The organism is Rhodoferax sp. RT4P68, assembly GCF_056521305.1.
Genome location: NZ_JBWMBB010000015.1, coordinates 114,788 through 171,595, shown reverse-complemented (window position 1 = coordinate 171,595; position 56,808 = coordinate 114,788). Strand labels below are relative to the sequence as shown.

Sequence of the window (56,808 nt, the reverse complement as noted above, 5' to 3'; positions counted from 1 at the left end):
TGGGCAGCGCGCAGCGCAAGGCGTGCGCACCGACGTCCTCACGGCTCGCAATCGAACGGCGGGTGTCGCTTCGTATGCACATGCCTTCTGACGTTGGATCGTCAACCGGGCGCAGGCGTGCGCATCGCCGTGGCATCGGCACGTCCGCACACACCTTGACCCTGGCGGACGGCGCCTCGCACAATGCCGCCATGCCTGCCCCCCGGTCAGCCGATGTCGATGCCACCGTGTGTGTGGAATTCGCTGCCAGCCTGCGGCGGCATGTGGACTGCGCTGCGCAGCAGGTGCCCGCAGCCCCGCTGCGCGACGCACTGGAAGCGGCCCTGAGCGCAGCCCCCGCGTTGGCCGCCTACGTCTTCGACGACCAGCGCGACGTGCGCAAGCATGTGGCCGTCTTCGTCAACGGGCAGATGGTGCGCGAACGCCACCGATTGGACCAGCCGCTCGCCGCCGGCGACCGCGTGCTGGTGGTGCAGGCATTGACCGGAGGCTGAGGAGGACACCATGCATACCTTGCTCATCGGCACGCGCAAAGGCCTGGTCGTCGTGCGCGGTCAGGCGAACGACTGGCGGATCGAGGGCCTGCATTTCGGGGGCGAACCCGTCATCCAGGTGCTGGCCGATGCGCGCGACGGCGCGTGGTACTGCGCGCTGCGGCTGGGCCACTTCGGTGTGAAGCTGCACAAGAGCCTGGACCGGGGCGCGCACTGGCAGGAGATGGCAGCACCGGCGTTTCCGCCCAAACCGACCGACGGCCCCTGGGCCGACGACCCGACGCCGTGGAGCGTCGACGTGCTGTGGGAACTGGCGACCGGCGGCGTCGCTGCGCCGGGCGAGCTGTGGGCCGGCTGCATCCCGGCCGGCCTGTTCCGATCTGGCGATGGTGGCGCCAGCTGGCAACTGGTGCATGCGCTGTGGGACCAGCCCGGGCGGCGCGAATGGATGGGCGGTGGCTACGACCATGCGGGCGTGCACTCGATCCTCGTCGACCCGCGCGACGGGCGACATCTGAGGGTGGCCATCTCCTGCGGCGGCGTGTGGCAGAGCGTGGACGGCGGCGCGCAATGGGCCTTGACCGCGCGCGGCATGCGTGCCGATTTCATGCCCGAGGAGCGCGTGGAGGACGGCAACATCCAGGACCCGCACTGCATGGTGCAGTGCGCCGCCGCGCCGGACGTGCTGTGGGTGCAGCACCACTGCGGCATCTACCGCTCCACCGATGGCGCGCAGCAGTGGCAGCACCTCCAGCCACCGGCGCCCTCGGGCTTCGGCTTTGCCGTGGCCTGCGACCCTTCAAACCCGCAGCGCGCCTGGTTCGCACCCGCCCAGGCCGATGCCATGCGCATCCCGGTGGACGGGCGCATGGTCGTCACGCGCACGGACGACGGCGGCGCCAGCTTCCAGAGCTTCGGCGACGGGTTGCCGCAAGCGCACGCCTTCCACCTGGTCTACCGCCACGGCCTGGCCGTGGCTGCGGACGGCCGCACGCTGGCCATGGCGTCGACGACGGGCGGTCTGTGGGTCAGCAGTGACGCGGGCGAACACTGGGCTGCCGTGTCGCGCGATCTGGCGCCGGTGGCGACGGTGCGGTTTGCGGCGGAGTGAGGCCGCAGTGGGTTCCAGCAATTCCTCGATGGAAGTGCTGTCGACTCTGCACGCGCGCGTGACCTACAACGCGTGCGTCACCAACCTGAAATCCGGGTCCTCCTCGAACGCCTTCACGGTGAACCCCAGCCCGCGCATCAGCTTGAGCATGTTGGGGTTGTTCACCAGCACCAGGCCCTGGATCTCCGCCAGGCCCTTTTCGCGCGCCACGTCCATGATGCTTTCCATCAAGCGCGAGCCGATGCCCTTGCCGGCGTAGTCGTCGGCCACCACCAGCGAGAACTCGCAGCTGGTCTGGTCGGGGTTGGTGATGTAGCGCGACACGCCCACCACGCGTTCGGTCTCGACGATCGATCCATCGGTGGCCGCGCTGCGCTGCTTGCACACAGCCACCAGCGCCATCTCGCGGTCATAGTCGATCAGCGTGAAGCGCGCCAGCATGGCGGGGGGCAGCTGCATCATGGAGGAGACGAAGCGGAAGTAGCGGCTCTCCTGCGACAGGCTCTGCACCAGCGTCTGCAGCATCTGCGCGTCGCCGGGGTGGATGGGGCGCACCGTGTACTGGCCGCCACCGCGCAGTGGCCACACCTGCTCGTGGCGGGCGGGGTACGGCAGGATGGCCAGGTGCGCATACGGGTTGGTGCCACCACCGGCGCTGCCGCCGTGCGGCGCATGGTCCAGCACGATGCGTGCGTCCACCGCCACCACGCCCGATTCATCGACGATCAGCGGGTTGATGTCCATCTCGCGCAGCTGCGGCAGCTCGCACACCATCTCCGAGACGCGCAGCAGCACGCGCTCCAGCGCGTCCATGTCCACCGGGCTGGCGCCGCGCCATTCGGCCAGCGTCTCGGCCACGCGGGCGCGGTCGATCAGGCGGCGCGCCAGGAAGGTGTTCAGCGGGGGCAGCTCCATGGCGCGGTCGCGGATCAGCTCGATCATGGTGCCGCCGGCGCCGAACACGATGACCGGGCCGAACGGCTCGTCGGTGACCATGCCGATGCAGATTTCGCGGCCGCGTTGCGCGCGCGCCATTTTCTGGACGGTGACGCCGTGGATGCGGGCGTCCGGCTCCAGCCGCGCCACGCGCGCCACCAGGTCGTGGTAGGTGTCACGCACGCTGGTGCCGTTCATGAGGTTCAGCGCCACACCCTGCACGTCGCTCTTGTGCGTGATGTCGGGCGAGTCGATCTTCAGCGCCACCGGGAAGCCCAGCTGCGTGGCGATCATCATGGCCTCGTTCGCGTTGCGCGCGAGGATGGTGTTGGTCACGGGGATGTGAAAGGCCGACAGCAGCGTCTTGCTCTCCATCTCGGTCAGCACCTTGCGCCGCTCGGCCAGCACGCTTTCGATCACCAGCCGCGCGGCTTCCACATCGGGCTTGGCCAGGGCCGACAGCGGCGGTGGCGTCTGCTGCAGCAACTGCTGGTTCTGGTAGAACGAGGCGATGTTGCCGAAGGCGCCGACCGCCGCCTCGGGCGTGCGAAAGCTGGGGATCGCCGCGTCGTTCAGCAGCCCGCGGGCGGCGCCCACCGATGCGTCGCCCATCCAGCAGGCCAGGAGCGGCTTGCTGAGTTTCGGCCTCGCCTGCGCCAGCACCTGGGCCACGGCATCGGCACCGCCAGCGGCCTTGGCCGACCAGATCGCCAGCACGCCGTCGACCTGCTTGTCGCGTGCGGCGGCCTCGACGGCGGCGGCGTAGTGCGTCGCGTCGGCCTGTTCGGACAGGTCGATCAGGTCGTGCAGCGAGGCCAGTGGCGGCAGCAGCGGCTGCAGCGCGGCGATGGAGGCAGGTGACAGCTGGCCCAGCTCCAGCCCGATCTCGCTGATCCAGTCGGCCGCCAGCACGCCAGGGCCACCGCCGTTGGTGACCACGGCCAGGCGCCGGCCCACCGGCCGGTAGCGAGACGCCAGGCACTTGGCGGCCGAGAACAGCTCGACGAACGAACGCACGCGGACCGCGCCGGCCCGGCGCAGCGCCGCGTCGAACACGTCGTCGCTGCCGACGATGGCGCCGCTGTGCGTCTGCGCTGCCGCGTTGCCGGCCGAGCGGCGGCCGGCCTTGAGCACCACCACCGGCTTGGCGTTGGCGGCCGAGCGCAGCGCGCTCATGAACGGGCGGGCGCTGCTGATGCCTTCCAGATAAAAAATGATGCTGTGCGTGGCCGGGTCGTTGGCCAGGAAGTCCAGCACCTGGGCGATGTCGACCGCCGTGTTCGGCCCCAGCGACACGACCGACGAAAAACCCACCGCATTGGTGCGTGCCCAGTCCAACATGGCCGAGGTGAGCGCACCCGATTGCGACACCATGCCCAGCGATCCGCGCGCGGCCAACGGCCCCAGCGCGCTGGCGTTCAGGTCCAGCTCGGGGCGCTGCAGGCCCAGGCCGTTGGGGCCCATCAGCTGGATGCCTTCGCGCCGGGCGATGCGCTGCAGCGCAGCGGCCTGGGTGGCGTCCACACCGCTGCACAGCACCAGCGCGGCGCGGCAACGGATACGGCCGGCCAGTTCCAGCGCACCAGCCAGCTCGGCAGGCGCCAGCGCAATGATCGCCAGATCGGCCTGCGTCTGCGCCAGATCGGCCAGCGTGCCGCTGACCCCGCCGTGCAGGAACGTCAACCGGCCCTGGTAGGGCGAGGCGGCCAGCGTGGAGTGCAGGGTGCGCGCCTCGCGCGTGAGTGTGTCGGGCGCCTCGGGGTTGCCGGCCAGAACGACGATGCTTTGAGGCGCGAACAGCGGGGTCAGGTAGTGCTTGTCCATTGGGTCGAATTGTGGACCGGCGCGCGGGGGCAGGCCGGCCGCACGTCGGTGCAGGTTTCGTGCCTGTCGGGCAGATCAAGGGGGGCGGCGGCGAGAATCCGGCGCATGAATCCACCAACCGCCCGCATGGCCCGCTGCGTCATGGTGCTGGGCACCACCAGCGGCGCCGGCAAGAGCTGGCTGACGACGGCCCTGTGCCGCCACTATGCGCGTCAGGGGCTGAAGGTGGCGCCCTTCAAGGCGCAGAACATGAGCAACAACGCCCGCGTGGTGGCCGGTGGCGAGATCGGCAGCGCGCAGTATTTCCAGGCACTGGCCGCCCATGCCGTGCCCGAAGTGCGCATGAACCCGCTGCTGCTCAAGCCCGAGCGTGACACGCACAGCCAGGTTGTGCTGCTGGGCCAGGTCGACGAGGCGTTGACGCAGATGCCATGGCGTGCGCGCAGCGCCCATGTCTGGCCGGTGATCGCCCGGGCGCTGGACGCGCTGCGCGCCGAGAACGACGTCGTCGTGATCGAGGGCGCCGGCTCGCCCGCCGAGATCAACCTGCACGCCAGCGACATCGTCAACATGCGCGTGGCGCGCCATGCCGGTGCACAGTGCCTGCTGGTGACCGACATCGACCGCGGCGGCGCTTTCGCCCACCTGTACGGCACCTGGGCGCTGTTGCCGGCCGACGAGCGCGCCATGATCCGCGGCTTCGTGCTGAACAAGTTCCGAGGCGATGCGGCCCTGCTGGCCCCGGCGCCGCAGATGCTGCAGGAACTGACCGGCGTGCCGACGCTGGCCACACTGCCGATGTGGCGCGGCCACGGGCTGCCCGAAGAGGACGGCATGCACGACATGGCCCACATCGCCGCGCAGGCCGGCGCCGTGACCCGCACCGTCGCCGTCGTGGCGTACCCGCGTATCAGCAATCTGGATGAATTTCAGCCGCTGTGCCATGTGCCGGGCCTGCAACTGCGCTGGGCCCGGCGGCCGGCGGACCTGCACGGCGCTGACTGGGTGGTGTTGCCCGGCTCCAAGCACACCAGCTCCGACCTGGCCTGGCTGCGCGCCCAGGGGCTGGACGCCGCCGTCGCCGCGCATGCCAGGCAGGGCGGCATGGTGCTGGGCATCTGCGGCGGGTTGCAGATGCTGGGCGAGGCGCTGGTCGACCCGCACGGCATCGACGGCAATGCACCGGGCCTGGGCCTGTTGCCGCTGGTCACCGTGTTCGCGCAGGACAAGGCAGTGCGCGCCTGCAGCACCCGCTTCGCCGAGATCGCGGGGCCCTGGCAGGCACTGTCCAACCTGCCGGTGCAGGGCTATGAGATTCACCACGGCGTGACGGCCCCACACCCCGCCATGCAGGCGGCAGGCGACCTGGTGCACCCTGTGCTACCTGATGGCCTGGGCTGGCGCAACGGCGCCGGCCATGTGATGGGCCTGTATGTGCATGGCTTGTTCGAGGACGCCGGGATACTGCAGGCGCTGTTCGGCGCCGGCGCCCCATCGTGGGACGCCGTGTTCGATGGCCTGGCGGATTTTGTCGAGGCGGCTTTCACGCCGGGAGCGCTCGAGCGCCTGCTCGACAGCACGCCCTCGCACTGAGCGAGCGACCTGCGTTGGCGGCACCGCTGACCCGCGTGATGCCCGGTCACAAAGTGCGCTGCGGTGCTCAATAGTTGTACACCAAATTGTTTGAATGACCGTACACTTTTGTGACGCGAGCTGAACCCATCGGGTGTGGCCAGCGTCAGCGCTCCAGGTCGGGGGCGCGTGGAACCAAAGGACTGACGTGGCGAGCAGCTATAGCCCCTGGCTCGTGGTGTTGTCGATCTTGATTGCCGTCGTCGCCGCCTACGCCACGCTCGGCCTGGGAGCGCGCCTGGTGGCCAACGAGGGACGTTCCTGGCGCGCCTGGCTGGCTGGCGGTGCGTTGGCCATGGGCTTTGGCATCTGGGCCATGCACTTCGTCGGCATGCTGGCCTTGCGCCTGCCGATTTCGCTGAGCTACAGCATCGACTGGACGCTGGCGTCCATGCTGCCTGCGGTGCTGGCTTCGGGCGTGCTGCTGGGCATGATCCGCCGGTACGCGGCGCCGCACGCCGGCCATGTGCTGGCCGCATCGGTGGTGATGGGCGCGGGCATCGGCGCGATGCACTACGCCGGCATGGCGGCGATCGAGCTGAGCCCGCCGCTGGGCCATGACTGGCGCCTGGTGCTGCTGTCGGTCGTGGTCGCGGTGGCATTTGCCACTGCCGGCGTGTGGCTGGCGTTTCGCCATGCACGGCGGCAAGCGTCCGAGCCGATGCGCTGGCTGGCCGCGCTGGTGATGGGCAGCACCGTGGCGGCGATGCACTACACCGGCATGGCGGCGGCTCGATTTGCCGACAACTGCGTCAGCGTGCCGGGGCCGTGGAGCCTGCCGCCCCAGGGCCTGGCCGCCATCGTCAGCGTGCTGGCCTTCATGGTGCTGGGCTTCACGATCTTGTTGACCGTGATGGATGCGCGGCTGGGCGAGCAGAACTCACAGCTGATGCGCGACCTGCGCGCCGCCAAGGACCAGGCCGAAACCGCCGCCCGCGCCAAGAGCGATTTCCTGGCCAACATGAGCCATGAGATCCGCACGCCGATGAACGCCATCATCGGCATGTCGGCGTTGGCGCTGAAGACCAACCTGGACCCGCGCCAGCGCAACTACATCGACAAGGTGAACCGCGCCGCCCGCGGCCTTCTGGGCATCATCAACGACATCCTGGATTTCTCGAAGATCGAGGCCGGCAAGCTGGCCATCGAGCTGGTGCCGTTTCAGCTGGACCAGGTGCTGGACGACCTGGCCAACCAGACCAGCATCAAGGCGGACGAAAAGGGGCTGGAGCTGGTGTTCGATCTACCACGCGACGTGCCGACGTCGCTGGTCGGCGACCCGATGCGGCTGTGCCAGGTGCTGCTGAACCTGGCGAACAACGCCGTCAAGTTCACCGAGCGCGGCGAAATCACCGTGGGCGTGCGCCAGCTGTCGCGCCTGGGCAACCGCGTGGAGCTGCAGTTCCGCGTGCAGGACACCGGCATCGGCATGACGGCCGAGCAGTGCGCCAACGTGTTCCTGGCCTTCACGCAGGCGGACACGTCGACCTCGCGCAAGTACGGCGGCACCGGGCTGGGCCTGGCCATCTGCCGCCACCTGGTGGGCCTGATGTCAGGCCGCATCAGCGTTGACAGCACGCCCGGCCGGGGCTCGTGCTTTCAGTTCACCGTCCCGCTGGGCCTGCAGGAAGGCGTCGCCGCACCACTGGAGGCGCAGCGCATGCCGCACGCCGGCCAGCTGCAGGGCATGCGGGCGCTGGTGGTGGACGACAACGCCATCGCGCGCGACATCACCGCGGCACTGGCCACGGAGATGGGGTTGAACGTGGCGCTGGCCGAAAGCGGCGAGGCCGCCGTGCGCATGGCCAACGAGGCGACCCGGCTGGGCCTGCCCTACGAGCTGCTGTTGGTGGACTGGAAGATGCCGGGCATCAGCGGTGTCGAGGCCCTGCGCCAGCTGCAGGAGCAGCGCGTCGCACACGGGCACGCCAGCATCATGGTGACCGCCTACGCGCGTGAAGACGTCATGGAATCGGCCAGCGCGGCCGGTGTGGTGCTGCAGGCGGTGCTGACCAAGCCGGTGACCCCTTCGACGCTGCTGGAGACCATTGGCGAAGTGCTGGCCCCCAACCTGGCCGGCACCACGCTGGAGGCAGACCGCCCGGCCCTGGGCAGCAAGGCCGTGCGCAGTCTGGCCGGCGCGCGGGTGCTGCTGGTGGAGGACAACGCGCTGAACCAGGAGCTGGCGCTGGACCTGCTGGAGAACGCCGGCATCCGCCTGGTGGTGGCCCAGCACGGGCGCGAGGCCCTGGACATCCTGGACAGCGGCGCCTTCTTCGACGGCGTGCTGATGGATTGCCAGATGCCGGTGATGGACGGTTTCGAGGCCACGCGCGCCATCCGCGCGAACCCGCGCCTGGCCCAGCTGCCCGTGCTGGCCATGACGGCCAACGCCATGGCCGGCGACCGCGAGCGCGTGCTGGCCGCCGGCATGAACGACCACATCTCCAAGCCCATCGACGTGGAGGAAATGTTCGCCACCATGGCGCGGTGGATCAAGCCGAAGGCTGCTGCATCCGCAGCGCCAGACCGGTCGCCGTTTGTGCCGGCACCAGACAGCGCCGTTGCGAGCGCCGGCGCCGATGCCGTGCAGGCACTGCCCGGCATCGACGTGGCCGCCGGCTTGCGGCGCACCCGCAACAACGCCGATCTGTACCGCCGCCTGCTGGACCAGTTCGCCGTGGCGCATCGCGACTTCGGCCCCAGCTTCCTGGCCGCGTTGGAGCGCAGCGACCTCACGCTGGCGGCGCGCCTGGCGCACACGCTGCGCGGCACCTCCGGCACCATCGGCGCCAACGCCGTCTGGCAGGCTGCCACCAACCTGGAGTTGGCCTGCGACCAGGGCCGCCCGCGCTCCCAGCAACTGGCGCTGGCCGCAGCGGTCGAGCGGGCGCTGGCCCCGGTGCTCGCCGGCCTGGCCAACCAGGCCCCGGTGTCGCGCCCGGCCACGCTTGCGCCTGCTGCGGACGACGCCAGCGCGCGCGCGCGGCGCGACCAGATGGCGCGCAAGCTGCGTACGCTGTTGTTGGATTCGGACCCGGACTCCGTGGCTCAGGCTGCGGCGTTGCGCGATGCCACGCGCGGCACCACCGCCGAAGCGACGGTGGAATCGATCGTGCAGGCCGTCGAAGCCTTCCGCTTCGATGAGGCACTGGCCGCGCTGGACCGTTGGACCGGGGTGCTGGCGGCCGACACGATGCGCTGAGCGGCTGCCGACGCAGCGCCGATCACAAGGTGCGCCGCAGCGCCGTGAAGAACAGTTCCGACTGCAGCCGCTCGCCCAGGGTCTGGGCGCACACGCGCGCAGCCAGCGCCGGGTCCACCGGCTGCAGCGCCCGGCCGGTGGATTGGGCCAGCACCTGGACCATGCAGGCCCGCTCCAGGTAGTACAGATCGTCGTAGGCATGGTCCACGCGTGCGCCGCAGACCACCACCCCATGGTTGCCGAGGAAGACCACGTCGGCGCCCTCCATCGCGCAGGCGATGCGTTCGCCCTCCGAGGCATCGAGCGCCAGGCCGTTGTAGCGCGCGTCGACCGCGACCCGGCCGTGAAAGCGCATGGCGTTCTGCGAGAGCGCGGTGTCTAGGGCGCGGTCGGTCGTCAGCGTCAGCGCCGTGGCGTAGGGCATGTGGGTGTGCAGCACGCAGGCCTTGCCCGCCAGACGGTGGATGGCCGCGTGGATGAACATGGCCGTGGGTTCGACCTCGTGGCGTCCGGCCAGCTTGGCGCCATGGGTGTCGACCAGCACGATGTCGTCGGCCTGCACCTCGCTCCACATCAGCCCGCGCGGATTCAGCAGGAAGCGGGCGCTGCCATCGGGCAGTTCGACACTGAAATGGTTGCAGACGCCTTCGGCCAGCCCGTGGCGGGCGGCGGCGCGCAGGGCCAGGGCGAGGTCGTCGCGCAACTGGGCGACGGCGGGGGAGTGGTAGCTGAGTTCGTGGGTCATGGGGGGGCCTCCTGGCGCCGAGGGTAGCGCGTTCTGCCCCTCGCTCTCAGGCGATGGCGGCCGAGTCGGCCCCGCTGGCCAGCACCTTGCCGCCGGCGCCGAGCACCGGCCGCGCGCCGGTGCGCTCCTTGGGGGGCACGCGGGCCACCTGGGCCGTCCGGGTCGCCGCGGCTTCCTCCTTGGCGCCGTCCACCATCTCGGTCACCCATTTCACCAGCAGGCCGGTGTAGGCCTGGCTCCACGCCTTGAGCGACAGGCTGTGGTCGGCGCCCTTGATGACGCGGTAGGTCATCGAATGCGCCTGCTGGAAAGCGTCCAGATAGTTCTTGATGACCGGGTGCGGCACGGTAGCGTCGTGCTCGGATTCGACGATCAGCACGTCGCCCTGAAATGCTGCGCTGGCGGCCAACGCGCGGTTGCTGGCCGGCTCGATTCTGGAATGACGGTAGGCCATCAGCTCTTCGCGGTTCAGCGCGCGCTTGGGCACCAGCCAATCGGCGTCCTTGTACAGCGCAGGCGCTCGCAGGCTCAGCCAGCGCACCGGGCGCAGGGTGCTCAGCACGGCAGCCAGATAGCCGCCGTAGCTGCTGCCGGCCACCGCCACGCTGCGCCCGTCCACTGACGGGTGGCCGACCAGCACGTCGTAGGCAGCCAGCATGTCGGCCAGGTTGTCCTCGCGCGTGACGGCGTCGCGCGCCGCATGGTCCTTGGCGTGGCCGCGCAGGTCGAAGGTCAGGCAGATGCAGCCCAGTGCGGCGATTTCGTGTGCGCGCGCGATGTACTGCGCCTGGCTGCCGTCCCAGCCATGGACCAGCATGACGCCGGGCATCAAGGTGTTCGGGCCGACCAGGGTGCCGGCGATGCTGCGGTCGCCGACCGGAATGTGGATGGTGTTATGTCGCGTGGTCATCGTGGTGCAGGACGGTGTACTTGGTCAGCATGCCGACCGCATCATCCACCCCCCTGAAATACAGGGTCGCGCCCGGCGGCGGTTCCGCGCTCGGGCCGAACACCTCGTAGCCGCTGGCCCGGGCCACGTGCCGGCCCGGGTCGGCCTGGAACGCCTCCAGCGCGGCGATCTCCGCACCGGTGGCGCCGCCTGCGCGCCACGATTGTTCCAGCACGCCGGAGCACCATTGGCCAGCGCCGTCGTGGCCCTGGACGACGTCGTAATTGATGCGCGAGGCGAAAAACCCGGGATAGCAGGCGGTGGCGGCGCTGTCGTACAGCAGCGCCTGTTCGACGGCGATGCGCACTTCGCGCGGAAGGTCCAGCGCCAGCAGCGCGTGGAAGTCGCCTCGCACCACTGTCAGGTCCGAGCCGCCGTACACCTCGGCACCCAGGTGGTTGGGGGTCAGGCGCTGGCGACCGTAGTAGGTGGCGACGATGCCCGCCACGTGCACCTGGCCGACGCTCAGCGTGGACACATCGCGCAGGTTGCGCTCCACCACCACGCCGTCGCGCGCCAGCATGGCATCGTCGAATCCGGCCAGGCACGCTTCGAACGCTGCCATGTCCGGCGCGACGAACTGCCCGTTGCCACCGGTCTCGCGCACGATCTTCACGCGCAGCGGGCCGCCGGGCAACAACAGGTCGGCAGCGCGGCGCGCGTCCTCGCGGCTGAAGGCGGTGGCGCCCGGCAGTACCGCGTCGGTCACGGTGCGCGCGAACTCGGGGTTCCAACCCTCGGGCGCTGCGGAGTCCGGCGCGACCAGCGCATGGGTGATGGCCTTGGTCGAGACGAAGGGGTAGGGCACGACGCCGCCGAAAAAGTCGTCCCGGCTGCGGATGGCGAGGGCCTGGGCGCGGTCCAGGCCGACCAATGTGTCACTGGGCACCAGGTAGACCGGGCCGCTCACTGGCGGCTGGGCATGTTCTTCCGACACCGCGTAGCCCTTGAGGCCGGCCAGGCGCCGCACCACCTCCATGCGCGTCATCTGCTCATGCTCGCTCGCGTACCCGCGCAGGCCCTGGGTGTAAGCCATGACTGTGCCAGTGGCCGGCCGGTCGCCCACGGGGGCATGGCGCGCGTCCATGGCCAGCAGCGTGGTCTGGGCAAGGGCTGCCACCGAGGCGGCGGGATGGAGAGCAAGCGTCATGCGGGCACCTCGTCGAACGATGGGGGGGGGCGATGGGCAATGGGCGATGGCCCGACTGTCGACGCAGGGCGCCAGGTCGGCGGTCGTACAAGCGCCGATGCCGGGGTCAGCCTGGGCCTACAACGATGCGCCGCCACCGGCGTGTCCACCAGGATCCATGGTCAAGCGGTGCGCGGGCGGGTTGGCCACCGGCGACAATATTGGCAGTGTCCGCTTTCGATCTTCCCCCCCTCAGCCTGCGTCTCCCCGCCATCGCGACCGTGGGAGACGCTGCGCTCGCCCTGCACCTGCGCCAGTCTCTGGACGGCAAAACCAAGCCCAAAGGCTCGCTCGGTCGCATCGAGGCCCTGGCGTTGCAGCTGGGCCTGGTGCTCGGCACGCCGGCGCCCGTGCTGCTGGCGCCCCAGATGCTGGTGTGCGCTGCCGACCACGGGCTGGCGGAGCAGGGCGTGTCGGCCTACCCGCGCGACGTGACATGGCAGATGGTCGAGAACTTCCTGGCCGGTGGCGCCGCTGTCAGTGTGCTGGCCCGCCAGCACGGCATTGCGTTGACGGTAGTCGACTGCGGTGTGGACCATGACTTCCTGGCCGCTGCGCCGGCTGCAGGCCGGCCCGGCCTGCGGGTGTGCAAAGTCGCCCGTGGCACGGCCGACGCCTCGCGTGGCCCGGCCATGACCCCGGCGCAGTGCGAAGAGGCCATCGGCAACGGCATGGAGATGGTGCGCGACCTGCCCGGCAACGCCCTGCTGCTGGGCGAGATGGGCATCGGCAACAGCTCGGCGGCGGCGCTGCTGACGGCGCGGCTGACCGGCTCGGACATTGCCAACTGCACCGGCAGCGGCACCGGCGTGTCCGGCGCGGCACTGGCGCACAAGCTGTCTGTGCTGCAGACGGTGCTGCTGCGCCACGACCAGGCCCACACGCCGCTGCAGGCGCTGGCCGCCCTGGGCGGGCTGGAGATCGCCACGCTGGTGGGCGCGGTGCTGCAGGCCGCGCGCGAGCGGCGCGTCATCGTCGTCGACGGCTACATCACCACTGCCGCCGTGCTGGTGGCCCAGGCGCTGGCGCCGGCCGTCATCGGCTACTGCGTGTTCTCGCACCAGTCCGCCGAACGCGGCCACGGCGTGGCGCTGGCCCATCTGGGCGTGCGCCCGCTGCTCGACCTCGGCCTGCGGCTGGGCGAAGGCTCGGGCGCCGCGCTGGCCTGGCCGCTGCTGCAGTCCGCCTGCCTGCTGCTGTGCGAGATGGCCAGTTTCGACAGTGCCCAGGTGTCCGGTGCGCTCGGCGCGGCACCGAGACGGCCGTGACGCGTGACGGTGCACCCGCCATGAATGCTGACCTGCACCTGCCTGACCTCGCCGCGCTGGTCGTGGACGCGACGGACAACGCGATCGTGGTGTGCGGCCCCGATGTTCGGGTCTCCTATCTGAACCCGGGGTTCACGCGCCTGCTCGGCTACACGCTGGACGAGCTGCACGGCCGCCGCCCGATGGAGCTGCTGGCCGGCCCCTCCACTGACATGGCGTCGCTGGCCGAGGTGCGCGACCTGGACCACCCGGACAGCTACCGCATGGAGCTGCTGCTCTATGCGAAGTCCGGCCAACCGCTGTGGGCCGCCATCGTCACCAATGTCGTGCGCGACCAGGCCGGCGCCGTGACCTGTGTGTTTGCCGTGATCTCCGACATCACGCTCACCAAGATCCATGAGGTGCTGCAGCACCGTGCGCTGGACGCCATGGTGCGCGAGGCGCCGGTGGCCGAGTTGATGCGCCTGGTCTGCGAAGAGGTCGAGCGCATCGCGCCCGACGTGCTGTGCGCCGTGCTCGAGATCGACGATCAAGGCCGGCTGCACCCGCTGGCCGGGCCCAGCCTGCCGGCCTCGCTCGGCCATGCGCTGGACGGCTGGCCGATCGGCGAGAGTGGCGACGACCCGTGGCGCAGCCAGCGCACGCAGGCCTCCGACATCGCCACCGACCCGCTGTGGGACGCCCACCGCCACCTGGTGCTGCCGTTGGGCCTGGTGGCCTGCTGGTCCAGCCCGATCCTGGCCAGCGACGGCAGCCTGCTGGGCGCCTTTGCGATGTACCTGCGCGATCCGGCCGGGCCCAGCGGGTTTCACCGCCAGCTGAGCGGCATCTGCGTGCGGCTGTGCGCGCTGGCGCTGGAACGTGAACGCGCCAAGGCGCGGCTGGAGCAGCTGGCCACGTTCGACATGCTGACGGGCCTGGCCAACCGCTTTGCCCTCAAGACGCGTGCCGTGCAGGTGATCTCCGAGCTGAGCGGTGGCCCCGGTTCGATGGCCGTGCTGTGCATCGACCTGCACCGCTTCAAGCAGGTCAACGAATCGCTGGGCCATGCGGCCGGCGACACTATGCTGCGCGAGATCGCCGAGCGCCTGACGCACAGCGTGCGCAGCATCGACCTGACGGGCCGGCTCGACGGCGATGAGTTCGCGGTGATCCTGCCGTCCTGCCCGGTGCAGCAGGCCGCGACGGCGGCCGAACGCCTGCTGGCCGCCATCGGCCAGCCGCTGCAGCTGCAGGGCACCACGCTGACCCCGGGAGCCCGCATCGGCGTGGCCATGTTCCCGGACGACGGCACCGACATCGACACCTTGCTGCACCACGCCGGCATGGCCATGGTGCAGGCCAAGCGCGAGGGCCTGCACGATGGCGCGCGCTTCTTCAACGAGGACATGCAGCAGCGCACCCGCGAGCGTGTGGCCCTGGAGGCTGCGCTGCGCCACGACCTGCGCGACGGTGGCCTGCGCCTGCACTACCAGCCGCAGATCGACCGCCGCTCAGGCCGCCTGTACGGGCTGGAGGCGCTGGCCCGGTGGCAGCACCCGACGCTGGGCGAGATCCCGCCGGGCCGCTTCATCCCCTTGGCCGAGGAGGCCGGGCTGATCGACCAACTCGGCCGCTGGGCCTTGACGGAAGCCTGCCGCCAGATGGCCGCCTGGCGCACAGCCGGCGTGCCGGTGGGGCGCGTGGCCGTCAACCTGTCGACGCGCAATTTCCAGAATCTGGACCTGGTCACGCTGGTGCGCGGCTTGCTGACTGCGCATGGTCTGGCCGCCGAGATGCTGACGCTGGAGATGACCGAAAGCGTGCTGCTGGACGCCACCCCCGACGTGCTGGCCACACTGGAGGCGCTGCGTGAGCTGGGCGTGCACCTGTCGCTGGACGACTTCGGCACCGGCTATTCCAGCCTCAGTTATTTGCATCGGCTGCCGATCCACGAGCTCAAGCTCGACCAGAGCTTCGTGCGCGACCTGGCCGACAGTGCAGCCGCGCGCGCGCTGACCACGACCATCTTGCGCATCGGCGACAGCCTGAACCTGACGGTGGTGGCCGAGGGCGTCGAAACCGAAGCGCAGGCGCTGCTGCTGGCCGAGCGCGGCAACGCGATCGTGCAGGGCTACCTGTTCGGCCGGCCCATGGATGCCGAGGCGTTGTCGTCCTGGGTGCTGGCCGGGCCGGCCGCGCTCGGCAACGTGGTCTTGGGCTCATAGTCGCACCACGGCGCCACGGCGCAGTGCCAGCACTGGGGCTTGCGCGCCTGGCACACGTAGCGCCCGTGCAGGATCAGCCAGTGGTGGGCGTCCACCAGATAGCGCGCCGGCACGCGGGCCAGCAAGCCTTGCTCCACCTTGTCCGGCGTCTTGCCGGGCGCCAGGCCCGTGCGGTTGCCGACGCGGAAAATATGCGTGTCCACCGCCATGGTCGGCTCGCCGAAGGCCACGTTCAGCACCACGTTGGCCGTCTTGCGGCCCACACCGGGCAGGGCTTGCAGCGCCTCGCGCGTGCGCGGCACCCGGCCGCCGTGCTGCGCCACCAGGATCTGACAGGCGCCCAGCAGGTGGCGTGCCTTGCTGCGGTACAGGCCGATGGTGCGGATGTGCTGCTCCAGCCCGTCCAGCCCCAGCGCCAGGATCTTCGCCGGCGTGTTGGCCACCGGGAACAACCGGCGCGTGGCCTTGTTGACGCTGACGTCGGTGGCCTGCGCCGACAGCAGCACGGCGGCCAGCAGCTCGAACACGCTGGTGTATTCGAGCTCCGTCACGGGATGGGGGTTGGCCGCCTGCAAGGTGGAAAAAAATGCGTCGATGTCGTGGGCGTCCATCGCCGGGAGTCTACGGAAACGGCGGTCCTACAATCGTCCGACGCATCGGGATTGAAGGTCTGCCGCGCGGCGCGGACCGGTGCCGTTGACGTTGCCGCACACCATGAAAAACCTCCTGTCTCTGCTGTTGGCGCTCGCGACCCTGGGCTGCGCGCCTGCCTGGGCGCAGACCGCGTCTACCTATCCGAACAAGCCGGTGCGCCTGGTGGTGCCGTTTCCCGCTGGCGGCGCGACCGATCTGTTCGCGCGCGTGCTGTCGACCAAGCTGGGCGAACGATTGGGCCAGACGGTCGTCGTGGACAACAAGCCCGGAGCCGGCGGCACCATCGGCTCCGACCTCGTCGCCAAGGCGGCGCCCGATGGGTACACCTTGCTCCTGGCCACGACCAGCACGCACTCGGTCGGGCCGGTACTGAACCCGCGCCTGCCCTACGACACGGTGCGTGATTTCACGCCCATCGCCCACGTCGGCAACGCGCCCAGCATCATGCTGGTGCCCAACAGTTCGCCGGCCAAAAACGTCAAGGAATGGATTGCGCATGCGCGGCAGAACCCCGGCAAGCTGAACTACGGCTCCAGTGGCAACGGCACCATCGTCCACCTGACAGCCGAGCTGTTTAAGGCGCAGGCAGGCTTGTTCCTGCTGCACATCCCCTACAAGGGCACGGCGCTGGCCATTCCGGATCTGGTGTCCGGCCAGCTCGATGTGATCTTCGATTCGCTTCCGACGGGGCTGCCGCATGTGCGCGACGGACGCCTGCGCGCGCTGGGCGTGACCTCGCTGCAGCGCACGCCGCTGGCGCCTGAACTGCCCCCCATCGCCGAGACCTTGCCCGGCTACGAGTCGAACACCTGGTTCGGCCTCTACGGCCCCAAGTCCTTGCCCGCAGAGCTGGTGGCGCGGATCAACGACGCGGCCAACCAGGCGCTGGCCGATGCGGACGCCCGCGAGCGGCTGGCCCGCTTAGGCATCGAGCCCGTGGGCGGCACGCCGGAGCAGTTTGCGCGCACGGTCGCAGCCGACCTTGCCAAGTGGAAGACCATCGTGGTCGAACGCAAGATCACCCTGAACTGAATCAACCCTTCAACCGGACACCCCATGCACTTCGACTTCTCCAATCCCTACACGTCCGTGCGCACGCCGGTGTTCGCGCGCAATGTCTGCAGCACCTCGCACCCGCTGGCCGCGCAGGCCGGCCTGCGCATGCTCTGGAAGGGCGGCAACGCCGTCGATGCGGCCATCGCCGCGGCCGCCGCGATGACCATCGTCGAGCCGGTCAGCAATGGCCTGGGCAGCGACGCCTTCTGCATCCTGTGGGACGGCAAGGAACTGCATGGCCTCAACGCCTCGGGCAGCGCGCCGGCCGCCTGGACGCCCGACTATTTCAGCCGCAAGTACGGCGCCAACGCCGCCACCCCGCCCAAGCGCGGCTTCGATTCCGTCACCGTGCCGGGTGCCGTCAGCGCCTGGGTGACGATGAGCGAGCGCTTCGGCAAGCTGCCGTTCGCCGATCTGCTGGAGCCGGCCATCGAGATCGCCGAGCGCGGCTACCTGATGCCCGTGGTGGTGCAGCAGAAGTGGGAGGCGGCCACCGAAGAGCTGCGCGTGCAGCCCGGCTTCAGCGAGGGCTTTCTGCCCTGGGGCCGGGCGCCGCGTGTGGGCGAGCTGTTCCAGTTCAAGGCGGCCGCGCGCGCGCTGCGCGCCATCGCGCTGAGCAAGGGCGCGGCCTTCTACAACGGCGAGATCGCGGCGGCCGTCGAGCAGTTCTCCAACGCGCACGGCGGCAGCCTGAAGGCCAGCGACTTCGCGGCCTACAAGCCCGAGTGGGTCACGCCGATCCAGCGCAACTACCGCGGCCACACGCTGCACGAGATTCCGCCGAACGGGCAAGGCATCGCCGCGTTGATCGCGCTGGGCATCGTGGAGCAGTTCGACATCGCCGGCATGGCGGTCGATGGTGTCGATTCGCAGCACGTGCAGATCGAGGCCATGAAGCTGGCCTTCGCAGACACCTACCGCTACGTGGCCGAGGGCCGCAGCATGGAAGTCACCGCCGCGCAGATGCTGGACGATGGCTACCTGGCCTCGCGCGCCAAGCTCATCGACATGGGGCGCGCGCAGGACTTCAAGGCCGGCAACCCGGTCAAGGGCGGCACCATCTACCTGACGGCTGCCGATGAGAACGGCATGATGGTCAGCTTCATCCAGAGCAACTACATGGGCTTTGGCTCCGGCGTGGTCGAACCCACGTTTGGCATCAGTTTGCAGAACCGCGGCCACGGCTTTTCCCTGCAACCCGGGCCGAACCAGGTGGCGCCCGGCAAGCGGCCGTTCCACACCATCATCCCGGCGTTCCTCACGAAGGACGGCCAGCCGGTCATGAGCTTTGGCGTCATGGGCGGCAACATGCAGCCGCAAGGCCACATGCAGACCCTGGTGCGCATGCTGGACTACGGCCAGAACCCCCAGGCTGCCTGCGACGCACCGCGCTGGCGCTTCAACGCCGGGCTGGAACTCAACGTCGAAGCGGCCATGAATGCGGCGACCATCGAGGGCTTGAAGGCGCGTGGCCACCAGCTCGATGTGATCAATGATTCCTACCAGGACTTCGGCGCCGGCCAGTTCATCTGGCGCGCCGGCGATCCGAAGGTCGAGGGCTACGTGGTGGCCAGCGACGCACGCCGTGACGGGCTGGCTGCCGGCTTCTGAGAACCTGCGAAAGAGAGCACGCCATGCAATTTGCCGACCGCCTGAAAAACGTCGAAGCCTCGGCCATCCGCGAGCTGTTCAAGCTGCTGGGAAAGCCGGGCATCATCAGCTTTGCCGGTGGCTTCCCTGACCCGACGCTGTTCGATGTCGAGGGCATCCGTGAAGCCACAGCCGCCGTGCTGCGCGACACGCCCGGCCCGGTGCTGCAATACGGCGCCACCGAAGGCTACGGCCCGCTGCGCGAGCAGCTCAGCACGTTCATGGCGAACAAGGGCGTGACCGTCGCGCCCGAGGGGTTGATCGTCACCACCGGCAGCCAGCAGGCGCTGGATCTGATCGGCAAGACCATGATCTCGCCGGGCGACAAGGTCATCGTGGAGGCGCCGACCTTCCTTGCGACCATCCAGTGCTTTCGCCTGTACGGCGCCGATCTGGTGACCGCGCCGATCGACGCCGACGGTGTGCAGGTCGACGTGCTGGAGCAACTGATCGAGCAGCACAAGCCCAAGCTCGTCTACCTGATCCCGACCTTCGGCAACCCCAGCGGCGCCACGCTGAGCCTGGAGCGGCGCAAGCGCATCCTCGAAATCGCCGCGCGCACCAAGACCCTGGTGGTCGAAGACGATCCGTATGGCGAGCTGTATTTCGGCACGCCGCCACCGCCGTCGATGCTGGCGCTGTCGGCCCAGGTACCGGGCAGCCGCGACTGGCTGGCGCACTGCGGCTCGATGAGCAAGATCCTGTCGCCCGGGCTGCGCGTGGGCTGGCTCATCGCGCCGCCGGCGCTGCTGGCCAACGCCACCATGTGCAAGCAGTTCAGCGATGCCCACACCTCCAACCTGACACAGGCCACGGCTGCCCACTACCTGACGCTGAACCGCCTGGACGGCACGCTGGCCCAGGTGCGCAAGGTCTACGCCGAGCGCGCCCGCGTCATGGCCGAGAGCCTGCAGCGCGAACTGGGCGACGCCATCGGCTTTGACGCACCGCGGGGCGGCATGTTCTTCTGGGCGCGGCTCAGTGGCGGGCGCGATGCCGCCGCGTTCGCCCAGCGCGCCATCGAGCAGCTGGTGGCCTTCGTGCCGGGTGCGCCGTTCTACGCCAACACGCCCGACCGCTCGACCTTGCGCCTGAGCTTTGCCACGGCCGACGTGGCCAAGATCGAGGAAGGCATCGGCCGGCTGGGCCGCGCGCTGTGAGGCCAGCGGCCGCACGGGGCGGCCTGGTCTATTCAACCGAGGCGGGCCGCATGTGCCCGGCCTGCCGGCAGCCCGTGGCGCAGTGCACTTGCCAGCAGGCAGCGCCGCCCCAGGGCGACGGCATCGTGCGCGTGTCGCTGGACACCAAAGGCCGCAAGGGCAAGGGCGTGACGGTGGTGAAGGGCGTACCGGCCGACGCCGCCGCGCTGGCGGTGCTGGGCAAGCAGCTCAAGACCGCTTGCGGGTCCGGCGGCACGGTGAAAGACGGTGTGATCGAGGTCCAGGGCGACCACTGCACCCTGGTGATGGAGGCGCTGCGCAAGCAGGGCTTCACCGTCAAGCGGGCCGGCGGGTAAGGCACGCATTCGGGCACGCGGGTACGCCAGGTACCCGAGTAGCGCGCGCCGGCGCGACGCACGAATGCGGGCAGGGCGCCTTCAGGCGGCTGCTTCGGCCAGCGCCTGCTGCACCGCCGGGCGCTGCTCCATGCGCTGGCGGTGGGCCAGCGTCGTGGGCAGGCCGGCCAGCGGCACGCCGTCGCCTTCCAGCCAGCTGGAGATGGTGTAGAGGTAGGCATCGGCCACCGAATACGCCTCGCCCATCACCCAGGGGCCTTTGAACATGCGCGACTCGATCAGCTCGAAACATTCGCGCATGTTGGGGGCCACCTTGGCCTGCATCGACTGGTGGGCCGCCGGGTCGTCCGACCAGCGCGAGCCACGCAGCCGGTGGGCGTGGTTCACATGCACGGTTGCGCACAGGTAGCTGTTGAACGCCTGCATCTCGGCCAGCGCAAACGCATCCTCCAGCGGGGCCAATGCGCGGTCTGCGTAGCGCTGCGCGATGTAGGTCAGGATGGCCGGCGTCTCGGTCAATATGCCGCGCTCGGTGGCCAATGCCGGCACCCGGCCCTTGGGGTTGATCTCCAGGTACGCCGGCTCGCGCTGCTCGCCCTTGGCGAAGCTCAGCCGCACGGTGCGGTAGGGCGCACCGGCCTCGGCCAGGGCGATGTGCGAGGCGAGGGCGCAGGTATGCGGGGCGTAGTAGAGCGTCAGCATGGGGTCTCCGGTGTTGAAGTCGCGGCAGTGTAGGGGCTGCGGTTTGTCCTACAGACTTGTGCGCCTGCGGCGACGCGGGGGGTTGGCGCGGTGTCCGGCGCGCGGGCGCAGGGCGGGTGCCTAGACTGAGCGCATCTTGAACCCGCCCCGAGGACGACCATGACGCACCGCAGCCCATCACCAGAACGCACGCACAGCAACAGCACACGCACGGCGCTCGTTTCCTTTGGCGTGGTCTGCGCGCTGGCCATGGGCGCCGCGACGGCGCAGATTTCGGCGCCCAACGATACCGGCATCGACAATTCCGGCAACTATGCGCGTGAACGCGCAGCCTGCATGAGCGGCGCCACCCAGCAGGCAAAAGACACATGCCTGAAGGAGGCCGAGAACGCAGCGGCCGAGAAGCGCAAGGGCGAGCTCGCCACGCAGCGCAAGCCGGCACTGGCCGCCAATGCGCTGCAGCGTTGCGAAGCGTTGGCCGGTGAAGAACACGCCGCCTGTACCGCCCGGGTGCTGGGCTACGGCAGCACCAGCGGCAGCGTGGCCGGTGGCGGGGTGATTCGCGAGGTCGAGACCGTGGTGGTGCCGCCCGGCGAAACCTCGGTCACGATCGAGCCGAAGACGGCCAATCCTGTTCTCATCGTGCCGCGCCCTCAGTAAGCCAGCGCTAGACACTTGAACAGAGGGGGCCGGTTGGCCCCTTTTTGCTTGGCGCCTGCCGGGCGCGATCAGCGCGCCGCTTTGAGTCGCCGGTCCGTCTGCGCCTCGGCCAACGTCGCGGCCACCACGGCAGGATCCATTCCATACGTCTCGGCAAACGCCTGGGGCGTGGCGCCGCTGGCCTCGTAGGCGCGCATCAGCGCTTCGCGACGCGCGATGTCGGCGGCCTGGTCCAGATCCGCCAGGTCGAGCAACGCGTGCAGCGTCTCCACATTCACCTTCGCTGCCGCCGCGTAGCCGGCACGGTCAAGTCCGCTGGCTGCAACCAGCGCCCGGATGCGGGCGCGCATGGCTGGCTCGGCTTCCTCTTTGCCACGTGCCAGTTGGCGGCGGGAGAGTTCCACCACCGCGTGGTGCACATGGTCCAACGCCAGGTCGCCCACCGGCTGGCCATCCAGGTCGTGGCGCTGCAGACCGCGCGCGATGCTGTCCAGGTAGCGCGTGGAACGCGTGTGCAGGCCCAGCGCCTCTTTGAGCCCTGCGGGCTCGAACACACCGGGGTGCCTGTCCATCAAGTCTTGAAAGGTACCCAGCTTGAGCGGGAGGAACCGCGCGCCAAACAGCTGTGGGTGCAATGTGGCGAGTTGCTCGAGCACCGGGTGCACGGGGCGGGCAGTGCGGGCCGGGCGGTTGCCCTGCGGCCGGGCGTCGCGACGCGGGCGGTTCTGACGCGGCGGGTTCGCGGTGGTCTGCGGGGGAGTAGAGGGGAGGTCAGCGTTCACTGGAGGTACCTTCTGATGGCGCTGGGCGCTCGCGGAGCCGACATGGTCGCGCGACCATGCCGATCGAAAACCGCGCATTGTAGAAAGGGGCGGCTGCGCGGTCTGCGGGCCGGCGTGGTGGGTGCGGTTCTTCCACCACTTGCAGGATGCCGCTCACCATGCATGGCGCGTGGTGCACGGGTGCGTGCCTACACTGCCTCAGCCCGCTCAGGAGACGCTCCATGCCCCGCCCGTTGAACCAGCCGTCCGCCTCGCCGCCGCCGCCTTTGGGCGACAAGCCGCCCGTGGCACCGTGGCTCGACACAAACGCCACGCCAACCCCGGCCTGGGAGGCGCCGTTGGTGCTGCCGCGCGATTGGGATCTGCTGGAGCTGGACCAGCGCGTGCGCGCCGTAGGCGAATGGTGAGCAAGCCTCAGCGGCCCATCACCTGCGCCAGGATCTCGTAGGAGCGCAGGCGCGCCGGGTGCGCGTGGATCTGCGAGGCGATCATGAGCTCGTCCGCGCCGGTCCGGGCGATGAAGGCATCGACCTCGCGCTTGACCTTGTCGGGCGAGCCCATGGCCACGCAGGTAAGCGTCTGCGCCAGGATGGCGCGCTCGGGCGGCGTCAAGCTTTCTTCATAGCCTTCTCGCGGCGGCTGCAGCCTCGACGGCCGACCGCTGCGCAGGTTGACGAAGGCCTGCTGCATCGAGGTCGCCAGGTAGCGGCCCTCTTCGTCGGTATCGGCGGCGAACACGTTGAAGCCCAGCATCACATGCGGCTTGGCCAGCTGGGCCGACGGCTTGAAGCGTGCGCGGTAGATGGCGATGGCGTCCATCATCGCGGCCGGCGCAAAGTGCGAGGCGAAGGCATAAGGTAGCCCCAGTTCAGCGGCCAGCTGGGCACCGAACAGGCTGGAGCCCAGAATCCAGATCGGCACCTGCAGCCCGGTGCCAGGCACGGCCTGGATGCGGCTGTTGGCAGCGGCCGGAGAGAGCAGATGCATCAGCTCCACCACGTCCTGCGGGAACTGGTCGGGCGACTCGAAGTTGTCGCGCCGCAGGGCGCGGGCCGTGGCCTGGTCGGAGCCCGGCGCGCGGCCCAGGCCCAAATCGATGCGGCCGGGGAACAGCGATTCCAGCGTGCCGAACTGCTCGGCGATCACCAGTGGTGAGTGGTTGGGCAGCATGATGCCGCCGGCCCCCACGCGGATGGTGCTGGTGCCCGCCGCCACGTGGCCAATGACGACCGAGGTGGCCGCGCTGGCGATGCCGGGCATGCCGTGGTGCTCGGCCAGCCAGAAGCGCTGGTAGTCCCATCGTTCGGCATGCTGGGCCAGGTCGCGGCTGTTGTGGAACGATTGGGCGGCATTGCCGCCTTCGGCAATCGGGCAGAGGTCGAGGACGGAAAGAGCAGTCATGCAGCGATCCTAGCCGCGCCTCGATGGCGGTGCTGGCGTGGTGGCTTCAGAGCCTCCTAAACTCTCAAGCGCCCAGCAGGTCGGCCAGGTGCACGAAGTCGTGGGCGTGCCAGGTGTTGTCCGGCTGCGGCGAGACGTCCTTGGGCTGCGCCGCGCCGAATTCGAGCGGCCGCTCGACGTAGGCCGTCTGCAGCCCGCAGGCGCGGGCGCCGGCCAGGTCGCTGTGGTGCGCGGCCACCAGCATGACCTGCTGCGGCGGCACATCGAACACCCGCGCCACGCCCAGGTAGGTGGCCGGGTCGGGCTTGTAGGCGCGGAACACCTCGGCCGAGAGAATGCAGTCCCATGGCAGGCCGGCGCGCTTGGCCATGTTCGTGAGCAGGCCGATGTTGCCGTTGGACAGCGTGCAGATCGTGAACCGGCGCTTCAGCCGCGCCAGACCCTCGGCCACATCCGGCCATGGGTCCAGCCGGTGCCAGGCTTTGTTCAGGTGCTGGCGCTCGTCTTCGGGCATGTCGGCCAGGCCGAAGCCGGGCAGGATCTCGTCCAGGATCAGCCGGTGCAGATCGTCGATCAGCGTCCAGCCCAACTCGCCCGAGGCCACGCGCCGCATCGCGGGCACGTAGCCGGCGCGCCAGGCCAGCGCAAAGGCGCCGCCGTCGATGCCGGGGCGCAGCGCCTGCACCTCCCGCGCGATGCTGCCGTGCCAGTCGACCACCGTGCCGAAGGTGTCGAAGGCCAGGATGTCGGGACGGTCGGGCATGGGGTCTCCTGATGCATGCGGCAAAAAGCGTCGCCGGCGGGTAAGGGGGTGCGCGCCAAGGTGCTTTACCTTGCCGCAACAGTGAACATGTCTAAAAAGTGTATCGTTCGGTGTCCTTGGAAATGCCTGATTGACATAGCGCTTGCCTGACACTTTCGGGCAGGTCATTGTGTCTGGATGGCAAAGCCGGCGCTCGGTGCGCGCCGGGCGGAACTCGTCGCGTTGCGCCTGGTCCACCGCTTGCTTTTGTTGCCGTCCAATACTCCGGCTTCCGGACAACCGTCGTCTCACTGCGGCCCATACCACGATCCATGTCGACCATTCCACGCTCTGTGCACACCAGCGGCCTGCTGGCTTCCCTCCTGATCGTGCTGGCGGCAGCGGGTTGCTCGCGGGCGGACCCGGACAAAGGAGCCGCTGCCAAAGCGGCGCCCCCGCAGGCCAAGGAAGTCGGCGTGGTCACGCTCAAGACCGAGCGACTGCCGTTCACGACCGAGCTGGCCGGCCGCACCGTCGCGCCCGTGGCCGCGCAGATCCGGCCCCAGGTCGGCGGCATCGTGCAAAAGCGGCTGTTCACCGAAGGCTCGATGGTCAAAGCCGGCCAGGTGCTCTACCAGCTCGACCCGGCCAGCTTCCAGGCAAGCGCTGCCAGCGCACAGGCCAACGTTCGCAAGGCCGAGACCATGCTGGCCACCGCCCGCAGCGTGGCCCGGCGCAATGCCGAATTGGTCAAGATCGACGCCATCAGCCAGCAGGTGAACGAGCAGACCCAGGCCAGTGCCCTGCAGGCCGAGGCCGAACTCGCCGTTGCCCGCGCAGCCGAGCAGACGGCCCGCATCAACCTGGGCCGCACCCGCATCACGGCGCCGATCAGCGGCTGGATCGAGCTGTCCAGCGTGACGGCCGGCGCGCTGGTCACAGCCGACCAGGCCACGCCGCTGACGACCATCCAGCAGCTCGACCCGCTCAACGTGCATGTGACCCAATCCAGCGCCGAGTTGCTGCGCTTGAAGCGTGAGCTGGCCAGCGGTCGGCTGACGCGAGGGAAGTCCGACGAAGCACCTATCCGCTTGCTGCTGGAAGACGGCAGCGTCTACCCGCAGCCCGGGCGCCTGACCTTCAGCGGCGTGACGGTGGACCCGGGCACCGGCAGCGTGACGCTGCGCGCCGTGGTGCCCAATCCCGACCGTCTGCTGATGCCCGGCATGTATGTGCGCGCGGTGCTGCAGGAGGGCGTGGCCGAAGACGCCCTGCTGGTGCCGCAGCAAGGCGTGACGCGCGCGCCGGACGGCAGTGCGTCTGCCGTGGTGGTGGGCGAGCAGGAGAAGCTGGTCAAGCGCGCCGTGGTGATCGGCCGTGCGGTCGGCAACCGCTGGCAGGTGCTGGACGGGCTCCAGGCCGGTGACCGCGTGTTGGTCGAAGGTTCGCAGCGTGCGCGCGTGGGCGATCTGGTCCGAGCCACCGAGGTGGCCCCGAAGGTTGAACGCGGGGCGCCCGCGCCAGCGAACGGCAAGGCCAACGGCCCCGGCCCCGGATCGGTCGCCAGCGCGGCGCCCTTGGCCCCAGCCAAGCTGGTGCGCTGAGCGCACGAGGAACTTTCATGGCGCAGTTCTTCATCCAGCGGCCCATCTTTGCGTGGGTGCTCTCCATCATCGTGATGCTCGCCGGGCTGATGTCCATCCGGACACTGCCACTTGAGCAATACCCTGAAATTGCGCCGCCGCGCGTCTCGATCGGTGCCACGTACACCGGTGCTTCGGCCAAGACCGTGGAGGACTCGGTCACCCAGATCATCGAGCAGCAGATGAAGGGGCTGGACAACCTGCTCTACATGCAGAGCAACAGCAATTCCTCTGGCCAGGCGCGCATCACGCTGACGTTCGCACCGGGCACCGACATCGATGTCGCCCAGATGCAGGTGCAGAACAAGATGCAGCCGGCCCTGTCGCGCCTGCCGCAGCAGGTGCAGAGCCGTGGCGTGTTCGTGACCAAAGGCGGCAACGACTTCCTGATGGTCATCGCTTTCTTTTCTGGCGACGGCAGCGCCTCGGCAGTCGACGTGGGCGACTACATCAACAGCAATCTGGTCGATGTGATCAGCCGCGTGGACGGCGTGGGCGAGGTGCAGACGCTGGGCACCGGCTACGCCATGCGCATCTGGCTGGACCCGGACAAGTTGCGCAAGTTTGCGCTGATGCCGTCGGACATCAACGCGGCTCTGCTGGCTCAGAACGCCCAGGTTTCGGCCGGCCAGCTGGGCGCGTTGCCTGCGGTCTCGCAGCAGCAACTCACGGCCACCATCACAGCGCGCAGCAAGTTGCAGACGGTGCAGGAGTTTGGCGATGTGGTGCTGCGGGCCACGCCCGACGGCGCGGTGGTGCGTCTGCGGGATGTGGCGCGCATCGAGCTGGGCGCCGAGAACCTCACGGTGCGTTCGCTGCGCGGCGGCTATCCCGGCGCGGGGATGGGCGTGGTGCTGGCCGATGGCGCCAACGCGGTCAAAGTGGCCACGGCCGTCAACGCCAAGATTGCCGAGCTGCAGCCGTTCTTCCCGAACCAGATGCAGACGTTCGTGACCTACGACACGACGCCGTTTGTCAGCGCCTCCATCGAAGAAGTGGTCAAGGCACTGCTGGAGGCCGTGCTGCTGGTCGTGATCGTGATGTACGTTTTTCTGCAGAACTTCCGCGCCACGATGATCCCGGCGATCACGGTGCCGGTGGTGCTGCTGGGCACCTTCGGCGTGCTGTCGGCGGCTGGCTACTCGATCAACACGCTGACCATGTTCGCGATGGTGCTGGCCATCGGCCTGCTGGTGGACGACGCCATCGTCGTGGTGGAGAACGTCGAGCGGGTCATGAGCGAGGAGGGCTTGTCGCCCCGTGAGGCGACGCAGAAGTCGATGGCCGAGATCACGCCGGCGCTGGTCGGCATCGCGCTGGTGCTGTCGGCGGTGTTCATCCCGATGGCTTTTTTCGGTGGCTCCACCGGCGTGATTTACCGGCAGTTCTCGATCACCATCGTCTCCTCGATGGTGCTGTCGGTGCTGGTTGCGCTGTCGCTCACGCCGGCCCTGTGCGCCACCTTGCTCAAGCCGATTCCCAAAGGCACGCACAGCCCGCATGGGGCCGCGCCGCGACGTGGGCCGCTGGGCTGGGTGGACCGGTTCTTCAGCGGCTTCAACAAGGGCTTCGACCGCAGCGCCAACCGCTACCAGCGCACCGTGGGCGGCATCCTGAAGCGCAGCAAGCGCAGCCTGATTGTCTACGCGCTGATTCTGGCCGGCGTGGCCGTGCTGTTCGCGCGGCTGCCCACGGCGTTCCTGCCGGACGAGGACCAGGGCTTCGTCTCGGTACTCGTCAATCTGCCGCCCGGTGCGTCCGACGCGCGCCTGCAGCCGATCGTGGCCGAGATCCAGGAGTACTTCGGCAAACAGCCCGAAGTCGTCAGCATCAATGTGTTGACTGGCCAGAATGGGGACCAGAGTTCAGCCCGCGCATTCGTCAAACTGAAGGACTGGAGCGCGCGGCAAACCGCCGGCAGCTCGGCGGCAGAGGTTGCCCGGCGCGCCAGCCGCGATCTGGCCCGGGTCCGCGACGCACGCATCATCGTGCAACTGCCTCCCGCCGTGCGCGGGCTGGGCTCGGCCTCCGGGTTCAACTTCTACCTGAAAGACATCAACGCGTTGGGCCACGACGCACTGGTCGACGCCCGCCGCAAGACGCTGGACCTGCTGCAGGCCCGGCCCGAGCTGCGCAATGTGCGCATGAACGGGCTGGAAGACACGCCCGAGTTCAAGATCGACATCGACGACGCGCGCGCAGGGGCGTTGAGCCTGTCCACCAGCGCCATCGACAGCACGCTGTCGACCGCCATGGGCGGCACCTACGTCAACGACTTCCTGAACAACGGCCGCGTCAAGCGCGTCTACATGCAGGGCGACGCCGCCTTCCGCATGCTGCCCAGCGACATCGAGCGCTGGAGTGTGCGCAACACGCTGGGCCAGATGGTGCCGTTCAACGCGTTCTCCAGCACGCGCTGGAGCTATGGCTCGCCGCAGCTGGCCCGCTACAACGGTGCGCCGGCCTATGAGTTCACTGGCGATGCGGCAGCGGGCGTCAGCTCAGGCGCGGCCATGATGGCGGTCGAAGAGGTGATGAAACAGATGCCCGCCGGCATCGACTACGAATGGTCAGGGGCCTCGTATCAGGAGCGGCTCTCCGGCGCGCAGGCGCCCCTGCTCTACGCGATCTCCATCCTGTTCGTCTTCCTGTGCCTGGCGGCGCTATACGAGAGCTGGTCGGTTCCGTTCTCGGTCATCCTGGTGGTGCCGCTGGGCATCGTCGGCGCGCTGCTGTTCACCAGCACGCGCGGCTTGTCGAACGACGTGTACTTCCAGGTCGGGCTGCTGACCACGGTGGGCTTGTCGTCGAAGAACGCCATCCTGATCGTCGAGTTCGCCAAGTCTTTGCAGGAGCAGGGCATGAGCGTGTTCGACGCCACCATGCAGGCCGTGCGGCAGCGGCTGCGGCCGATCTTGATGACCTCGCTGGCGTTTGGCTTCGGCGTGTTGCCGTTGGCCATCGGCACCGGTGCCGGCGCCGGTGGGCGCAATGCCATCGGCACCGCGGTGCTGGGCGGCATGGCGGTCGGTACGGCGCTGGGCATCTTCTTCGTGCCGCTGTTCTTCGTGCTGATCCGAGGCTGGCTGGAGCGGCGCCGATCGGCTGCAGCCGTGCGCACTGCCGTGTTGACCGAGCAAGGAGCGCACTGATGCGTGCTGTTATGAGCGCAGGCGCGCTGGCCTTGTTGGCCGGCTGCATGAACCTGGCACCGAGCTACCAGCAGCCTGCAGCACCCATCGCGGATGCCTGGCCCCTGGCAGGGCCTGCCACTGAATCAGCGGCGCCCGTGCCGATGTTGACCGGCTGGCGCACGTTCTTTCAGGACGACCGCCTGCGCCAACTGCTGGCCCTCGCCCTGGAGAACAACCGCGACCTGCGCGTGGCCACCCTGAACATCGAGCGCGCGCAGGCGCTCTACGGCATCGCCAGTGCCGCCGCCACGCCCACGCTGGATATCGGCGCTGCGGGCACCCGTGCCCGCACGCCGGGCGAGCTGACCACCAATGGCCAGTCGCGCGTCGCCGACAGCTTCAGTGTGCGCATTGGCCTTGCGGCCTACGAGCTCGACCTGTTCGGCCGCGTGCGCAACCTGTCCGACTCGGCCCTGGCCACCTATTTCGCCATCGAAGAGACACGCCGCAGCGTGCAGATCAGCCTGGTCGCGTCTGTGGCCCAGGCGTGGTTGCAGTTGGCCAGCGACCAGCAGCGCCTGCGCCTGGCACGCGAAACGTTGCAGAGCCAACGCCAGTCCTACGACCTGATCCGCCAGGCCCATGCGCTGGGCGCCCAGTCGGGCGTGGCCCTGGCCCAGGCGCAGACCACGGTGGAGGCCGCGCGCGTGCAGGCCGCAGCGTTCGACAGCCTGGTCGAGCAGGGCCGCAATGTGCTGGGCTTGCTCGTCGGCAGCCAGCCACCTGCCGACCTGTTGCCGGACGCCACCCCCACTGCGCTGGCGCAGCTGCCGGCGCCGCCAGCCGGCCTGCCCTCCAGCGTGCTGCAGCAGCGGCCCGATGTGCTGGCCGCCGAGCAGGCGCTGCGCGCGACGAACTTCGACATCGGCGTGGCGCGCGCCAATTTCTACCCGCGCATCGCGCTGACCGGCTCCGTCGGCACGGCCAGCACCTCGCTCGCCGGGCTGTTCGAAGGCGGCAGCCGGGCCTGGAGTTTCGGCCCGTCGATCAGCGTGCCGTTGTTCGATGGTGGTGCCCGGCGCAGCAGCCTGCGCGCGGCCGAGGTGCAGCAGAACATCCAGCTGGCTGTCTACGAGAAGACGCTGCAGACCGCGTTCCGCGAAGTGGCCGACGCGCTGGCCGACCGGCGCACGCTGGCCGAGCGGCTGGATGCGCAGCGCGCTCTGGTGGCCGCCAGCACACGCAGCTTCGAGCTGGCGCAGGCCCTGTTCAAAGGCGGCGGCGGCGGCTACCTGGAGGTGCTGGACGCCCAGCGCGCGCTGTACAGCGCACAGCAGTCGTTGATCAGCCTGCAGCAGACCGAGCAGGCCAACCGCATCACGCTGTACAAGGTGCTGGGCGGCGGCTGGAGCGAGCAGGGCGCTGCTTCGCCCGCGACAGCGGGCTGACGCCCCCGGCGGCACAATCCGCGCGCGGCGCTTGAGGCTTGCGGGGTGGGCGACGCCACCCATTGCGGCAACGCCCAAAAGGCCGAGGCCCGCGGGAGGTCCTGCCCGCCACAGCCGCCTGAGCTTTCCTTTCACAACCACCGGAGACGCATCCCATGATCCAGGTCCTGGCCATCATCACCACCCACCCCGGCAAGCGCGACGACGTGCTGGCCGCCTACCGCGAGAACCGCCCGGCTGTGCTGGCCGAGGCCGGTTGCATCGAATACAGCGCTGTGGTCGACGCCGCCAACCTGCCGCCCGGCTGGGCCACGTTCGGCCCCGAAGTGTTCGTCGTCGTTGAGAAGTGGGAGAGCATGGATGCGCTGAAGGCCCATGCCAAGGCACCGCACATGGCCGCTTATGGCGCCAAGACCAAGGACTGGGTGGCCAACCGCGCCATCCATGTGTTGCAGCCGGTGGAGTAGGGCGCCGCGCGGGCGGGCCGGCCCAAGAGCGGCCGGCCAGCGCGTCGGCCCGCCATGGGCTCAGCGCTGGCCCGGCTTCACTCCATCGCCCAGCCGTGGCTGACGATGAGCGATTGGCCGGTGAGCGCGTTGCTGGGGAAGGCTGCGAACAGCAACGCCACTTCAGCGACATCGGCCACGGTGGTGAACTCGCCGTCCACCGTGTCCTTGAGCATCACCTTCTTGATCACGTCGTCTTCGCTGATCTTCAGCGTGGCGGCCTGCTCGGGAATCTGCTTGTCCACCAGGGGCGTGCGCACGAAGCCCGGGCAGATCACGTTCGCGCGTACGCCGTGCGGGCCTCCTTCCTTGGCCAGCACGCGCGCCAGGCCCAGCAGGCCGTGCTTGGCCGTCACGTAAGGTGCCTTCAACACCGAGGCCAGCTTGGAATGCACCGATCCCATCAGGATGATGCTGCCGCTCTTTTGCGCATACATGAGCGGCAGCACGGCCTTGGTGGTCAGGAACGCGCCATCGAGGTGGATGGCCAGCATCAGCTTCCATTCCGCGAGCGAAAACTCTTCGACCGGATGCACGATCTGCACACCGGCGTTGCTGACCAGCACGTCGACGGTTTTCCAGGCCGCCACGACTTCGGCCACGCCTGCATTGACCTGCTCTTCACTGGTCACATCCATCGCAACGCTCATGGCCTGGTGACCGGCCTCGCGCAGCTGCGCAGCGGTTGCCTCGGCGGCTACCTTGTTCATGTCGGCGATGACCACGCGCGCGCCTTCCTTGGCGTAGGTGATGGCGATTTCCTTGCCGATGCCGCTGGCAGCGCCGGTGACGAGCGCGACTTTGTTTTGGAGTTTCATGGGCCTTGTCCTTCGGTAGTGGTGAAGCGTTGCGAAATAATCAGTGCCTGTGAGCGGAAGGGGGCACCAGGTCCAGCACGGTGATGCCGCCGCGCTTGCGTTGGCGGTTGCGCCAGCGCGTGTCGGCAAAGCTGGCCTCGACGTTGGCACGCCCCGCGTCCCAGTGCTCGCGCACCGTCTGGCGCGAGAAGTCGTAGTCCTTCGATTGCAGGGCGTGGTGCTTGCTGCGGTGGATCAGGTGCATCACCGTCACGGCCTGGCAGTTGCCGGCGTTGAGCAGGGTCTGCAGATCCGGGTCGTCGGCAAAACTCGGTGGCAGTTTGTCGGCCAGGCGCTGCGCGGCCTCGGCCAGCTGCTGCTGTGCCGCGACGAGGTCGGTGTTCATGCGCGTGCGGCTGGCGAACTGGATGTCCTTGGCGCGCTCAGCCGCGTCTTCCAGATTGCGCGGCAGCGGGCCTCGCGCACTGAAGAGATCAACCTGGAACACCAGCAGATCGTCTACCGCAGGCTGGTCGATCACATACTGCAGCGGCGTGTTGGAGACCAACCCGCCGTCCCAATAACTGTGCCCGTCGATCGTCGTGGGCGCAAATCCCGGCGGTAGCGAGCCGCTGGCCAGCACGTGGGGCGCGAGGATCGGCGATGTGCAGGTCGGGTCTGCCGAGTCGAAGTAGACGGAGTTGCCGGTGGCCACGTCGACCGCGCCCACCGATAGACGCACTTTGTCGGAACCGTGCCCGGCGTTGATGCGATCGAAATCCACCAGCCGCTCCAGCGTGGAGATCATGGGTGAAGTGTCATACCAGCTCAGCGCGCCCGGGGTGCCTTGCGGCTGCAGCGGCGCGGGGGGAAACCGGGGGCTGAAGAAACCGGGCACGCCAAGCATGGCGGTTTGCGCTGCACTGGAGGCATTGAACAAGCCGCGCAGACCGTCACCCCATGGCGCAGGTGGCAAGGGCGACAGCAGCTGTGAGGAGACGCAGTCCCAGAACTCGCGCAGCCGCGCCACGCGGCGTTCGGGTGGGTTGCCTGCGATCAGCGCGGCGTTGACGGCACCGATCGACACCCCTGCGACCCACTCAGGTGCGATGTCGCGCTCGGCCAGTGCCTCGTAGACGCCGGCCTGGTACGCACCGAGCGCGCCACCGCCTTGCAGCACCAGCACACAGCGCTCAGGGGGTTCATCCGGACGGCGCGCCTCGCTGGGCGGGGAGGAGGGGATTGCGGACACGTGGGGCCTTGTCAGAGAGCAGAAGCGGAGCCTGGATGCTGCGAGGCAGTATAGGTCGCGTGGTCATGCGCACTGAGCCGCGCGGCGCCTGCCTGCTGGCCATAATCGGCCGCTTTTCCACTGTCTTGTATTGAAGGAATCCGCATGAACCGACTGTTGCCCGCCGCCGTCTTGACCCTGGCACTTGCACCGCTGTCCTGGGCGCAATCCACGCCCACATCGGCCGCCGAAGCAGCCAAGGAAACTGGCGCCCAGGTCACGGCCAGTGGCCTGGTCTACCGTTCGCTGAAAGACGGCGAGGGCACCAGCCCGGGCGCCAGCGACAAAGTCAAAGTGCATTACCGCGGCACGTTCCTGGACGGCCGCGAATTCGACAGTTCCTACAAACGCAATGCGCCCATCGAGTTCCCGTTGAACGGCGTGATCCCGTGCTGGACCGAAGGCGTGCAGAAGATGAAGGTGGGCGGCAAGGCCAAGCTGACCTGCCCGCCAGCGATCGCATACGGCAACCGTGGCGCTGGCAACGTGATTCCGCCCAACAGCACACTGCAGTTCGAGGTGGAATTGCTGGGCATCAACGGGCGCTGATCCAAGCGCACCGCCTGCTGGAGCCGCACTCGGGTCAGGCGGTTGACTCGCCCCGGAGCTGCACGCGGATCATGCGTCGTACACCGTGTCCAGCGAGCGGAAGCCCTTGATCTCCATCGGATTGCCGAAGGGGTCGCAGAAGAACATGGTCCATTGCTCGCCGGGCTGGCCGGCAAATCGCTGCTGCGGCTCCAGGATGAAGTCCGTCGCCTCGTCCTTGAGCCTCTTGGCCATGGCCTGCCAATCGTCGAGCGCCAGGATCAGCCCGAAATGCGGCATGGGCACCAAGGCATCGCCCACGCGCCCGGTGCGCGCGGTCGCAAATGGCTCGCCCAGATGCAGCGAAATCTGGTGGCCGAAGAAGTCGAAATCCACCCAGGTCTCCGTACTGCGGCCTTCACGGCAACCCAGCACGCCGCCGTAGAAGTGGCGGGCTTGGTCGAGATTGCGTACGTTGAAGGCCAGGTGGAAGATGCTCTGCATGGGTGCTCAGGAAGTGGATGTGGGACGGCGGACATTGTCGGATGCTTTGCCGCCGGAGCGCGTCGCCCGCGATGTCGGGTTGACGAGTGCGCCGTGACAGGGGCTGCGGCATTCGCGGAGAGAGGCGCGGCCGGTCGGCAACACAACGCTGACGCTGATGCACCGTCTTTAGTTGACATAATATACATCGTATAACGTAAGCGACGAAGGCCTCCGACCGCGGCACCGCCTCGACCCAGCACTCCAACATAGCTTACCGATGTCGTGCGGCAGCGCCACCTGCCCGCATCACATGCCGCTCGAACGCTATAGGTACATACTCTAGGCAACTGGGTCGTACGCCCATCAATCCGAGCGGGGTAGCGCCATGCATGAATTCCTCAGAAACAACCGAGAGGAGCTGACGGAGCGCTGCAAGGCGAAAGTTGCCCAGCGCCCACGACGTGCAGCCACTGCCGAGCAACTGAAGAACGGTGTCCCCCTCTTTTTGGAGCAGTTGATCACAACGCTGCATGCTGAGAGTGAAGGTCACGCGGGCGAGAGCTTGAGGATTTCTGGCGGCTCGGGAGGCGACTCTAACTCCCTGTCGGAAATCGGCGTGACTGCTACCGCGCACGGAAAGCAGCTGCTGGAACTTGGATACACGGTAGACCAGGTCGTGCATGACTACGGTGACCTCTGCCAAGCCATCACGGGTCTAGCAGTGGAGCGGGACGCGCCGTTCAGCGTGGAGCAGTTCAAGACCCTGAACCGCTGCTTGGACAACGCAATCGCCGACGCGGTGACGGAGTTCACTGCTCAGCGCGATGTAACGGTGGCCCGCCGCAGCTCCGCCGAAGCCACCGAGAGACTCGGCTTTTTGGTGCACGAGCTGCGCAACTCACTTCAGACTGCCACGCTCGCGTTCAGTGCCTTGGAATCTGGCCAACTGCCGGTTGCCGGCGCGACCGGTGGGGTGCTGAAGCGCAGCTTGCTCGCCCTGACGTCGCTCGTTCAACATGCCCTCGATGAGGTGCGGGTTGCCGCCGAGCCGCAGTTGAACAGCGACAGTGACGTGTTCTCGCTCTCCTCCTTTATCGGGGAGGCCGGCAACGCGGCACACCTGCAGGCTATTGTGTGGAAGTGCCCCCTCATCGTGAGGAATGTTGACCCGCACGTTCAAATCCAAGGAAATCGAGAGCTTCTTCTCGGCGCCCTATCCAACCTGCTCCAGAACGCTTTCAAGTTCACGCGCCCTCAAACGGAGGTGTCGCTGAACGCTTATGTGGACGGAGCGGGTGCTGTCTTGATCGAGGTGGAGGACCACTGCGGTGGGCTCGCCCCGGGCGCCGCCGAAATCTTGTTCAGGCCTTTCTCCCAGCAACACGTAGACAAGACTGGACTGGGCCTTGGGCTTGCCATCGCGCGCAGTAACGTGCAGAAAGCTGGTGGCACCTTGAGCGTGCGAGATGTGCCCGGCACGGGGTGCGTATTCACCATTCATCTTCGCGCACATCGACCGGAACTGCGCCAGAAACAGCCGCTGTAATCTGTCGCAGCAATTTCAACAGGACTAGCTCACCGCTACGGCTGGCAGGGGCCGCGTTCGGGGGGATGAGTGGCGTCATCCGCCGTGTCGTTGCGTCTGTCGCATCTGTGTTGCGCGCAACATTTCGCTTGTAAGCGAACGGTCTTTGCAGAGCCGCCAATCTGCGCCATGCGGTGAGCAATCGACTGCCTTGCCTACTTGGGTGTAGTCGCCTTTGACGGCCCTGTTGCGGCCCCTGTGCCGCCGCACAGAGTGTTACGTCCGCAGCCTCGAACTCCCATATCGGTGGGATGCCGCCACGGGGCGCATTGCTAACACTGGACGCCAACTACCAGGAGGTTCGTTCATGTCCACCGTCGCCACCACCTTTCGAACTGCAGCCAGCGCGCTGTGCCTGTTGCTGGCAGCTTGCGGAGGCGGCGGTGGCGACGAGCCCGACCCGCCCCCACCCCCGCCAGCGCCGCCCGCCGTGACGACGGCCATGGTCGGCCCGGCGGGCGGCACGGTCACCGGTGCGGGCGGCGCCCGCATCGTGGTGCCGCCCGGTGCGCTCGCGCAGGAAGTGGCGTTGAGCATCACGCAACCTGGCGTCGGCGCCCCTGCCCTGCCCGCCAGCGCGACGCCCTTTGGCCCCGTGCTCACGCTCACGCCGCACGGCACGCGGTTCAAGGTGCCGGTGCTGGTGAGCGTGCCCTTCGACCCTGCGCTCGTTCCGGCCGGCACCGAGCCGGCGCTCTACAAGACCTTGCCCGGCGAAGCCGCCTGGGAGCCCGTCACCGGCACCCAGCTGCAGGCCGACACGCTGACGGCGGCGGTGCAGAGCTTCTCGTCCTTCAACGTGGCCAGCCCGCCACCGGTGACGCGCGACGACCCGGTGCGCGAATGGTCGTTCGCTCTGTTCCCGGGCAGCGGCATGGGCGAATCGCTGTTCGACGCGGACCGACAAGTGGGCGGCCGGCTCGAGGAAGTCGCGACCTACGGCGGCACGCCCTTCGATGCGGCCCTCGTGCTGTCGTCGCAGACGCTGCCATTCGACAACCTGGCCAATGGCTACGTGTTCGGCAGCCCGAACGGGGTCACCTACGGCGTCTTTGCCGAGGCGCCCAGCGCCGACCTGGGCGGGCCTGACCCGATCGGTTCTATCACGCGGCTCAGGCAGACGCAGAGCTACATCAAGAACGCCGACACCGCGACGTTGAGCTTCACGCTGACCGATGTGCAGATCGATCTGATCGATTTCGGCGCCCGGGCACCGGCCTCGCGCTTGCTGACGGCCGAGGTGCTGCTCTCCGTCGGCGCCTACACCGACGGTTCGCGCAGCAACTATTTCTTCTACACCGCCGGGCGTGCCTTCGTGCATGGGAGCAAGAACTTCTTCGCCTTCCGCGCGCAAGACGAATCCTTCTCGCAAAGTCCGCTGTGGGACACGGCGAGAGACTTCGACTTCGAGCATGACACCCGGTTCACCACGACGCAGGCAGGCAGTTGCGTGGGCAGCCGGGGGCGGCTCAAGCTCAAGCGGCCGCGCACCTATGCCGTGGACCTGTCTGGCGTACGCGTCGGTCAGGAATTCACGCTGCACGTCGACACCCACGCCAAGGCGATCAACCGGCGCGGCGGCTTCTCGGTGGGCGACTGCGAAGGCACCTACGCCGCCGCTTACCTGCGAGATCCGCTGAAGATTGGCGGCGTGACGCTGACGCACACCGGTATCGCCGCAACCAACCGGCCCCAGGACCCGCCGCCGGTCCAGGTGGTGCTCGCCCCGGCCGCCTGCGTGCCCGGCCCTGCGCCGGACCCGGCGGCCGGCACCCTGCAGTTCGAGGCGGCGGCCTTTGCCGTCAGCGAGGCCGCCGGTGTCATGCCCACGGTGTCCATCACGCGCAGCGGCGGCAGCACCGGCGCCGTCACCGCCACCTTGCGCACCGCCGACGGCACGGCGCAGGCCGGGCTGGACTACACGCCCGTCGCCGCCACGGTCTTCTTCGCCGATGGCGAGCTGGGGCAGCGCATCGTCGAAGTGCCGACGCTGCCGAACACCGCCATCGGCGGCAACAAGACGGTGTTGCTGCAGCTCTCCGACCCCGGCGGCTGCGCGGCACTGGGCGCACAGGCTTCGGCGGTGCTCACCATTGAAGACGACGAAGACGCCAACCCGCCCGCGCCGCGCGGCGCGGGGTTGGACACGACGTTCGGCAGCAACGGCAAAGCAGTTGCTGCGGGCTTCGGTGGCACCGGCACGGCGATGGCCGTGCAACCGGACGGCAAGATCGTGATGACCGGCGGGGCGAGCGACGCGTTCCAGCTCGCACGCTTCCTGGCCGACGGCCGGCTCGACACCGGGTTCGGCAGCGGCGGCGTGCTGCGCACCGACCTCATCAACAACGCCTTCGTGCAGGAGACCGCGCGCGCCGTGGCCATCCAGGCCGACGGCAAGATCGTGGTGGTGGGCGACACCCGCGTCGGCTCGCCCTTCGGCTTCGCGCTGGCGCGCTATCTGGCCGATGGCACCCTGGACACCGGCTTCGGCACCGGCGGCACCGTGCTCGGTGGCGTGGTGGGCCGCGCGTTCGCGGTGGCGATCCAGCCCGATGGCCGCATCCTCGTGGCCGGCGACGACACCGCGTCCGAGAACTTCAGGCTGGCGCGCTACCTGCCCGATGGCCGTCTGGACGCGAGCTTTGTCAGCGCCGGCCAGGTGCTGACCGACATCGCGGGCGGGCCCGATCTGGCGCGCAACCTCGTCGTACAGCCCGATGGCGCCATCGTGGCGAGCGGCACACCAATCGGCAACACAGGGCCTACCGGCGTTGCGCGCTATCGGGCCGACGGCAGCCTGGACACCAGCTTCGGCACCGGCGGCAAGCTGCTGGTCACGGCCGCGCGCGTGGGCGAGGGCCTGACCCTGCAGCCCGACGGCAAGCTGGTGCTGGTTGGCGACATCGACGTGGCCGCGCCATCGGGCACGACGACGCAGTTCGCGGCCGTAAGGCTGAACGCCAACGGCAGCGTCGACGGCGGCTTCGGCCAGGCCGGGCTCGTGACAACGGGTTTCACGACCCAGGGCGACGGGGCGCTCGCGGTGGCGCTGCAGGCCGATGGCCGCATCCTCGTGGCCGGCTTCAGCAGCCGCGTAAACGCGAACTTCTCGCTGGTGCGCTACAACGCCGACGGCGCGATCGACACGGGCTTCCTGGGCGGCACCGACGGCAGGACGGTGCTCGACTTCTTCGGCTTCGGCGATACGGCGGACAACGTCGCCATGTTGCCCGACGGCAGCATCGTGCTCGGTGGCTTCGCAACGGCCAACGTGGCCGGCTCGGGCTACGCGCTGGCGCGCTTCAATCCATGAGCGCCGTGAGCGCCGCGCACCTCACGGATGCGTTGGGCTATCTGGCGGCGTTGCTGGTGCTGGCGGCCTTCTGCATGCGCGACATGACGGCGCTGCGCTTGCTGGCGATCGCCAGCAACCTCGCTTTCATGGCGTATGCCATGTACGCCGGCCTGCAGCCCATCTTGTTGCTGCACGCTGTGCTGCTGCCCGTGAACCTGTGGCGTCTGATGCACGATCAGTGGGGCCTTGCAAGGTGGAGAGGGAGGGCGGCTGCGCCAAATGACGCGAACCCTGCGCATGCTGGCGACTGACTTCGCAGGATGCTCGAGCCTTGTGACCGCTGCAAGCAGACCCGATGCACCGAGCGTTGCGAACTGGCGGTAGCTTCGCAACCGAACCGATGAAGCGCTACCCCAGCGCTGTTTGCCGCCATCAGCGACTGCACAAGCATGTCTGCGCAAGTCGAGGGAGATTCCATCGCCCCCCTCCGCACCGGTGCCTGCCTGTCGACGCAGTTTGATTCAGCAGGGTTGGATGTCCGCCGCCGAACCGTCTGGGCTGGTGGCCGTCCAGCCGTCCAAAAGGTTGAGCAGATGGTCAGGATCCACTGGCTTCGCCAAATGCGCATTGAAGCCAGCGGCTGCGGTGGCGTCGCGGTCGTGCTGCGTACCCCAACCGGTGAGGGCGACGATGCGCGTGTCGTGAAGCCCCAGGTCGCCGCGCAAGCGCCTGGCAACCTCGTAGCCATTCATCAAGGGCAGACCGAGATCGAGGAGCACGACGTCCGGTGTCCACCGGGCAGCGATCCGCAGTGCTTGCGGCCCATCGGCCGCGCCTTTGGCTGCATGCCCTCCTGCTTCAATGAGCTCCACCAGGGTGGACAGCCCGTCCACGTTGTCCTCCACCACCAGCACACGGCCACGATGTCCGAGGGTCACGGGGAGCTCGCCGACGTGGACCCGTGCAGGCGTTGTCGCCAGCGGCAGCTCAACTGTGAAGGTGCTGCCACGATGGAGACCGTCGCTGCGCACGCTGACGGCGCCACCGTGCATTTCCATCAGGCGCTTGACCAGGGAGAGCCCGATGCCCAGGCCCCCATGGGCCTTCTGCCCCGTGTGCGGCAGCTGCGTGAACATTCCAAAAATCCGGCTCTGATCTTCAGCAGGGATCCCGAACCCGTTGTCCACCAACTCGACCAGGACCCGGGCGCCGTCGACCCAGGCCGTCAGACGGATGTCGCCTCCATCGGGCGTGTACTTGGCCGCGTTGTTCAGCAGATTGGTGAAGACTTGCACGAGCCGCGCGGGATCGGCGTGGATCAGCGCGGCTGTCGGTGGCAGCGCGACCGTAACCTGGTGCTGGGCCAACTGCAGAGCCGGGGTGGCGGCTTCCACCGCTTGTCGCACCAAAGGGCCGATGTCCACCACTTCGCGCTTCAGTTCAATCATGCCGCGATTGATCCGCGAGACGTCCAGCAGATCGTCGATCAACCTGGCGAGGTGCTTCGCCTGGCGCTCGATCACCTCGTGGGCACGGGCGTGCTGCGATGCCGTGGGCGCGCGCTTGACCAACGACAACGCGTACAGCATGGGTGCAAGAGGGTTGCGCAATTCGTGCGCCAGCGTCGCCAGAAACGCATCCTTGCGCCGGTCCTGCTCGCGCAGCAGCGCTGCATCGCGGACCCGTTCGATGTTGGTCCAGCACCGGTCGACCACGTCGGAGATGACGTGCAGGTCCTCGTCCGTCCATTGCCGCGGCGATGCCTGGTGCACCGCCATCATGGCCACCAGCCGGCCCGCCTTCACCAGGCCCGCGCACACGATCGCCTGGATGCCAATGGCGTTGAACATGCGCCCGCCGTCGCCGTCGCCCAGTTCGCGATCCACGTCGTGCACGACCAGAGGACGACCACTCCGCAAATTGGATGTCGCCTGCGTTCCGAACAAGGCCAGCGAGTACACGCCAGCGCTCGACGGCACGCCCGCACGAGACCAATCGCTGCGGATGGTGAAACGGTCGTTGTCATGCTCGACATCGGCATAGGCGCAGCGGGTTGCGTTCAGGTGCTCGCCCAGCAGTTGCGCCGTGATATGCATCACATCGGTCGCCTCGATCAACGGGCGGGTCGCGCGCTCGATGCTGTCGAGCAAGTGCAAGCGCTTCTGGACGGTGGCCTGCAGGACGGCCGCCTGTTTGCGAAGCGTGATGTCGATGGCCGTGCCGATCGCGCGTGTGCAGACGCCCGCGTCGCTGAAAAGGCCGCGGCCTTTGGCCGCCACCCACCGAACGACCCCGTCTTCCTTGCCGACGGTGCGATATTCCACGTCATAGACGGTGCGCCGACGCGGATCCTGTGCATCGGCAAAGGCTTGCACAACGAAGGGCCGATCGTCAGGGTGCAGACAGCTGACGAAGTCGTCGAGCGTCGCGCAAGCGTCCGCAGATATTCCGAACATGGCCTTGACGCGCGCGGGCCAATACAAGGTTCCCGTCGGCACGTCCACGTCCCACAGACCGACCTCGGCGGCGTCGATCGCAAGTCGCAGCTGCTCCTCTTGTTCCGCCAGGGACAAGCCGACCCGCGTGCCGCCGTGATTGCCTGAGTCCATGTCGTGGTTCCACGCCCGAAGACGTCCGTGTCCAAGCCGTTGCTGTGCCGATCACGCCATTATCCGCAGGCGGCGGACACATCCCGCGGTGAGACCGGCCGGCCTTGCCGGTCCTTGACGCGCAGCGATGTCACGGAGACCTTCGATGCAGTGGGCTGTGCTGCCGTCGCGCTGGCACCGAGCGGATCACCGGCGCTTTGGGGCGCTGTCGCCCGTTGCTGAGCCGCCCGATGCTGCTTCCGCCGACGCCTCTCGCGCCGCGCACGCGACTGCCTGGGTCCACACCAGCATCCAGTCAAGGACCTCCTCCAACGCTTCGTCGTCGGTGCGCCCGCTGCGCTTGAGGACGGCGAGCGCGTGGTCCGCGCCGTCGATGTCCGCACGCGTTGCCGATATGCCCAACTGCTGCATCAGCTGGTCGTGCTGAGATGCTTCTGCCAGTGCGTCCCGGGTGCCTCTGAGGAACAACATGGGAATGCCGATGTCGAGCAGGTGCGGCGCGCGCTCCAGTGACGGCTTGCCCGCAGGATGGAGCGGGAAACCCAGGAAGATCAGTCCCAGTACCCCGGGCAGCGGCTCCAGAGCTTGGGCCTGCGAGGTCATGCGGCCGCCGAAGGACTTGCCGCCAGCGAAGAGCGGCGACGCGGGCCACAACAGATCGGCGTGTCCGACCGCCGCGCGGACTGCTGCGTGTGCGACGGCAGGTGTGTCGACCCGCCGCTTGCCAGCCTCCGTGTACGGGAACTGGAACCGCAGCGTTGCGATGCGCCTCTCCGCCAGACCCGCAGCCACGCGCCGCATGAACACATGGTGCATGTCGGCACCGGCCCCGTGGGCGAAGACATAGGCTGCCTGGGGCTGGTCTCTTGCGGTGGCGACTGCGCTGACCGAACCACCGCCTGGGAGTTCGATCCGAAACTGCCGATCTTCCATTGGGTGGGGCCTAGGGGCTGTCGCTGCCGACAACGGGCAAGGTCAGCGTGGCCGGACACGCAGTCCAAGGCGCTGAGACTGAAGAGAGCGCCCCCATGCAAACTTGCCGGCGAGCTGCGCCTGGCAAGCCCGCACAGCTGAAACGCTGCCTGCTGGTTGTCCGTGTCGATGTATGCATGGCGTGCAGGATGTTAAGAACCGGGCACCGGTTGGTCCCGTGCAGATGTGAGTGTCGGGGTAGATGGACGCCCGTCCAAGCCTGTACTGCAAATGCGGCGCCGTCCTACCCAGCGGTCCGGCGTGGCGCACTTGAATGAACTGCGCGGTTTTCGCGTTTGGCAGGAGACCAAGATGCCCCAATCCAGCAAATCGGCCAAAGGTGGAAAAACTCATTCTCACAAGGACTCTGGCTCGAAGCCGAACGCCTCAGAGGAAACGGTCAAAAAGGCTGCGGACAAAAGCAATGCATCCCCGGTTGGACCGGCCCGGCATGGAGAAAAAAAGACGACACCCTGAGTACGACAGGTACGCCGGAGGGCGCGCGTACTCGACGTGTCTTGGTTGCAGATGGCAGCGGGGATTGCGGCGCACCCGGGCTCAATTCCGCGGCCGCCGCTGCTGGTCGTCAGCAAGCCGATGAAGCGGGAACCGCCCATGCCCTCCTCCACTCAAGTTCCTTCGTTTGGTAGCCGCAGCGAGGGAGGCGTGCGGCGCATCAGCCTCGCGACGCGTGCGGGGCAACCGATGCGCAATGCTGGCGCGGACTGGGGTCGGGCTCCTGGTGGACTCCCCCACTCCCGCGCGCTATCAATGCGGCGTTTCCCCTGACCATCGCGAGGCCCCGGGAGCTGATGGATCGCGGGGCGAGCCATGCGGCGCGGCGGTCCATGTCATTGCGCGCCGTGGTGCACTACCTCGATCTGTCGCATACGAGCGCGATGACTGTTCCGACGGCGGACGGGCACCGCGCTGCGCGGCATGGCCTGCGCAAGCCACCGCTGCCGGCAGTCCCCATCGTCCGCATTGTTGTGACCCAAGGCGCCCACCGGTTGCCCTCCGGTTGCGCGGGCCGGTGCATAGGCCAGTCCACCACCTTCGGTCTCGGCTGAATACACACTGATATGCCCCGAATTTTCAGACGCTACCCCCCAGCCTTGACGACGCAGATCACCGTCCTGTTCGGGACGCTGGTCGCAGCGCTAGCGGTGGCCCTGGTCCTGATCTTCGCAGAGCTCGTGCGCCACCAGGCGCATGGGCGCAATGCGGCGGAACTGACCGACCTGGCCGGCAATACGGCCACGCTGCTGGCAGAAGGTCTGCAGGCACGCAGCCGTGAGGTCGAAGTCTTCGCGCGCTCTCAGCCGCTGTGGCGCGACGGTCTGGACGCACCTGCCGCAATGGCGCTGATCGCGCGTATCCGGGCCATCCGGCCCGACAGCCTGTGGGTCGGTGTGGCCGATGCTGAGGGCATCGTCCGCGCCGCCTCCGACGACATCCTGCTCCGTCAAAACGTCTCGGACCGGCCCTGGTTCACTGCGGGTCGCAGTGCATTGTTCATTGGTGACGTCCACCCTGCGAAGCTGCTGGAGGGCAAACTGCAGGCACCGCCTGGCGGCGAGCCCCTGCGGCTGGTTGATTTTGCGGCGCCGATTCGCGTGGACGGGGTCTTGGTCGGTGTGCTGGGCGTGCACGTCAGCTGGGATTGGGCGCGCCAGGCGGTTGCACGCATCCTCCCCACCAACGCGCCCGACCGGGGCATGGAGGTCTTCATCTTCGACCGCTCAGACGAACTGATCTACGCGCCGCATGGTCGGACGACCGCCATGCGCAGCGCGGGCCAGCGGCTCCCTGTGACCGCGCGCGCCGAGGCCACGCGGCCGGTCCCGGCGGTTGAGACCGTGCCTTGGCGGGACGGCAAGGTCTACCTGACGTCCGTGGTTTCGCTGCCGCCACGTGCGGGAGCGCAAGACCTGGGCTGGCGCATCGTCGCCCGTGCGCCGAAGGACGGATCGCTCGCCCCGCTGCGCAACGCCGTCCTGCTTGCGCTCGCCATCGCCTGTCTCGTTGCGTTGGCTGTCGGGGCGGCAGCTGGCATGGGCGCGCGTCGCCTCGGCCAGGACCTGCGTCGCGTTGCCCATGCTGCCGAGGCGATGGAGGCACAAGGCGCGGACGCCGCGATTCCGGTTCTGCACAGCAGCCCCGAGGTGGCCATGCTCTCGGGCGCACTGCAACGCATGACACAGCGCTTGCTGGCCGCCAACGCACAGATGCAGGCGCGCGTTCGCGAGCGCACGGCGGACCTGGAAGAGGCGAATCGGGCGCTGGAACAGATGGTGCACCACGATGCTCTCACCGGGCTGTTGAACCGCCGCGGGCTCCACCTGCACGGCGCGCGGCTGGTGGCCATGGCCCGGCGCAACTTTAGTCCGCTGTGCTTGTTGATGCTGGACGCAGACCACTTCAAGGCCATCAACGACACGCACGGTCATCCGGTGGGCGACGAGGTGCTCCGGTTCCTGGCCGGCAGCTTGCGCGCGAGGTTGCGTTCAAGCGACATCATCGCGCGCTGGGGCGGTGAGGAATTCGTTGTCCTCTTGCCCGATTCATCCCTCGCACAGGGACAACAGATTGCCGAGCAGCTGCGTGAAGCGATCATGGCCCACCAGCACAGCGTCTGGGGGCGGGTGACCGTCAGTGTCGGCGTGGCCGAGTTGACTCGGCCCACCAGTCGGCTCGAAGACCTCGTCCGTCGGGCCGACGAAGCGCTGTATGTAGCCAAAGAGCGCGGGCGCAACCAGGTGGCGGCCGCCAGCGAACAGCTGTGATTGGTCCGCGGCGTCGTCGCTCAGGCACGCATTGCCAGCAGGGCCTCGCAACGGTCGACGCGGACTCGGCGACTGAACCGATCTTCGCGCCCCCAGCGCCGCAAGAGGTTGGCGTTCTGCCGTGGATCGACGTGGATGACCGCAGGCTAGCCCACGGAAGCCGCGGCCGGGTGGGCGATCCGGATCATCGCACTGGCCGGCGCATCCAGACCGCGACGCGAGGTGGCTGGCCGCCGAGCCAATCGAGATAGGAGTCGGCGCCGATCGCCTGATTGCCCGCGTGACGATTCGCCCTGCCCGGCTCGCAAAGCGGCCCCGCTTCAATCCGCCCGCCCGACAACTATTTCAACCAACGAAATAGAGCCGACAGATTGTCGGCGCGGTGAGGCGGCGCTGTTACATGTAGGCCATCGGCTTGTGCCTTGTCAGCCCCGGACTACGCTGGTGTGAATTACTTCACACCGGCTACTTTCCCCTCTGTCAGCATTATTGACGCATGAAATTCCAGGGTATTCCAGATCGCTCGCAAGCCCTTGATTCGCAAGGAATCTGTAACATTGGCACCGTCTTTGCGTTACAGATTGATACCTAACTCTTGGAATTTCAGATGCAAAAGATTTTGTTCAGCGCAATTTTGGCCACCAGCAGCCTGCTGTCGGTGTCCGCCCACTCGGCCACGATCAGCTTCGGCTTCACTCCCGACGCGCTGTCTGGCAAGACCACGCCGTTCCTCGGCGCGCCCAATGTGTTCGTCGAAACGCTGGACCGTACCGACGGCAGCTGCGGCCTGACCCAGCCTGGCGCCACCATCAGCGGCGGCAGCTACGCCTTTCGCAAGGGTGGAATTAACAACGTCGCCGCGCCTCCGCTGGGCGACAGCACCTGCTACGCCTACGGCCCGGCAGCTGCCGGCCAGGGCATCGGCACTCTGCCGGATGTCTCCAGCATCCCGCTGCCCGCAGGTGTGACCCCAGCCCAGGTGCTGGCCTCCGTGACGATCGACTACGCCGGCCTGGTCAGCACGCTGACCGGTGGCGCTTACCTGAACTACTTCGGTCTGTACTACGGCTCGATCGATGCCTACAACATGATCGAGTTCTTCGACGAGACCGGCGCGACGGTCGACGTCGTGTACGGCCAGGACATCATCGACCTGTGCTCACCCGCCTGCGCGCCCGGCAGCCAGACCGCCGCCGGCACGAACCAGTACGTCAATTTGTTCCTGGACGGCAACGAGACTTTCCAGAGCCTGCGTCTGTCCACCTGGGGCATCGCGGTCGAAGTGGACAACCTGGCCGTCGGCGTGGGCGTGCGCGCCGTGCCGGAACCCGCATCGCTGGCCCTGGTGGGCCTGGGCCTGGTGGCCTTCGGTGCCACCCGTCGCCGCAAGCAGCGCAACTGAGCGACTGACGATTCCTCCTGGCCCCCGTTCTGCGGGGTGCTCTTCAAGCCCCGCTCTGCGGGGCTTTTTTCATATCGATGCGTCGGCCACTAGCGTCATGTGAGGTCTCAAAACGGCGCGTCGGCCGACGTCAGAACCCTCCTTCGAGCTTCATAGCCCAGCGCCTGGGGCGATCCAAAGTGATGTTTTATGGGAGATCCGCATGACTGATCCCTTCGACGACATGACGCCTACGAACGCCTCCGCTGAGGCGCGCAGCTTGCGACAACAGGTCCGCGAGCTCATTGACTACGACGACGCCCGCGATAGCGCCCCGCAGGAGCACAACGTCACGTTGCTGGGAGCAGGCGCCTTTGCACTGTGCGCAATGCGTGCGTCGAGCCGGCTGGGCGCGGTCCTGCACGCCATGGTTGCGGGAGCCCTACTCCTGCGGGCGGCGTCCGGCCGCGACGGGCTACGTCGCTGGGCGGGGGCCCACCCAGCCCGGCCACCCCGCACGCATGGAGGCGCGACTGTTTCGGACAACTTCACCGCTCCAAGTCAGCGCAGCACGCCAGGGTTGTGAACGGAGGCGAGGTTACGCCCGGCGCTTCCGATCGATAGGAATCGGGGTGGTTCCTACTGCAGCCCCCCTTTCCACCGTCCCCTTGCCATCGCGATGGCGTGTCGAGAGATGAAGCCCAATCACTCAGGGGCCGAGGCTACAAGGCCCAAATGATGGCCATCGCGCGTGTTTCATGTCGCAATGCAGTGCGGCAAAAGGCGCTCGTACTCGTTCTTCACAACCCGATAGCACTCGCAGCTCCGGCCTTCCAGCGCCTTTCGGTCGATGACCGTGATACGGCCGCGGGCATAAGTGATGATGCCTGCTCGTTGCAATCTCACCGGACCCTCGGTCACACCCTCGCGACGAACCCCCAGCATGTTCGAGATCAGCTCCTGCGTCATGTTCAACTGGTTGCTGCTCAATCGATCCAGGCTCATCAGCAGCCACCGACACAGTTGCTGGTCCAGCAAGTGGTAACGATTGCAGACAGCGGTCTGCGCCATTTGTGTGATCAGGGCCTGCGTGTACCGCAGCAACAGGTGCTTGACGGGTATCGAGCGATCGAATTCGGCTTTGATCACTGCCGCGGGCAGCCGGTAACCCTGCCCACCACTTTGCACGACCGCCCGATTCGGCGTCGTGTCACCGCCCATGAACAAGGAAATTCCGACAAGCCCTTCGTTCCCGGCCACGGCAATTTCAGCCGACGCTCCTGTCTCCGTCACGCCGAAGTGATCTATCGGCGCGGGCCATGGACGACACGCGAGGCGGTCGAGCTGTCGACGCTGGCATGGGTGTCATGGTTCAACAACCTTCGCCTGCTCGAGCCTCTCGGCTACATCCCACCGGCCGAGGCCGAGGCAAACTAGTGGGCAGTCCACGCCGACTTTATTCACAACCAGAGAGAGAATCCAAAGGCCAAGCAGCCAATGTGGGCGTCAGACCAACCGGGTCTGGCTCAAGCCAGCAGGCCACCCTCGAAAACCCGGCGCGGTTCACATTGACTAACCTTATGTACAGCGTCTTCAAATTCTTGCACCTCCTCGGCGTGATTCTTCTTCTCGGCAACGTGACGGCCAGCGCGGTGTGGAAGGTGTTTGCGAATCGGACTCGAAATCGAGTCATCGTCGCCTTCGCGCAGAGGCTCGTGACATTCACCGACTGGTCACTCACGCTGGGAGGCGTTCTACTCGTCGCCGTCGGAGGCTACGGCATGGTCTTCCTTGCCGAGATGAATCTTTGGGTGGGATGGTTGCTTTGGGGACAGGGGCTGTTCGTAGCATCCGGACTGGTGTGGTTGATCAAGCTTGTCCCTCTTCAAATCGCGCAGTCTCGGTATATCGCGCGGTCTCACGCCGCGGGAGAAGTGGACCAGGAATACTGGGCGCTTTGCCGCGACTGGATTTTCTGGGGTGTTGTAGCAACCATTCCCCTTGTGATTGCGCTTTATTTGATGGTCGTGAAGTTTTGACCCCAGACGCGTGACGACATGGTCGTTACCGACTCGCGCACCACCCGACCCCGGCCACGAAGTCGGCCAGCACAAAAGACAGCGCAATGAGCAGTGCTTCGGTTGAGGCAATGTGATTGGCCCGTCTTCATACGGCGACCGGGATCGCCCGTGCACAGCAGGCCAATAGCCGTCGCCACTTGGTAGAGCTGCGATTACTGGAGGTCGCCGTCACGCGCGGCAAGGCCCGTCGGATGCACCACCGCGCCGCTCAATGCTGGTTGTCGGAATGCTCCGGCGCTTTACGGCTGCGGTCCAGCCATTCGCGATACAGCACGTTGCCCCTGCGCATGGCCTCGCGCGCTCTGCGCTCGCGCCATCGCACGATGAGGCGCCAACCTACGACGATCACGATCGGCACGAACACGACGGCGGCCACTGCGGCCAGCGCTGTCAGGTGATGGGTCGTTACGTCCAAGCGTGCCTCCAGAATCGGACCGTCACACTGGCCTCGTCAACACGTGACAGGACCGCGCCAATATAGCTGCGAGAAGCGATCTGCGACGCCGCTCGGGCCACTACCACTTGCCGCGCGGCTGCCGCTCCCGCACGTTCTTGCGGACAGCATCGGCGACATCCTGCCGCTGCGCCAAGTCGGCGAAATCGATCGCGGTCAGGCTCTGCTGGTTCTTCAGCGTCGGCACAGCGCCTTCGTCCAGCAGCAGCTTGACCGCTTCCAGCGTGCCGTAGCGCGCGGCCATCATCAGCGGCGTCGTTCGGTTCGGCGACTCCGCGTCGACGAAGGCATGCTCTTCCAGCAGCAGGCGCATGATCGCCAGATGTCCCTTGGTGGCGGCATAGTGCAGCGGCGTCCAGCCGGTCTTGTTGACGGCTGCACCCCTTGCGATGAGCGCTCTGCACACCTCCAGTTGGCCGCCCAGTGCGGCCATCATCAACGGGCTCTCATCGGCCTTGTTCAGCGATTCGACTTCGGTCTTTGGCCAATCCAGCAGCACCTGCGTCACGCGCGGCGCCGGCTCGCGGATCGCCAGATACAGGCCATGCTGGCCCGCAGGATCACGCGTATTGGGATCGAACCCGCGCCGCAGCAGGCCGGAGACGACACCGGCATCGTCGCGCTTGATGGCCGCGAAGAAGTCTTCGTACGAACCTGCATGTGCGGCCAGCGAACACCAGGCCAGCAGCATGAACGCCCAAGCGCGAAAGATTGCAGTCATACATCGGGCCGGAAAAGTCTGTCGAAGTTGGCGCTGGTCTGCTGCGCCACGGCTTGCACATCCATGCCGCGCACGCTCGCCACCTGCTGGGCAACGAAGGGGACGAACGACGGATTGTTGGTCTTGCCGCGGTGCGGCACCGGCGCCAGGTAAGGGCTGTCGGTCTCGATGAGGAGCCGGTCCATCGGCACGAAGGCGACGATGTCACGCAGATCCTGCGCGTTCTTGAAGGTGATGATGCCCGAGAACGAGATGTGGAAGCCGAGGTCAAGCGCCGCGCGCGCGACCACGTCGGTTTCGGTGAAGCAGTGGAACACACCGCCGGCGGCCCCGGCAGAGGCGTCTTCGCCCTCCTCCCGCAGGATGGCCAGCGTGTCGGCCGACGCGCTGCGGGTGTGGATGACCAGTGGCTTGCACACCTGCTGCGCCGCACGGATGTGCACGCGAAAGCGCTCGCGCTGCCAGTGCATGTCAGCCACCGAGCGCTCGCCCAGACGGTAGTAGTCGAGCCCGGTTTCGCCGATCGCGATCACACGGGCTCGCTGCGATCGGGAGACGAGATCGTCCACTGTCGGTTCCTGGACATCCTCGTTGTCCGGGTGCACGCCCACGCTGGCCCAGATGTGGGGATGCGTCTGCGCGATGCCCTGCACGGTGTCGAATTCTTCGAGCGTGGTGCAGATGCACATGGCGCGGCTGACCTGTGCGGCCTGCATCTCCTGCAGGATCTGCGGCAGGCGCGCCAGCAGATCGGGGTCACTGAGGTGGCAATGAGAGTCGGTGTACATGAAAGGCTGGAACGAAGGCGGCAGCAACAAGGGCTGCCCGAGGCACGGCAGAGCCGCGCGTCAGATGGTCTGGGTCGGCCGGTCGGACGACAAATGCCCGCTCAGCATGTCTTCGATCTTGGCCTTGAGCAGGCGGGACTTCTCGTCCTTGGGAAACTGGATGCCCACGCCCTGCGTGCGGTTGCCTGCAGCGCGCGGCGGCGTGACCCAGGCCACGCGGCCGGCGATCGGGTAGCGCTGCGGATCTTCCGGCAGCGACAGGAGCACGTAGACGTCGTCGCCCAGCTGGTACTCGCGCGAGGTCGGAATGAACATGCCGCCCTCGGAGAACAGCGGAATGTAGGCCGCGTACAGCGCCGCCTTTTCCTTGATGGCCAACTGGACCACACTCGGGCGCGGTGACGACGGGGTGCTGCTCATGGGCGCGAGTTTAGGGTGGATTTCGCCAGGGCCACAAGCGCCTCCATCATCAGTCCGGCGTTCAGCGGGTGTTCCGCCACCCGGGCGCTCTGCTGCAGGCTGCGCGACCAACGCAACAAGGCCGGCAGACGCACCTTGGCGGGCAGGTCGGCGCTTTGGAAGAAGCGCGGCGCGCCGCCGTTGGCCGCCACGGTCATGTCGTGGCAGAGCTTCTGCAGCGCGCCGACGGCGTCCGCCGGCGACCAGCCACTGACCGCCGCCACGTCGCCGCGCGCCATGGCCGCCGGCACGGCCGACCAACTCCTGGCGGTGACGCCCTCCTGCGCCATGCGCAGGGCCTCCTCCGGCCGGCCCCCGGCCGCCGCGAGCAGCACCGGCACATCGGCCGCCGCGACACCGGCTTGCGCCTGCAGCCAGCCAGCCGCCGCCGGCACGTCGGGCCAGGCCATCTGGTGGCCCATGCAGCGGCTGCGGATGGTGGGCAGCAGCAAGTGCGAAGCGCCTGTGGCCAGCACGAAGCGCACGTCGCCCGGCGGCTCTTCCAGCGTCTTCAGCAGGGCGTTGGCGCTGATGTGGTTCATGCGCTCGGCGGGATAAACCAGCACCGCCTTGCCGCGGCCGCGTGCGCTGGTCGTCTGCGAAAACTCGACAGCGTCGCGCATCGCCTCGACGCGGATCTCGCGGCTCGGCTTGCGCTTCTTGTCGTCGATTTCGGCTTGCGACTTTTCGTCCAGCGGCCAGCTCAGCGCCACCATGGCCGTCTCGGGCATCAGCACGCACAGATCGGCATGGGTGCGTACCTCGATCGCATGGCAGCTCGTGCACTGGCCGCAGCCGCCATCCGGCCCGGCGCGCTCGCACAGCCAGGCCTGCACCAGCGACAAGGCCAGCTCGTACTGCCCCAGGCCAGACGGCCCCTGCAGCAGCCAGGCATGGCCACGCTGCGCCAACAGGTCGGCGCGTTGGCGGTGCAGCCAGGGCGCCAAACTCATTTCAGCAACCCCGGCTGCGTGGCCACCATGATCGCCATCCAGCCGCGGCGAACCACGGCAGCGGTGATCTGCTGCCAGACAGTGTGGCGCGCCAGCGCGGCGTCGATGCGTACGAAGCGCTGCGGGTGCTGCTGCGCCCTCTCGGCATAACCGGCCGCCACCCGCGCAAAGAATTCGCCGGGTTCGGCCTCGAAGCGGTCGGGCGCGCGCGTCGCGGCCAGCCGTTCGGCCGCCACAGCGGGGGCCAGGTCGAACCACAGCGTCATGTCCGGCTGGCGCAGCGTCTGCGCAGGCGCGCCGGGCACCTGCTGCACCCAGCCTTCGAGCACCCCGAGCACCCCGGCATCGAAGCCCCTGCCCGCACCCTGGTAGGCAAAGGTGGCATCGGTGAACCGGTCGCTGATGACGACTTCGCCGCGCGCCAGTGCCGGCTCGATCACACGGCGCAGATGGTCGCGCCGACCGGCGAACACCAGCAGCGCCTCGGTCAGCGCGTCCATGTCTTCGTGCAGCACCAGCGTGCGCAGCTGCTCGGCCAGCGCGGTGCCACCGGGTTCGCGCGTCTGCGTGACGGTACGGCCCTGCGCCCGGAAGGCTGTTGCCAGCGACTCGATGTGGCTGGACTTGCCGGCCCCGTCGATGCCCTCGAACGTGATGAAGATGCCGCGTGCTTGCATGGTGGTCAGCGGCGCTTGGCCGCCCGGTGCCGCACAAGCCGCGCCGCGCAAGGCCGCGTTCGAAGCAGGGCTGGGTGTGGAGGGCTGCGCATTCAGGGCGCGCGCTGGTAGCGGTTGACGGCCCGGTTGTGTTCGTCCAGCGAGCTGCTGAAGTGGCTGCTGCCGTCGCCCCTGGCGACAAAGTAGAGCGCCCGCGTCTCGGCCGGTTGCACTGCTGCCAGCAGTGCCTGCAGGCCGGGCATGGCGATCGGCGTGGGCGGCAGGCCGGCGCGCGTATAGGTGTTGAAGGGCGTGTCGGTCTGCAGGTCGCGCCGTCGCAGGTTGCCGTCGAAGCGCTCGCCCATGCCGTAGATCACGGTCGGGTCGGTTTGCAGCAGCATGCCGATGCGCAGGCGGTTGTGGAACACACCGGAAATCTGCGCGCGGTCTTCACCGCGGCCGGTTTCCTTCTCGACGATGCTGGCCAGGACCAGCGCCTGCTCGGCCGTCTTGACCGCCACCGTGGGCAGGCGCTGCGCCCAGGCAGCGTCGAGCTGCTTGTCCATCGCCTGCAGTGCGCGCTTGAGCACGTCCACATCGCTGCTGCCCTTGGCATAGGCGTACGTGTCCGGAAAGAAGCGGCCCTCGGCCGCCACGCCGGGGCGGCCCAGGGCGGCCATCAGCGCTGCGCTGTCCATGGTGCGGCTGTCCGGCTTCAAGGCATCCGCCTTGGCCAAGGCCTCGCGCATCTGGCGGAAGGTCCAGCCCTCGACAAAGGTCACCATGCGAAGCGCCTGCTCGCCACGCACCAGTTTGTCGAGCAAGCTGCGTGGCGTGGTGCCAGGCGGCAGCTCGTAGCTGCCGGCGCGGATCTGACGCGACTGGCCAGACAGCCGAAACCACCAGTAGAGGGCCACGGCTGGCACCTGCACCCCACCCTGCTCCACCGCTGTGGCAATGGCGCGCGCGCTGCTACCCGGCGCGATGGTCAGGTCGGCAGGTTTGCCGGCGAGCGCGGGCGCCATCGGCAGCGGCCGGTCGAGCCACCACCAGCCAGCCGCGAACAGGGCACAGGCCGTCAACACCAACACGATCAGTCCACGACGCACAGCCCTACCGCCCTTGAGAAAAACAACCGGCCATGATAATTGAGCGATGAATCACCCACTGAACGGCCTGGCCGCGTTGTCGCACCTGGGCGTGATCGCTGTGCAGGGCGAAGAGGCTGCCAAGTTTCTGCACGGCCAGCTGACGCAGGACTTCTTGCTGATAGCCCCCGACCACGCCCGGTTGGCCGCCTTCTGCTCGGCCAAGGGCCGCATGCAGGCCAGCTTCATCGGCCTGCGCTGGTCGGCCGACACACTGCTGTTGGTTTGCCCGCGCGATGTGCTGGCGCAGACGCTCAAGCGCTTGTCGATGTTCGTGCTGCGGGCCAAGGCCAAGCTGCGCGACGCCACGGCCGAGTTCCAGCTGCACGGCCTGGTCGGCGACGCCGCAATCCAACTGCTGCCGACACCGCAGGCGCCGTGGCAGCGCAGCGAAGTGGCGGGCGGCGTCGGCGTCAGCCTGTACCCGGCCGACGGCCAGCCCCGCCTGCTGCTGGTCCGCCCGCTCGAAGCGCCGGCCCTGGCCGGCCCCGAGTTGCCACTGCCCGTGTGGCAATGGACCGAGGTGCGCAGCGGCGTCGTGCTGGTGGCCCTGCCGCTGTTCGAGGCGCTGGTGCCGCAGATGTTGAACTACGAATCCGTCGGCGGCGTGAGCTTCAAGAAGGGTTGTTACCCGGGCCAGGAGGTGGTGGCGCGCAGCCAGTTCCGCGGCACGCTGAAGCGCCGGGCCTATCTGGTGCATGCGACGCATGACATCGGAGCGGGGCAAGAGGTGTTCCAGGCCACCGATGCCGAGCAGCCCTGTGGCATCGTCGTGCAGTCAGCGCCGAATCCGGCTGGCGGCTTCGACGCCATGGTCTCGCTGCAGATCAGCGCCGCCTCTGAGGGCGATATGCATGTGGGCGCGGCCGACGGCCCTGCCCTGTCACTGCAGTCCCTGCCCTACGCACTGCTCGACGACGTCTGAGAGCGTGCCGCAAGCGGCAGCACCATCTCGACATGGGCGATGCCGACCTCCTCGAACGGCTCGCCGCGCACCGTGAAACCCAGGCGCTGGTAGAAACCTTCGGCGCTGCGCTGCGCGTGCAGCACGACTTCATGATCGCCCCGCTCGGTGGCTGCCCGCACCAGCGCGTGCAGGATCTCGGCACCATGCCGCGCACCGCGCACGCCGCGTCGTACCGCCATGCGGCCGATCTTGGCGACGCCCGGTGACGGCTGCAGCAGCCGGCCGGTGGCCAGCGGCTGGTCGAGGCGGTTGGTCAGCACCGCATGCAGGGCCGTGGCGTCGGCCGCGTCCCATTCGTCCTCGCGCGCGATGCGCTGCTCCTCGATGAAGACTTCGGTGCGCACGCGGCGCGCTTCGTCCTGCAGCGCGTCCCAGTGGCCCAGCCGCAGTTGCGTAACCGGGCGGCCGGCCTCGAAGTCCAGCAGCAGGCTGCGCAGTTCGTCCGGCACCGGCTTTGCGCGCTGCTGCGCCACATCGGCAAACACGTACACCAGCTCCGCCGTGATCAGCAACTGGTCGCCGCGGAAGATCGCACCGGCGAAGCGCATGGACGAACGGCCGATGTGCTCGCAGCGCAGCGCGACATCGAGCTGGTCGTCATTGCGGGCCGAGGCGTGGTATTCGACGGTGGCCTTCTTGACGAACAGCTCGCCGCCCAGCAGCGCGAAGCTCTCGTCGTACGGCAAGGCCAGCGCCCGCCAGTAGTCCGACACGGCGACGTCCAGATACATCAGATAGTGGGCGTTGAACACGATCTTCTGCATGTCCACCTCGGCCCAGCGCACGCGCAGGCGGTGAAAGAATCGGAAATCCTGGCGCTTCATGTCATCCCTCTCAATCGGTGTGGAAGGCCTGCGCCAACGCGCGTGCCGCGTCGGCATGGGCCGCGCGCGCCTGCGGGATCGCCCGGCCCATCTTGATGAATTCGTGCACCACGCCGCGGTAGATCTCCAGATCCACCACGACACCGGCGGCACGCAGTTTGTCGGCGTACAGCACGCCTTCGTCCACCAGCGGGTCGCATTCGGCCAGGCCGATCCAGGCCGGCGCCACGCCCTCGACATCGTCGGCATTGAGCGGCGCGAAGCGCCAGTCGGCGCGCGCGGCCACATCCGGCTGGGCCTGGTCGAAGAACCAGCGGATGGCCGCAGCCTCCAGCACGAACCCTTGTGCGAACCGCTGGTGCGACGGTGTGTCCTGAAACGCCACGCAGCCGGGGTAGAACAGCAGCTGCAGCGCCAGCGGCAAACCGGCGTCACGGGCCATGATCGCGCAGGCCGCAGCCAGCGTGCCGCCCGCACTGTCGCCACCCACCGCCAGCCGGCGACCGTCCAGACCGAGCAGGTCCGCTTCGCCGGCCAGCCACTGCAGCGCGTCCCACGCGTCGTCATGGGCGG

General features: G+C 68.1%; 47 protein-coding genes and 2 pseudogenes (1 of these 49 running past the window's edge). 25 read left to right on the top strand and 24 right to left on the bottom strand.

The window, feature by feature from the left end; translation table 11 throughout:
- Positions 1-191: 191 nt before the first annotated feature.
- The gene (locus AC099J_RS26795; RefSeq protein ID WP_479618347.1) at positions 192-494 is read left to right on the top strand and encodes a MoaD/ThiS family protein; all 303 of its coding nucleotides are present in this window, start codon (positions 192-194) and stop codon (positions 492-494) included.
- A 10-nt stretch (positions 495-504) separates the two neighbouring features.
- Entirely contained in the window at positions 505-1,605 is a 1,101-nt protein-coding gene (locus tag AC099J_RS26790; protein WP_479618346.1) for a WD40/YVTN/BNR-like repeat-containing protein, read from the top strand.
- 63 nt (positions 1,606-1,668) lie between these two features.
- On the opposite strand, the gene AC099J_RS26785 is transcribed toward AC099J_RS26790, so the two are convergent.
- The gene (locus AC099J_RS26785) at positions 1,669-4,365 is read right to left on the bottom strand and encodes a bifunctional acetate--CoA ligase family protein/GNAT family N-acetyltransferase (RefSeq protein WP_479618345.1); all 2,697 of its coding nucleotides are present in this window, start codon (positions 4,363-4,365) and stop codon (positions 1,669-1,671) included.
- A 105-nt stretch (positions 4,366-4,470) separates the two neighbouring features.
- On the opposite strand from AC099J_RS26785, the gene AC099J_RS26780 reads away from it, so the two are divergent.
- Positions 4,471-5,958, top strand: a complete 1,488-nt coding sequence (locus tag AC099J_RS26780) for a cobyric acid synthase (RefSeq protein ID WP_479618344.1) — start codon at positions 4,471-4,473, stop codon at positions 5,956-5,958.
- Positions 5,959-6,145: 187 nt separating this feature from the next.
- Positions 6,146-9,202 (top strand): response regulator, encoded by a 3,057-nt coding sequence (locus AC099J_RS26775; RefSeq protein WP_479618343.1) that lies wholly within the window; start codon positions 6,146-6,148, stop codon positions 9,200-9,202.
- A gap of 22 nt (positions 9,203-9,224) precedes the next feature.
- On the opposite strand, the gene AC099J_RS26770 is transcribed toward AC099J_RS26775, so the two are convergent.
- The 3 genes from AC099J_RS26770 to AC099J_RS26760 are packed head-to-tail and all read right to left on the bottom strand — an operon-like array spanning position 9,225 to position 12,046.
- Positions 9,225-9,947 carry an aldolase gene (locus AC099J_RS26770; RefSeq protein ID WP_479618342.1) on the bottom strand — a complete coding sequence of 241 codons (723 nt, stop codon included), beginning with the start codon at positions 9,945-9,947 and terminating at the stop codon, positions 9,225-9,227.
- Between the two features lie 46 nt (positions 9,948-9,993).
- Positions 9,994-10,857, bottom strand: coding sequence for an alpha/beta hydrolase family protein (locus AC099J_RS26765; RefSeq protein ID WP_479618341.1), 864 nt, complete (start codon positions 10,855-10,857; stop codon positions 9,994-9,996).
- The gene (locus AC099J_RS26760; protein WP_479618340.1) at positions 10,841-12,046 is read right to left on the bottom strand and encodes a DUF3182 family protein; all 1,206 of its coding nucleotides are present in this window, start codon (positions 12,044-12,046) and stop codon (positions 10,841-10,843) included. The genes AC099J_RS26765 and AC099J_RS26760 overlap by 17 nt, the downstream gene beginning before the upstream one ends.
- Positions 12,047-12,297: 251 nt before the next feature.
- Between AC099J_RS26760 and cobT the strand changes: the two genes are divergently transcribed.
- A complete protein-coding gene (cobT, locus tag AC099J_RS26755) occupies positions 12,298-13,353 on the top strand; it encodes a nicotinate-nucleotide--dimethylbenzimidazole phosphoribosyltransferase (protein WP_479618378.1) in 1,056 nt (351 codons plus the stop codon).
- Positions 13,354-13,373: 20 nt separating this feature from the next.
- Positions 13,374-15,560, top strand: a complete 2,187-nt coding sequence (locus tag AC099J_RS26750; protein WP_479618339.1) for a sensor domain-containing protein — start codon at positions 13,374-13,376, stop codon at positions 15,558-15,560.
- Here the strand turns inward: AC099J_RS26750 and nth are convergent.
- On the bottom strand, positions 15,467-16,171 hold the full coding sequence (gene nth / locus AC099J_RS26745; protein ID WP_479618338.1) for an endonuclease III: 705 nt from the start codon (positions 16,169-16,171) through the stop codon (positions 15,467-15,469). The two genes, AC099J_RS26750 and nth, sit on opposite strands and share 94 nt — an antisense overlap.
- Before the next feature lie 103 nt (positions 16,172-16,274).
- Here nth and AC099J_RS26740 point away from each other — a divergent pair, with 103 nt between their 5' ends.
- From AC099J_RS26740 to AC099J_RS26725, 4 genes are read left to right on the top strand one after another with little or no spacing between them, the layout of a single operon-like run.
- Positions 16,275-17,246 carry a Bug family tripartite tricarboxylate transporter substrate binding protein gene (locus AC099J_RS26740; protein ID WP_479618337.1) on the top strand — a complete coding sequence of 324 codons (972 nt, stop codon included), beginning with the start codon at positions 16,275-16,277 and terminating at the stop codon, positions 17,244-17,246.
- Positions 17,247-17,270: 24 nt separating this feature from the next.
- Complete coding sequence (locus AC099J_RS26735) at positions 17,271-18,881, top strand: gamma-glutamyltransferase family protein (protein ID WP_479618336.1); 1,611 nt, start codon at positions 17,271-17,273, stop codon at positions 18,879-18,881.
- Between the two features lie 23 nt (positions 18,882-18,904).
- Positions 18,905-20,080: an aminotransferase-like domain-containing protein gene (locus AC099J_RS26730; protein ID WP_479618335.1), complete on the top strand. Its 1,176-nt coding sequence runs from the start codon at positions 18,905-18,907 to the stop codon at positions 20,078-20,080.
- Positions 20,077-20,436 (top strand): translation initiation factor Sui1, encoded by a 360-nt coding sequence (locus tag AC099J_RS26725; protein WP_479618334.1) that lies wholly within the window; start codon positions 20,077-20,079, stop codon positions 20,434-20,436. The genes AC099J_RS26730 and AC099J_RS26725 overlap by 4 nt, the downstream gene beginning before the upstream one ends.
- Before the next feature lie 81 nt (positions 20,437-20,517).
- On the opposite strand, the gene AC099J_RS26720 is transcribed toward AC099J_RS26725, so the two are convergent.
- Positions 20,518-21,138, bottom strand: a complete 621-nt coding sequence (locus tag AC099J_RS26720; protein ID WP_479618333.1) for a glutathione S-transferase family protein — start codon at positions 21,136-21,138, stop codon at positions 20,518-20,520.
- Between the two features lie 159 nt (positions 21,139-21,297).
- Here AC099J_RS26720 and AC099J_RS26715 point away from each other — a divergent pair, with 159 nt between their 5' ends.
- Positions 21,298-21,798 (top strand): hypothetical protein, encoded by a 501-nt coding sequence (locus tag AC099J_RS26715; protein WP_479618332.1) that lies wholly within the window; start codon positions 21,298-21,300, stop codon positions 21,796-21,798.
- Between the two features lie 68 nt (positions 21,799-21,866).
- On the opposite strand, the gene AC099J_RS26710 is transcribed toward AC099J_RS26715, so the two are convergent.
- A complete protein-coding gene (locus tag AC099J_RS26710; protein WP_479618331.1) occupies positions 21,867-22,580 on the bottom strand; it encodes a ProQ/FINO family protein in 714 nt (237 codons plus the stop codon).
- 221 nt (positions 22,581-22,801) lie between these two features.
- On the opposite strand from AC099J_RS26710, the gene AC099J_RS26705 reads away from it, so the two are divergent.
- On the top strand, positions 22,802-22,987 hold the full coding sequence (locus AC099J_RS26705) for a hypothetical protein (RefSeq protein WP_479618330.1): 186 nt from the start codon (positions 22,802-22,804) through the stop codon (positions 22,985-22,987).
- A 7-nt stretch (positions 22,988-22,994) separates the two neighbouring features.
- On the opposite strand, the gene AC099J_RS26700 is transcribed toward AC099J_RS26705, so the two are convergent.
- Both AC099J_RS26700 and AC099J_RS26695 read right to left on the bottom strand, forming a co-directional pair.
- Positions 22,995-23,981, bottom strand: a complete 987-nt coding sequence (locus AC099J_RS26700) for an LLM class flavin-dependent oxidoreductase (protein WP_479618329.1) — start codon at positions 23,979-23,981, stop codon at positions 22,995-22,997.
- 64 nt (positions 23,982-24,045) lie between these two features.
- Complete coding sequence (locus tag AC099J_RS26695) at positions 24,046-24,744, bottom strand: haloacid dehalogenase type II (RefSeq protein WP_479618328.1); 699 nt, start codon at positions 24,742-24,744, stop codon at positions 24,046-24,048.
- A 311-nt stretch (positions 24,745-25,055) separates the two neighbouring features.
- Between AC099J_RS26695 and AC099J_RS26690 the strand changes: the two genes are divergently transcribed.
- The 4 genes from AC099J_RS26690 (at position 25,056) to AC099J_RS26675 (ending at position 31,415) form a co-directional block, all read left to right on the top strand.
- Positions 25,056-26,327, top strand: a complete 1,272-nt coding sequence (locus AC099J_RS26690; RefSeq protein ID WP_479618327.1) for an efflux RND transporter periplasmic adaptor subunit — start codon at positions 25,056-25,058, stop codon at positions 26,325-26,327.
- A gap of 17 nt (positions 26,328-26,344) precedes the next feature.
- Complete coding sequence (locus AC099J_RS26685) at positions 26,345-29,518, top strand: efflux RND transporter permease subunit (protein ID WP_479618326.1); 3,174 nt, start codon at positions 26,345-26,347, stop codon at positions 29,516-29,518.
- Complete coding sequence (locus AC099J_RS26680) at positions 29,518-30,948, top strand: efflux transporter outer membrane subunit (RefSeq protein WP_479618325.1); 1,431 nt, start codon at positions 29,518-29,520, stop codon at positions 30,946-30,948. Before AC099J_RS26685 ends, AC099J_RS26680 begins: the two co-directional genes overlap by 1 nt.
- Positions 30,949-31,103: 155 nt before the next feature.
- A complete protein-coding gene (locus tag AC099J_RS26675) occupies positions 31,104-31,415 on the top strand; it encodes a putative quinol monooxygenase (RefSeq protein WP_479618324.1) in 312 nt (103 codons plus the stop codon).
- 77 nt (positions 31,416-31,492) lie between these two features.
- On the opposite strand, the gene AC099J_RS26670 is transcribed toward AC099J_RS26675, so the two are convergent.
- Together AC099J_RS26670 and AC099J_RS26665 are read right to left on the bottom strand one after the other, a co-directional pair.
- The gene (locus AC099J_RS26670; protein ID WP_479618323.1) at positions 31,493-32,272 is read right to left on the bottom strand and encodes a 3-hydroxybutyrate dehydrogenase; all 780 of its coding nucleotides are present in this window, start codon (positions 32,270-32,272) and stop codon (positions 31,493-31,495) included.
- 40 nt (positions 32,273-32,312) lie between these two features.
- Positions 32,313-33,503 (bottom strand): DUF3734 domain-containing protein, encoded by a 1,191-nt coding sequence (locus AC099J_RS26665; RefSeq protein WP_479618322.1) that lies wholly within the window; start codon positions 33,501-33,503, stop codon positions 32,313-32,315.
- 144 nt (positions 33,504-33,647) lie between these two features.
- Here AC099J_RS26665 and AC099J_RS26660 point away from each other — a divergent pair, with 144 nt between their 5' ends.
- Complete coding sequence (locus AC099J_RS26660; protein WP_479618321.1) at positions 33,648-34,091, top strand: FKBP-type peptidyl-prolyl cis-trans isomerase; 444 nt, start codon at positions 33,648-33,650, stop codon at positions 34,089-34,091.
- Positions 34,092-34,160: 69 nt separating this feature from the next.
- Here the strand turns inward: AC099J_RS26660 and AC099J_RS26655 are convergent, their stop codons facing one another.
- Complete coding sequence (locus tag AC099J_RS26655; RefSeq protein ID WP_479618320.1) at positions 34,161-34,574, bottom strand: VOC family protein; 414 nt, start codon at positions 34,572-34,574, stop codon at positions 34,161-34,163.
- A gap of 367 nt (positions 34,575-34,941) precedes the next feature.
- Between AC099J_RS26655 and AC099J_RS26650 the strand changes: the two genes are divergently transcribed.
- The 3 genes from AC099J_RS26650 (at position 34,942) to AC099J_RS26640 (ending at position 39,747) form a co-directional block, all read left to right on the top strand.
- Positions 34,942-36,102, top strand: coding sequence for a sensor histidine kinase (locus tag AC099J_RS26650; RefSeq protein WP_479618319.1), 1,161 nt, complete (start codon positions 34,942-34,944; stop codon positions 36,100-36,102).
- Between the two features lie 346 nt (positions 36,103-36,448).
- Positions 36,449-39,454 (top strand): Calx-beta domain-containing protein, encoded by a 3,006-nt coding sequence (locus tag AC099J_RS26645; protein WP_479618318.1) that lies wholly within the window; start codon positions 36,449-36,451, stop codon positions 39,452-39,454.
- Entirely contained in the window at positions 39,451-39,747 is a 297-nt protein-coding gene (locus AC099J_RS26640; protein ID WP_479618317.1) for a hypothetical protein, read from the top strand. The genes AC099J_RS26645 and AC099J_RS26640 overlap by 4 nt, the downstream gene beginning before the upstream one ends.
- Before the next feature lie 210 nt (positions 39,748-39,957).
- On the opposite strand, the gene AC099J_RS26635 is transcribed toward AC099J_RS26640, so the two are convergent.
- A complete protein-coding gene (locus tag AC099J_RS26635; protein WP_479618316.1) occupies positions 39,958-42,045 on the bottom strand; it encodes an ATP-binding protein in 2,088 nt (695 codons plus the stop codon).
- A 186-nt stretch (positions 42,046-42,231) separates the two neighbouring features.
- Positions 42,232-42,978 carry an alpha/beta hydrolase family protein gene (locus AC099J_RS26630; protein ID WP_479618315.1) on the bottom strand — a complete coding sequence of 249 codons (747 nt, stop codon included), beginning with the start codon at positions 42,976-42,978 and terminating at the stop codon, positions 42,232-42,234.
- Between the two features lie 1,154 nt (positions 42,979-44,132).
- Here AC099J_RS26630 and AC099J_RS26625 point away from each other — a divergent pair.
- Together AC099J_RS26625 and AC099J_RS26620 are read left to right on the top strand one after the other, a co-directional pair.
- Positions 44,133-45,803 carry a diguanylate cyclase gene (locus AC099J_RS26625; RefSeq protein WP_479618314.1) on the top strand — a complete coding sequence of 557 codons (1,671 nt, stop codon included), beginning with the start codon at positions 44,133-44,135 and terminating at the stop codon, positions 45,801-45,803.
- Positions 45,804-46,410: 607 nt separating this feature from the next.
- Positions 46,411-47,205, top strand: coding sequence for an Npun_F0296 family exosortase-dependent surface protein (locus tag AC099J_RS26620; RefSeq protein WP_479618313.1), 795 nt, complete (start codon positions 46,411-46,413; stop codon positions 47,203-47,205).
- A 735-nt stretch (positions 47,206-47,940) separates the two neighbouring features.
- Here AC099J_RS26620 and AC099J_RS26615 read toward each other — a convergent pair.
- Positions 47,941-48,477 (bottom strand): annotated as a pseudogene (locus tag AC099J_RS26615) (Crp/Fnr family transcriptional regulator); the annotation flags it as partial.
- On the opposite strand from AC099J_RS26615, the pseudogene AC099J_RS26610 reads away from it, so the two are divergent.
- Together AC099J_RS26610 and AC099J_RS26605 are read left to right on the top strand one after the other, a co-directional pair.
- Positions 48,469-48,621, top strand: a pseudogene (locus AC099J_RS26610) (IS3 family transposase); the annotation flags it as partial. The pseudogenes AC099J_RS26615 and AC099J_RS26610 sit on opposite strands and share 9 nt — an antisense overlap.
- A 143-nt stretch (positions 48,622-48,764) precedes the next feature.
- A complete protein-coding gene (locus AC099J_RS26605; protein WP_479618312.1) occupies positions 48,765-49,223 on the top strand; it encodes a DUF2269 family protein in 459 nt (152 codons plus the stop codon).
- 250 nt (positions 49,224-49,473) lie between these two features.
- On the opposite strand, the gene AC099J_RS26600 is transcribed toward AC099J_RS26605, so the two are convergent.
- The 7 genes from AC099J_RS26600 to mltG form a co-directional block, all read right to left on the bottom strand.
- Positions 49,474-49,680: a hypothetical protein gene (locus AC099J_RS26600; protein WP_479618311.1), complete on the bottom strand. Its 207-nt coding sequence runs from the start codon at positions 49,678-49,680 to the stop codon at positions 49,474-49,476.
- A gap of 100 nt (positions 49,681-49,780) precedes the next feature.
- A complete protein-coding gene (locus AC099J_RS26595; RefSeq protein ID WP_479618310.1) occupies positions 49,781-50,440 on the bottom strand; it encodes an ankyrin repeat domain-containing protein in 660 nt (219 codons plus the stop codon).
- Positions 50,437-51,228, bottom strand: coding sequence for a TatD family hydrolase (locus tag AC099J_RS26590; RefSeq protein ID WP_479618309.1), 792 nt, complete (start codon positions 51,226-51,228; stop codon positions 50,437-50,439). Before AC099J_RS26590 ends, AC099J_RS26595 begins: the two co-directional genes overlap by 4 nt.
- Positions 51,229-51,288: 60 nt before the next feature.
- On the bottom strand, positions 51,289-51,648 hold the full coding sequence (locus AC099J_RS26585) for a PilZ domain-containing protein (protein ID WP_479618308.1): 360 nt from the start codon (positions 51,646-51,648) through the stop codon (positions 51,289-51,291).
- On the bottom strand, positions 51,645-52,640 hold the full coding sequence (locus tag AC099J_RS26580) for a DNA polymerase III subunit delta' (RefSeq protein ID WP_479618307.1): 996 nt from the start codon (positions 52,638-52,640) through the stop codon (positions 51,645-51,647). Before AC099J_RS26580 ends, AC099J_RS26585 begins: the two co-directional genes overlap by 4 nt.
- Complete coding sequence (gene tmk / locus AC099J_RS26575; RefSeq protein WP_479618306.1) at positions 52,637-53,317, bottom strand: dTMP kinase; 681 nt, start codon at positions 53,315-53,317, stop codon at positions 52,637-52,639. Before tmk ends, AC099J_RS26580 begins: the two co-directional genes overlap by 4 nt.
- Positions 53,318-53,409: 92 nt before the next feature.
- On the bottom strand, positions 53,410-54,405 hold the full coding sequence (gene mltG / locus AC099J_RS26570) for an endolytic transglycosylase MltG (RefSeq protein WP_479618305.1): 996 nt from the start codon (positions 54,403-54,405) through the stop codon (positions 53,410-53,412).
- A 46-nt stretch (positions 54,406-54,451) separates the two neighbouring features.
- Between mltG and ygfZ the strand changes: the two genes are divergently transcribed.
- Entirely contained in the window at positions 54,452-55,369 is a 918-nt protein-coding gene (ygfZ, locus tag AC099J_RS26565) for a CAF17-like 4Fe-4S cluster assembly/insertion protein YgfZ (protein WP_479618304.1), read from the top strand.
- Here the strand turns inward: ygfZ and AC099J_RS26560 are convergent.
- On the bottom strand, positions 55,345-56,235 hold the full coding sequence (locus AC099J_RS26560) for a YbgC/FadM family acyl-CoA thioesterase (protein WP_479618303.1): 891 nt from the start codon (positions 56,233-56,235) through the stop codon (positions 55,345-55,347). The two genes, ygfZ and AC099J_RS26560, sit on opposite strands and share 25 nt — an antisense overlap.
- A gap of 10 nt (positions 56,236-56,245) precedes the next feature.
- On the bottom strand, positions 56,246-56,808 hold the 3' portion of the coding sequence (locus AC099J_RS26555) for an alpha/beta hydrolase (protein WP_479618377.1). Its footprint extends 358 nt past the window's final position; the window shows 563 of its 921 coding nt (coding positions 359-921); its start codon lies beyond the right edge, outside the window — the gene reads right to left on this strand; its stop codon occupies positions 56,246-56,248.

What these genes read in the sequence shown, in the direction of transcription:
- AC099J_RS26795 (WP_479618347.1), top strand. Translation starts at nt 192, where the DNA reads ATGCCTGCCCCCCGGTCAGCCGATGTCGATGCCACCGTGTGTGTGGAA.
- AC099J_RS26790 (WP_479618346.1), top strand. Translation starts at nt 505, where the DNA reads ATGCATACCTTGCTCATCGGCACGCGCAAAGGCCTGGTCGTCGTGCGC.
- AC099J_RS26785 (WP_479618345.1), bottom strand. Translation starts at nt 4,365, where the DNA reads ATGGACAAGCACTACCTGACCCCGCTGTTCGCGCCTCAAAGCATCGTC.
- AC099J_RS26780 (WP_479618344.1), top strand. Translation starts at nt 4,471, where the DNA reads ATGAATCCACCAACCGCCCGCATGGCCCGCTGCGTCATGGTGCTGGGC.
- AC099J_RS26770 (WP_479618342.1), bottom strand. Translation starts at nt 9,947, where the DNA reads ATGACCCACGAACTCAGCTACCACTCCCCCGCCGTCGCCCAGTTGCGC.
- AC099J_RS26765 (WP_479618341.1), bottom strand. Translation starts at nt 10,857, where the DNA reads ATGACCACGCGACATAACACCATCCACATTCCGGTCGGCGACCGCAGC.
- AC099J_RS26760 (WP_479618340.1), bottom strand. Translation starts at nt 12,046, where the DNA reads ATGACGCTTGCTCTCCATCCCGCCGCCTCGGTGGCAGCCCTTGCCCAG.
- AC099J_RS26750 (WP_479618339.1), top strand. Translation starts at nt 13,374, where the DNA reads ATGAATGCTGACCTGCACCTGCCTGACCTCGCCGCGCTGGTCGTGGAC.
- nth (WP_479618338.1), bottom strand. Translation starts at nt 16,171, where the DNA reads ATGGACGCCCACGACATCGACGCATTTTTTTCCACCTTGCAGGCGGCC.
- AC099J_RS26740 (WP_479618337.1), top strand. Translation starts at nt 16,275, where the DNA reads ATGAAAAACCTCCTGTCTCTGCTGTTGGCGCTCGCGACCCTGGGCTGC.
- AC099J_RS26735 (WP_479618336.1), top strand. Translation starts at nt 17,271, where the DNA reads ATGCACTTCGACTTCTCCAATCCCTACACGTCCGTGCGCACGCCGGTG.
- AC099J_RS26730 (WP_479618335.1), top strand. Translation starts at nt 18,905, where the DNA reads ATGCAATTTGCCGACCGCCTGAAAAACGTCGAAGCCTCGGCCATCCGC.
- AC099J_RS26720 (WP_479618333.1), bottom strand. Translation starts at nt 21,138, where the DNA reads ATGCTGACGCTCTACTACGCCCCGCATACCTGCGCCCTCGCCTCGCAC.
- AC099J_RS26715 (WP_479618332.1), top strand. Translation starts at nt 21,298, where the DNA reads ATGACGCACCGCAGCCCATCACCAGAACGCACGCACAGCAACAGCACA.
- AC099J_RS26705 (WP_479618330.1), top strand. Translation starts at nt 22,802, where the DNA reads ATGCCCCGCCCGTTGAACCAGCCGTCCGCCTCGCCGCCGCCGCCTTTG.
- AC099J_RS26700 (WP_479618329.1), bottom strand. Translation starts at nt 23,981, where the DNA reads ATGACTGCTCTTTCCGTCCTCGACCTCTGCCCGATTGCCGAAGGCGGC.
- AC099J_RS26695 (WP_479618328.1), bottom strand. Translation starts at nt 24,744, where the DNA reads ATGCCCGACCGTCCCGACATCCTGGCCTTCGACACCTTCGGCACGGTG.
- AC099J_RS26690 (WP_479618327.1), top strand. Translation starts at nt 25,056, where the DNA reads ATGTCGACCATTCCACGCTCTGTGCACACCAGCGGCCTGCTGGCTTCC.
- AC099J_RS26685 (WP_479618326.1), top strand. Translation starts at nt 26,345, where the DNA reads ATGGCGCAGTTCTTCATCCAGCGGCCCATCTTTGCGTGGGTGCTCTCC.
- AC099J_RS26680 (WP_479618325.1), top strand. Translation starts at nt 29,518, where the DNA reads ATGCGTGCTGTTATGAGCGCAGGCGCGCTGGCCTTGTTGGCCGGCTGC.
- AC099J_RS26675 (WP_479618324.1), top strand. Translation starts at nt 31,104, where the DNA reads ATGATCCAGGTCCTGGCCATCATCACCACCCACCCCGGCAAGCGCGAC.
- AC099J_RS26670 (WP_479618323.1), bottom strand. Translation starts at nt 32,272, where the DNA reads ATGAAACTCCAAAACAAAGTCGCGCTCGTCACCGGCGCTGCCAGCGGC.
- AC099J_RS26660 (WP_479618321.1), top strand. Translation starts at nt 33,648, where the DNA reads ATGAACCGACTGTTGCCCGCCGCCGTCTTGACCCTGGCACTTGCACCG.
- AC099J_RS26655 (WP_479618320.1), bottom strand. Translation starts at nt 34,574, where the DNA reads ATGCAGAGCATCTTCCACCTGGCCTTCAACGTACGCAATCTCGACCAA.
- AC099J_RS26650 (WP_479618319.1), top strand. Translation starts at nt 34,942, where the DNA reads ATGCATGAATTCCTCAGAAACAACCGAGAGGAGCTGACGGAGCGCTGC.
- AC099J_RS26645 (WP_479618318.1), top strand. Translation starts at nt 36,449, where the DNA reads ATGTCCACCGTCGCCACCACCTTTCGAACTGCAGCCAGCGCGCTGTGC.
- AC099J_RS26640 (WP_479618317.1), top strand. Translation starts at nt 39,451, where the DNA reads ATGAGCGCCGTGAGCGCCGCGCACCTCACGGATGCGTTGGGCTATCTG.
- AC099J_RS26635 (WP_479618316.1), bottom strand. Translation starts at nt 42,045, where the DNA reads ATGGACTCAGGCAATCACGGCGGCACGCGGGTCGGCTTGTCCCTGGCG.
- AC099J_RS26630 (WP_479618315.1), bottom strand. Translation starts at nt 42,978, where the DNA reads ATGGAAGATCGGCAGTTTCGGATCGAACTCCCAGGCGGTGGTTCGGTC.
- AC099J_RS26620 (WP_479618313.1), top strand. Translation starts at nt 46,411, where the DNA reads ATGCAAAAGATTTTGTTCAGCGCAATTTTGGCCACCAGCAGCCTGCTG.
- AC099J_RS26605 (WP_479618312.1), top strand. Translation starts at nt 48,765, where the DNA reads ATGTACAGCGTCTTCAAATTCTTGCACCTCCTCGGCGTGATTCTTCTT.
- AC099J_RS26595 (WP_479618310.1), bottom strand. Translation starts at nt 50,440, where the DNA reads ATGACTGCAATCTTTCGCGCTTGGGCGTTCATGCTGCTGGCCTGGTGT.
- AC099J_RS26590 (WP_479618309.1), bottom strand. Translation starts at nt 51,228, where the DNA reads ATGTACACCGACTCTCATTGCCACCTCAGTGACCCCGATCTGCTGGCG.
- AC099J_RS26585 (WP_479618308.1), bottom strand. Translation starts at nt 51,648, where the DNA reads ATGAGCAGCACCCCGTCGTCACCGCGCCCGAGTGTGGTCCAGTTGGCC.
- AC099J_RS26580 (WP_479618307.1), bottom strand. Translation starts at nt 52,640, where the DNA reads ATGAGTTTGGCGCCCTGGCTGCACCGCCAACGCGCCGACCTGTTGGCG.
- tmk (WP_479618306.1), bottom strand. Translation starts at nt 53,317, where the DNA reads ATGCAAGCACGCGGCATCTTCATCACGTTCGAGGGCATCGACGGGGCC.
- ygfZ (WP_479618304.1), top strand. Translation starts at nt 54,452, where the DNA reads ATGAATCACCCACTGAACGGCCTGGCCGCGTTGTCGCACCTGGGCGTG.
- AC099J_RS26560 (WP_479618303.1), bottom strand. Translation starts at nt 56,235, where the DNA reads ATGAAGCGCCAGGATTTCCGATTCTTTCACCGCCTGCGCGTGCGCTGG.